Raw genomic sequence first — 57,213 nt, 5'->3', positions numbered from 1 at the left:
GTCATGACGACAGAGTCCGCTCCCCTCCCCGCCCCCGCGCCTGTCTGGGCCCGTCGTGCCGCGCACGCCGTCGCCCTGTGCGCCGTCCCGTCAGGTCTGTGGCGCATCGCCATGGCATCCGGCATCCATGTCGGATACAGCGACCAAGTCCTGCGGGACGTCTTCGACATCCCGGGTTGGGGTATCGCGTACGTCGTCGGCCTCTCCGTACTCACCGAGCTGGTCGCCCTGTTCCCGCTGCTCCTCGTGAGCGACCGGTGGCGACCGCTGCGGCCCCGGACCCTCTCCGCACTGGCCTGGACCGCCTCGGCCGCCCTGGTCCTGGTGGCATTGTGGCAACTCGTGGTCGCCTGCACGGTCGAGAGCCGGACGTACATGTCCGGCGGTGCGGCACAGACCGTCTGGGGCATCGTCTACGCCCCACTGTTCGCCGTCCCGGCCCTCATGACCGCGGTGACCTGGTCATACGCAAGGCGGCACCGGGGACTTGGGCACATCCCGCGCACCTGACCTGCACGGAGTCGGCCATGTGTCCCCTCGGCGGTGGCTGCGGGCCGGACGGCGCACGACGGGAAGACCTGCCGGCCGGTTGCCGCGCCGAACGCTTCCAGGCCTGTGATCCTTGTCATGTACCGGAGCGGAACGGCGTACGACGTCGATCGCGTCTCCTGGCATGCATCTACTGAACGGTCATTCAGGAGTGATCTCCATGCGAGTTCGTACCACAGTCGCCGCCGCCACCCTGCTCGTCGCCGGGCTGGCCCTCACGGCCTGCCAGGGAGACGACGGCAAGGCCGCCGGCAGCCCGTCCGGCGCCGGCACGGCCACGGCCACAAGCACGCCGGGCAAGTCCCAGGGCGACACCGCGAGTGCCGGCACCGGCGGCAGGAGCACGCCGGGCGGCACGGCCGGTTCCAGCACTTCTGGAGGCAAGGGCACACCGGGCGGCAAGGGCGGCACGATCGTCGCGTGCACCGCGAAGACGACCGGCGTGACCTTCGTGGCGGCCGCCAGGCACGCGACCGAGTCCGAGCCCGCGGCCGCCACGGTGAAGATCACCAACACGTCCGGCAAGCCGTGCACGATCGTCGGCGCCTCGAGCCTGGTCGCCAAGGACGACCAGGGCAAGAGCGACCCGATCGAGACCGACAACTCCGCGGCCGGAACCGACGCCGTCGACCTGGCGCCGGGTGCCACGGCCACCGCCGACGTGCTCTACGCCGACCTGAACTTCGAGGGCAGCCAGTCGGCCCGCGAGGTGTGCGGGGTCCAGGCCTCGAAGGTGGAGATCGCACTGCCCAAGGATGTCGGCCGCACGGTCAAGGTCGTCAGCGGCAACGGCTCGGCAGCCACGTTCAACGTGTGCGGGCCCGACGTGAAGTTCGAGGCGTTCCACGCCTGACCGGTTAGGGCACGGGCACGGGATGGGGCCCCGAAGGCCGAGCGGTCAGGGTCTGGGCGAGGTACGGGGTGAGACCACCGAAGGCGGTCGCGGCGACCGTTCCCGGGGCGCCGACTGCGTGACCACGGATGGCCTTCGCGTGGCGCCCGTCACTCGGGAACCTTCCTCGGCCGAGGTTCGTCTACAGTTACGTAGACCGTCTACGCTGCTGTAGTCACCTGCCACCATCCATGTGCTCACGCCGGCTGGGCCGCTCGGAAAGGGCTCGTCCCGTATGGGGATCATGCGACCCAGGATCCTGGTTGTCGAGGACGATCACGCCCTGCGGGACGTGCTGCGGCGAGGCCTGCAGGAAGAGGAGTTCGAGCCGGTCCTCGCCGCCGACGGCGCCACCGCCCTGCGGTTGGCGACCGCGGACATAGCGGCGGCCGTACTGGACGTCGGCCTGCCCGACTCGGACGGGCGTGACGTGTGCCAGGCGATGCGTGCCAACGGCTTCCTGGCTCCCGTGATCTTCCTGACCGCCCGCCACCAGCTCACCGACCGCCTGTCCGGCTTCTCCGCCGGGGGCGACGACTACCTGCCCAAGCCCTTCCATCTCGCCGAGCTCGCCGCCAGGCTGCGTGCGGGGGTCCGGCGGGCCGTCCCGCGGGCCTCCGCCGCGACCGGTGATCTGGTCCTGGACGCGGTGGATCACAGTGCGATCGTGCACGGTACGCGTGTCGACCTCTCCCCCACGGAGTTCCGGCTGCTGGCCACGCTCGTCGCCGCGGACGGGAGCCTCGTGCGACGTCGGGACCTGGTGCGGGCCGGCTGGCCCGAAGGCGCGCAGGTCAGCGACAACACCTTGGACCAGTACCTGAGCCGCTTGCGCCGCAAACTGCGCGAGGCGAACAGCCGGCTGACGATCGACACGGCGCGCGGGGTCGGACACCGGCTGTCATGAACCGTGTCGCCCGCCGCTTTCGCCGCTTCGTTCCGCGCACCCTGCGAGGCCGGCTCTCCCTCGTCGCACTGGCCACCGCCGCCCTGCTGATGACGGTCCTGACGGTGGCGTTCAACGCCGTGATGGACGAGCACCTGCAACGCCAGGCGGACGACGAACTGCGCACCAGAGCGGCAGCGGTGACCACGACGGTCGACACCAGCGGACATCGGGTGCACGTTCTGGAAACCGTCAACGACCGCCTTCTCGACGCGAACGTGTGGATCTACGCCGGCACGCGTCTGCTGGAGAAGCCGCCGTCGGCCACCACCGGGAGCCCGCTGACCCGGGCCGCCGGCCGGCTGGCCGCAGAGCCGAAGCATGTCTGCGAGACGGTCGACGGTCACCGGCCCGTCCGGATGTGCTCCCAGCCGGTCCACGGCCGCAACGCCGTAGCCACTGTCGTCACCGCGCTGGACCTGGCTCCGTATCGCAGCTCGGCCGAGACCGTGCTGCTGGGGTCGCTCGTCCTGGACACCGTGATGCTCGCCTGCACGTACGCACTCACGCGCCTGTCCGTCGGCCGGGCACTGCGCCCGGTCCGGACGATGACCGACCAGGCCACGCAGTGGAGCGCCGTGGGCTCCGACGACCGCTTCGGAACGGACGATCATCCGGCCGAACTTGCCCGCCTGGGTGGCTCGTTGGATGCCCTGCTCGATCGCATACGCACCGTACTGCGCCACGAACAGCAGCTGACGGGAGAGCTGTCCCACGAACTGCGCACGCCGCTCACCCGCATCATCATGGAACTCGATTGGTGGCGGACCCGACCGCGGACGGACGCCCAGACCCGCGCCGCCCATGAGGTGATCGCCGAGGCCGCGCAGTCCATGCGCACGATCTGCGACACGCTCCTCGACGACGCCCGCGAGAACGCCCTGAACCCGGCGACGGCCCCCGCGACGACGGACGTCGGGCCCGTCCTTGACCGCCTGCTCCAGCACGTCGGCCCACCGGATCGGCTGAAAGCCACGGTGGAAACCGGCGCGCAAGGGGTGGAGGCGGGGGTCGCGCCCGCTCTCCTCGAACGGATCCTCAGCCCGCTGATCGCCAACGCCGTCCGCTACGCCCGCTCCAGCGTGATCGTGTCCGCGCAGCGCCTGCCCGGTTCCGTGCGGATCGCCGTCGTCGACGACGGCCCCGGCGTGCCTGAGACGTTCGTGGACGACCTGTTCCAGCCGGGCCGCCGCGCCGACACCGGCGACGGACACGACGGCGCGGGCCTCGGGCTGCCGCTCGCACGGCGCCTGGCCCGCGCTGTCGGTGGTGATGTCTCCTACGACCCCGGACACGCGCCCGGGGCCAGATTCACGGTCAGTCTCCCCGCGGGGTGACCGGCTCCCGGTCCTCGCCCGCCGCCGGGGCAGCGGTCCGGCGCTCCTGCACCTGGGCGTACGCCATCAGGCCGAACAGCACGATGAGCAGGACGGCGGACGAGCCCGCCGTTCCGAGGTCCAGGCCGCCCTTGGCGACCGGCTTGGTGAGGAAGTCGCCCGCGGTGGCGCCCAGCGGGCGGGTGAGGACGAAGGCGATCCAGAACAGCAGGACGTTCGACACGGCCGGCACCTTCATCAGCGCCACGAGTACCGCGAGCACCCCGGTCACCAGCAGCGCGCCACCCGCGTAACCGAGGCCGGAGCTGTCGGACAGGAAGTCGCCCATCGAGGTACCGAGGGTGTTCGACACGAGGATCGCCGACCAGAACAGGGCCTCACCCTTGAAGGTGACGATGTCTCGGATCTGGAAGGTCATCCCGCTCAGCTTCCAGGCGAGGAAGATCGCGAGGAGGATCGAGATCAGGATCGCCGCTCCGGTGGGGTAGCCGAGGCCGAGGCCCTGCGGGCCCCAGCCCAGCTTGGTCGCTCCGTTCGAGAGGAACTTGGCGCTGGCGTCACGGTTCATGAAGTCGGACATCGTGGTGCCGGCCATGGAGGTCGACAGGATCACGGTCCAGTAGAAGAACGGGTTGTAGCGGCTGGACCGCAGCTGGATCACCAGTGTCACCACGAAGATCGCGAACAGCGCGATCGTGGTGAGGAAGTAGCCCAGCTTCAGGGTCTGCGCGAAGAGGTCGCCCGCCGTCTCGCCCAGGGTCGTCGCTGCGGTCTTCATGATCCAGAAGGCCAGCGTGACCTCGGGCAGCTTCTTCATCACCGACTTGGTCGTGCTCGACGTGCCCGCCACGTCGAGGTCGGTGAGGACCTCACTCTTTTCCAACTCAGCTTCTCCATGTCAGGTTCAACGACAGGGCGCTCGCCCCCGAATTCGGGACGAGCGCCCTGTGAGATCAGCCGGCCGCCGGCGGCGGCCGTGATCAACGACCGTGGCACAGAGATCCTGAACGCATCCTGAACGCACTCCGAACGCGGTCAGATTGCAGGTCAGGCCGCGTAACGGGGGTCCCGCTCCGGGTCGGTGACGTCCTTTCGGGTCACGGCTCCCGGCGTTACCGGACGACGAAGACAACCGCCAGAACGAGGCCGAACACCGTGGTGCTCAGCTCCTGCGGCACACCCATGTTGTCGGTGAGGTTGTCGCTGATCAGGGTGCCGACGACACTGATCAGGGCTACGGCCAGCCAGTACACGCCGGCCCGGTACGCGCTCGTGCGGAACTGCACCACCAGCACCACGGCCAGCAGGGCGCTCATCAGCACCGACACGCCCGTCAGACCGAGGCCCGCCTTCTCGTTCAGCAGATCGGCCGCGGTCTCGCCGACCGTCGTGCACAGCACCTCGATGAACCAGAAGTAGAGGGTGACCTCGGGCACTTTGTTCCAGCGCAGCCGACGCGGAGGAGAAGCGGCGGTCCCGTCGGCCGCGGGGAGGGCGGAAGTCTCAGACGTTTCGTAGGTCGTGGACAGCGACCGTGCCACCGGACGCCTGAACGCATCCCGAGTGCCGCACGGCACCGTGAGCGCTGCTCCAGGACGGGTTCCTCAGCCGCGCGCGGCCACGTACAGGGTCTGGGTGCTGCGGCCGATCGGGCCCTTCTCGTCGTGCAGGGCGGACTCGGCGAGGCCGACGCCGGCGCCGTCCACCATGGTTCGGGCGTCCAGGCAGACCCACTCGCCCTCGGGGTGGCGGTGCAGGCTGACGGTGAGGTCGGCGTTGATGAAGACGTAGCGGCGGAAGTCCAGCTCGGAGCTGACGCCGTTGCCCGAGTCGGCTGCCGTCAGCACCCGGCCGAGCGGGGTGATCTCCTCTCCCGCGACCAGGGGGACCCGCATACGCATCCACGCCGTGGCCGGGCCGGACTCGAGGAACGAACCGGCGGCGAAGCGCACTTCCATGGCGGTGTGATAGCCCTGGTCCCAGGGGACGGGGAAGAAGGCCTTCGAGGGCACGGCCTCAGGCCCGGGCACCTGCCGTCCCGGCGACACGTCCGGGACCGAGTCCGGTGCCGTCTTCATCAGCAAGGCCGTCGCTTTCATCACTTCCTGGCCGCCGTCGGGTGTGAGACCGACCTCCACGAGCTCGACGCTGCGCCCGGCGCGCAGCACGCGCGTGGTCACGGTCAGCGGCCGTATCGGGACCGGCCGCATGATGTCGTACGTGAGTCTGGCGACCCGCATGTCGGGCCGGCCATCCGGTCGTTGCTCGACGGCCAGACCGAGCAGCGCGGCCGGCGGACCGGCGTGCTGGGAGTCGACGTCCCAGGGCCCCCGTGTGTACGCGGTGGGGAGGAACCGGTCGGGGGCCTCCCGTTCGTAGAAGGCCTCGGCTTGCGACGTCGGCATATCGGTCCCCTCGTGTCGAGCGTTCTCCCCCTCGCCATACTACTAAGCGCTTGCTCATATGGCGGAAGGTCGGCCCACAGCGTGCGCCGTCCGGCGTGCCTGCCCGGCCGTGACGCCGTTGCGGTGGTGTGAGGTCACGTCGGTCGACAGCCGCGACTCGCCGACCGGGTCGGCCGCGTCCGGCCTGGCATCTGACGTGCTCGGAGCTGGAGTCGCTGTTCCTGGGCGGCCGGCGACCAGGAGTACGCCTACCGCAACGACGGCACCGAACCGGTCGTCTTCATGCGGGTCGTCACCGGCGCCTGATCCCTACGACACGCTTCAGGACTCCGGAGCGGCCACCATCAGCGTGTCGAGCACCGAGTCCATGTAGCGCTCGCCCTCCACACCGGCCGGAAGCGTCTCCGGCACCGCGTGCGCCAGCTGTGTGTGCCCGAGGTAGCCGGTGTACGCCAGCAGTGCGCGACGGCGCGCATCGTCCGGCGGGAAGCCCAGCTCGGTGAAGAGCTCTGCCAGGTAGCCCACCCGGCGCTCCGTCACCCGGCGCAGTACGGCGGCGACTCGCGGATGCCCGGCCGAGGCCGGCAGCGACACCTCCAGCGGGTCTTCGGCGGCGAGTTCGGACGCCTCCACGAACAGCCTGCGCAGCCGCACAGCCGGATCCGGCTCGGACGCCAGCCCGGCGATGACATCCTCGGTGGACTTCTGCTCCCAGCGGTCGAGGGCGGCCTCGATCAGCGCCTCACGGTTGGCGAAGTGCCAGTAGAAACTGCCCTTGGTGGTGCCGAGGCGCGCGGCGAGCGGTTCGACGGCGACCGCCGCGAGACCGCCTTCGCCCATCGCCGAAAGGGCCGCGTCCGCCCAGTCCTGCGCGGTCAGTCGCTTCCGTCCGCCCGCACGGGGCCCCTCCGCATGCTGCTGCACCATGTCCATACGCTACCGTATGGTCAGCAACATACGGCAGCGTATGGAGGCGCGATATGCGCAGGTTCCGCACGATCAGCAATGTCCATGAGCGCACCATCGAGGCACCCGCCCAGACGGTCGGGACCCTCCTCGAACGGCTCTCCTCGCTCCACGACCCGCTCTGGCCCGCACCGGCCTGGCCCCCGATGCGCTTCGACCGCCCCTTGGGCGTCGGCGCGGACGGCGGCCACGGCTTCGTCCGCTACCGCGTCCGCGCGTACGAGCCCGGCCGCCGCGCCCGCTTCGACTTCAACCCGCCCACGAGCGGCTACCACGAGTTCGTCATCGAGCCGATGGGGCGGGACCGCTGCCGCGTGCGGCACACCCTGGAGCTGCAACGCCGTGGCCCGATGGTGCTGGGCTGGGCCCTTGCGGTGCGCTGGATGCATGACACGGTGGTCGAAGAACTCTTCGACAACATCGAGCGGTCCGCCACCGGGGCAGTGCCCGACCCCGTCCGCTGGACGCCGTGGGTCAGGCTGCTCCACCGGTTGACATGGGAAAGGGCAGCCGGCGGCCCGCTCCCGGCCGACGCCCGGCTGGTCCGTGCCGCCTTCGAGCAGACCGACTACGCCGATGCCTGGCGCATGACGATGCGTCCCGGCATGCCGCTGGACCCCGAGCCCTGGCGGGACGTGCTGCGCGGCGCCTCCTTCCCGGTGGTGGGCCGCCAGGGCGGCGAAGTACTGCTGGGCGAGGACGCCGGACACCTCGACTTCCGCGCCTCGATCCACGTCGACGACCGTGAGGTCACGCTCAGTACGGTCGTACGGATCCACAACTGGCGCGGCAGGCTGTACTGGGCGGTGGTCGGACGCGTCCACCCCTTCATGGCCCGGATGATGCTCCGCCGCATCCACCGCCGGCTCGCCCTGACGGCTCCGAGCGCTGCCGAACGCGCGCTGCGGGAACCCGCTTCTCCGGTGTCGCAGGGGAGTTGAGCCCCCTGCAGACACACTCCTCCCCCACCGACATGGTCAGGGGACCGGATGCGGGTGGCCGAGGTAGGAGAACTCCGGCAGCAGGTCGGCGTGCGGGCCTATGCGGTCGTCCGTGATCTTGCCGCCGGAGACCCTCCTCGGCGTTGAAGGACGCGGTCAGGGAGGGGTGGGCCCCACGGTCGACGGAGACGAGCCGGCCGTTCTGCCGCAGACTGACCCGTGCCCACACGCCGATCGGTCCGTCGCCGAGTTCGCCGTCGGGTACCTCCAGCACGATCCCGAAGACGTTCCTGTCGATTCCGAAGTCGTTGCCGGTCCACCGGAAGTTGTCGACGATGCCGTCCAGGTCGGCGAAGAAGGGATCACTTCGGGCGTCGTCCTTGGGCGAACGCAGATTGGGCCCGCTGAGGTGGTGCGACATGGCGGCCTCTCGGTGAGCGTGCACCCCCCCTGACGCCGCGCGAGCAACAGGAAATCACAGCTCGCCTGCCTCGGCACCTGGATCGGCGCGCAAGCCCTGTGTGTGGGGCGGGGAGCGGCACTGCCCATGTGTTCGGCTTGCTGATCTCGTCCGTCGAGTACGGCGGGGCCATCAGGGTGGTCCCAGGCCGTGTCGGGCGGCCGGGGTGAGTCCGGCTGGTCATGCTGGACGGGGTGTGCATCCCCTTCCCGGCGACAAGGAGCACGGTATGCCGACGGACTCGGTCGAACGATTCCTGGCGGCCCTGGACCCGGAGCACCGGGAGGCCGTCGGCGCCAAGCCGCGAGAGGAGCAGGAACAGCTCGCGGCGGCCTGGGAACGGGAACTCGAGTCGGACGACGAGCTCGACACTCTCGACGAGCTCTCCCCGCCGGCGGCGGAAGCCGAGGCCGCCCGGCGTGTGCTGGAACGGGAAACCGACTGACTCCGGTCGGACGGTTCGGCCGGCCGTCGTACGGCCCGGACGGGGCGCATCTGCGCATGCGCTTGTCGCTCCGGTCGGGGTCGCGTATGCGCGTGAACTTCTTGCCCGGTCAGGGCCCCATGTGTACATAGGGAGCCCATAGCCATGGACTGCGTGGATAGCGCTCGCGCAGGTCGCGCGTCACTCGGTGCATCGCCTCGGCCGGCCGGACGCCCTCCGCCAGGAGGGCGTACAGGGTCGTGGTGAACTCGGTGGCATCGCCGTCGGCGACCTCCCACAGGGTGGCGATCACATGGGTGAAGCCCGCCAGCTGGAAGGACGAGGCGACATGCTGGGCTTCGTCGGCGAGGTGGTAGGAACCGGCAGCGGTTCCGCACGAGGCGAGGAAGACCAGCTCGGCGTCGAGGGAGAGCGCCGTGATGTCCGGCAGCGACAGTGAACCGTCCTGCAGCACGAGCCTGTGGGCGCTCCGGCCGAGAATGTCGGCCTGCGTGTGGCAGGCGAAGTGGGCCCAGGAGTGCCGCGTGAGCTCGCGGAGCACGGCCTGCTTCGCAGCGGCGTCGCCGGTCAGGACAGTGGTCCGGGGAAACAGCTCGGCCAGTGCCTGCGCATCCGCGGCGGCGTGCCGCAGAGGTGCTGCTCCGGGTGCTTCCGGAGTGGCGACCACCAGCAGGCGGGGATCACGGCCTGCGCGGGAGCGGCTGGAGCTGAGGTGCTCGGCGGTCTTCGGGCGCAGCGCGTTGAGTGTTGTCGTGTACGACGACATCACGTAGTCGGCGATTCCCCGGGGCGCATCACCGGTGTACCGCCCGGCAGCGTGCAGGGGCAGGAAGCTCAGGATGCCGGTCGGGCACCACCACAGCCGCGGAAGGTGGTCACCGCCGCCTCCGAGACCAAGGTGCTCGACGACTGGTTCGGCGATCGCCTCCCACAGCCAGGCGAGTGTGTCGAGGACGACGGTGCCTGCCTCCCAGCGGTGCTCGGCAGGCTCGTGCGGGTCGTGCAGCGCGCGGACCGCCGAGCTGAAGGCCATGAACCGGTCCGCCACGGACCTCAGGTCGGCCCGGGGCAACGGCACACACCTCGCCGTGCCCTCGGCAAGGACGATCGCGTCACTGCGCAGAGTTGCGAGGTTCACGACCACCACCGGGCCGGACTCGGTCAGTGCGCCGAGGTCAGGTGCTCCAGGTCGCAGGAAGCTCTCGAATCCGGGCAGGCCACGGATGTTGTCGCGGGCCCGCTCCCAGGCGCGGACCGTCAGCCGGTGCTCGTCCCTGGTGGTACCGGGCGCATGGTCCGAAGCGCGGTCGGTGCTCGCACCGAGGGACGTCATGGCCTCGCCGAGTCGGCTGAACTCAGCGGCCAGTTCAGGCGCTTGACGACGAAGGTCCGTCAGGTCACGGCGAGTCTCGGTGAGCTGTCCGAGCAGGATGCCCCGCCCGCGTTCGAGCAGGTCCAGTGCCTTCTCGGGATCGCCCAGTTGCAGGGCGCAGGCCGCGGCCTGGGAAGCGAGCAGGAGCTCGTCCGCGAGCAGCAGCTCACGGTCGGAGCGTGCGAGCCGGTGCCCGACCAGCAGCGGCAGCAGGTCCACCGCGGATTCATAGTGGGCGGCCGCAACTTCCCAGTCGCCGAGACCGGCGGCCAGGCCACCGGCCGCCCTGGCGGCCTCGATGCGATCCGGGAGAGTGAAGTGGGGGGTTCGGTAGACCTGGCGTCTCAGTTCGAGCACCTCCGCGGCCGAGTCTCCTGTCTCGCCGTCGCGTCGTGCCAGGACATGGGACAGCACCAGCAGCGCTCGCACGTGCCCTACCTCGTCCGGGCTCGTGACGGCCATGGCTTCGCGCGTCACGACTTCGGCCTCGTCCAGCAGCGACCCATCCGCTTCGTACCGGTGGAGGTCCAGCAGCGCGTTGGCCAGGTTGGTGCCCCAGAGCGGCCGGTCCGGGTGGTCGGCAGGACCTGTCCGGATCGCCTCACGCAGCAGGTCCACGGCCTCCCGGGCGTCCTGCGCCGACGTACGGTCCCGCGCGCGGCCCAGAAGCACCACGGCCAGGTAGGACAGTGAAACCGAGCGCTCCGGACCGCCCTGGGCGTGTAGTGCCAGGGACTTCCGGCAGAGGTCGACGACCGCGTCGAGTTCGCGTTCGTACGCGGTGAAGGGCTGGGCGAAGAGGTCCGTGAAGGTGCGGGGACTGCTCTCCCGGGCCCTGCGGGCCATGTCCACGAAGGGGGCGAACTGCCGCGTGTGGAGCAGTCTCGCTTCCGCCAGCCTCGCCATGGCCTCCGGCGTCGTACGCCAGGCTTCGGGGCCCGCCGCCGCCTCTCCGAGTACGTCCATGGCCTCCAGCAGCGCCGAGCTGTCCCGTGAGACCTCGTAGAGCGAGACCAGGGAGACGCCCAGCTCCAGGAGGGAGTGGGCCCGGTCGAAGGAGCCCTGCCGGGCGATCCGCACGGCGGCCCGGCAGACGGGAACCAGCTCGTCGAGGAGTCTTCTGTCCCGCGTGCTGTCGTAGGCGGCGGTGAGGGCACTCGCACATCTGCCGAGGAGGAGGCCGCGCTCGTCTTCGTTCAGCGTGGGGTCTTCCAGGTGGCTCCGGGCCAGCCCGAGGGCCTTGTCGAGCGCAGCTTCCTCCCGGGTGAGCTGGAATTCCACCCGGTAGGAGTCGATGAGGCCGGACTTCGCGCGGCGCACCTCGACGTGGTCGGCGGGGAGTTCGCCGACGACCGATTCGAGGAGACGTCTGCCCTCCGCAACGGTCTTCCTGTCCTTGCCCAGTTCGCCCAGCAGAGTCAGTGAGTGGCCCAACTCGACGTACACGGGGACCCTTTGGGGGTGCCGGGCCCCGAGGTGCGCGGCCGCCGCCCGCAGCACGGTCACCGCGTTGTCGGCGTCGGAGAGGTCGCCGGTGGCTGCGGCCGACTCCTGATGGGACAGCCCGGCGTTCATCAGCTGTGCCACGTAGGCCGGATCGGCCGGGTCCAGCGCTCGTGCGGCCGCGTGGTTCAGGCGCGCCGACTCCCGCATGGCCTCCATGTCGTGCAGCCGGAGCGCCTTCACCCGCAGCACATTGCCGAGACAGGACAGCGTTCCGGCTTCCTGCGGTGCCGCCTCACGGGCACGGCGCGCCCACTGTTCCGCCGCCGAGATGTCGTGCCGCGCCCCCTCGCCGGTCCTGGCGTCGGCGTCCTCTCTCCGCCCTTCGTGCGCGCGCGACTTGAGGGCGTTGGCGAGACTGACCATCCGGCTCACTGTGTCCGGCCCGGACCCGTCCGCCCCGGAGAGCGCGGCCTCCAGAACCTCCACCGCCTCGTCCAGCGCGGCGACCTCGCCCGTGGCGGAGTGCGTCATCCGCAGACACATACCGAGGTCCGCCTGGTACGCGCGCCGCCGATCGTCGCTCACCCCCGGATGCGCGACGAGCCGGCGCAGCACAAGGGCTCGTGCGCGGAGCAGGGCGGGCTCTCCCTGCGCGACGTGCAACGGTACGACGGTGGTGAGGGCGTCGAGGACGGGACGCGCGCGGGGATCGGCCGGGCCGTATTCCTCGGGCACGCGCTCGATGCAGGCGCCGGCCTGTCGGGCCCATTCGGCGGACGGGGTGCGCAGGTGACCCTCGATGAGGGCCCCGGCCAGTCGGATCCGGACCTGTACCCGCGTCTCCTGGTCCGTGGCCTTCTCCTGGACACGGTCCCACGCCGCCGCGGCCAGGGAGAGCAGTCGCGGATCGCGGCTCGTGGGGCCGGCCACGCCGTCGCGGTAGGCGTGCAGCAGGTTTCCCCCCAGCGGTCCGAGCAGCGCTACGGCCTGTTCGTCGGGTATGGACGCGAGGGAGTCGATCGTGCGCGAGGCCCAGCCGATGGCCTCGTCCAGCGAGCCGGGATCATCGCCTCTCGCATGCCGCTGCAGAAGGACCTCCACCAGGTTGATCTGCAGCATCTCGGGCAGGGCTTCGGTCTCCCGCAGGATGCCGATGGCGCGTCGGAGCAGAGCGATCGCCTCGGCCGCCTCGGCCGGGTCTCCGGTGGTTCGGTAGGCGGCCGCGCGGTCGGCTGCCTCGTTGCCGAGCCGCAGGGCTTCTTCGAGTCGTCGCGGTGCGGCCGACTCCCGCGCGAGTACGGCGCCGATCGCGTCCGGCACCGCCTCCGGCATCCGCCCCCACAGCGGCCGGAAGAGCTCCAGGGCGCGGTGGAAGTCCGCTCCGTCGTAAGTCTGTCGGGCCAGGCAGCGGAACCAGTGGAACCAGCCCAGGGCGTGGGCACCCTCGTCGCTCCATGACGTGTGCAGGGACGCGGCGAGGAGTCCGGCCGCCGTGTCGGCCTCGGGTCCGAGCATCTGCTGGGGATCGGCTGTGGACGCGAAGCGTCCGAGCAGTGCCTGCACTGTGGTGAGTGGCGAGTTCTCCATCTGCTCCGTCGCTCCCCCCGCGGTGGCTGTTCGGCGTGTTGCGCCCGTACCATCATGCAGCGACGCTGACGCGTCTTCTCCAGGAGTGACAAGGGGCAGCATGGAACGTCGGGGGGATGTCGCGGCATGGTGTGAGGCCCTCCCTCTTCTGCGTCGTCTCGCCGCGGCTCAGGGCCGCGCGGACGAGGTCACGGAGCTGGCGCATCGCATGCGGACCGAGAGCGACGTGGTGGTGCAACTCAACGAGCTGGGGCGGGAGTTCGGAATCCCGGCGCTCGGCGCCAGATCGGTGGTCGGGGTGCCCGGGGTGGACCCGGGGGTGCCGGTCGACGGGCTGTTCGTCTGTCCCGCCGGGCGGTGCGACCGGGACTGGGTACGGGCGCCGGGGGTGGCGACGCCCGAATGCCACCTGTTCGAGGAGCCGTTGGCACGGGCGGCGCCGGAGCGGCGCATTCGGTGAACTCCTTCCTCAACGAGCTCGCCAAGCAGTTGGCCGGCAAGTGGGTCTCCCTTCTCGTCGTACCCGGGGCCCTCTTCGTCGCCTCCGTCGTGGTGGGCTGGCGCATGCACTCCGGATCGTGGCCCGGCGACGAACACTTCGTGACGGCGGTCCAGCAGGGCAGGGCCTCGGCCGGCCGGCTCGCCGCCGCTGCTGTGGGCACCGTACTGCTGGCCGCCTGGGCGGGGCTGCTGGCGCAGGGCACGGGGAGGGCCGTTCACTGGCTGTGGCTCGGGCAGTGGCCCGGACGTACCGGCGAGGCACTGACCAGCCGGCGCCGTCACCGCTGGGATCGCGCCCAGGAGCAGTATGAACAGGCTTACCGCCAAGGGCAGTCGGACAAGACGCTGGCCCAACTGGCGTACCGGCGCAATCGCATCGCGCTGGCACCTCCGACGAGGCCTACGTACATGGGTGACAGTGTCGCGGCACTGAGCACCCGCGTCGGGATCGAGTACGGCCTCGACCTCGAACACGGCTGGCCACGGCTGTGGTTGGGGCTGCCCGAGGAGGCCCGGAAGGTACTGGACGAGAGCAGGGACGCGTTCAACAGGGCGGCTGCGGTGGCTGGTTGGGGAGTTCTCTACGCCCTCGCCGGAGCCGTCTGGTGGCCACTCGGGCCGGCTGGGCTCGCAACGCTCCTCACGGCCGTTGTCCGAGGCCGGTCGGCCATCGCGAACCTGGCTCAACTGATGGAGTCCGCGGTCGACCTCCACGGAGCGAGCCTCGCCACCTCGCTCGGCATCCCCGTCCCGGACGGCCGCGTCACACCAGAGATCGGGCGCGAGGTGACTCGGGTCGTGCGCAAGGGGGCGTGAGGGGCGGGCGGCGGCCACGCCGGTGACCGGGGGGAAGCCCGGTACGAACACGCGCCGACGACGACCCTCGGAGTCGGGCCCGTGATGCACGTACACGCGTTCTTTTGGGTACTAGCGGGTTGTCCTCCTCGTCATCGGGCACGTCGGCGGCGGCAGTCCGGGGCGGAGAGCCAGTTCTAGGACGTGATCACGATGGGCTACTCGCACCAGGGCCACACGGAGCGCACCACAGTGGGAACCCTCCTGACCTGCAAAGATCTCCACGTCAAGATCAGCTGTTTGCGTCGGGAGATCCACCAGCTGCAAGAAGCCGTCGTGTCACACGCTGTGATCGATCAGGCGATCGGCGTGGTCATGGCCGTCGGCGGGCTCCGTCCCGACCAGGGCATCGAAGTCCTCACGGCGGTCTCCCGGCGCACCGGCATCGGTCTGCCCACGATCGCCGGTCTCCTCGTCGACTGGGTGGCGACCGGTCGGCTGTCCGACGACCTCCGTCAGGCACTGGACAGCGCACTGACAGACGCGGAACCCGACGCAGCCGAGCCCACCCCGCCGGTCGACGACTCGCCCGCGGTCCCCCGACGCGGCAAGCTTGAAGTGGCGTGAGCAAGGCACACCCGGCTGCGGCGGCTGCTCCGGTCCCCGGACGGCCCCGCACAGCAGGAGGGCGGCGTCAGGTGCGTACCGTGGGAGTGGAGGAGGAACTCCTCCTGGTCGACCCCGACAGCGGGGAGCCGAGGGCCGTGTCGGCCGCCGTCCTTGCCCGTGCCGCCGAGGACGATCCCGCACAGGACGTCTTCGAGAAGGAGCTGTTCGGGCAGATGCTGGAGTTCGCCACGCGGCCCCAGTCGGAGATGGCGGACCTCGCTGCCGAAATCATGCACTGCCGCAAGGAGGCGGCACGGCGCGCCGGCGAGATCGGGTGCGCGGTCGCCGCACTCGCCACCTCCCCGCTGCCGCTCAACCCGACGATCACCGTGAACGAGCGCTACCAGTGGATGGCCGACCGGTACGGCATCGGCACCCGTGGGCAACTGGCCTGCGGCTGTCATGTGCATGTGTCGGTGGAGTCCGACGAGGAGGGCGTCGCCGTTCTCGACCGGATCCGGCCTTGGCTGCCCGTGCTCTGTGCGGTCAGCGCCAACTCTCCGTTCTGGCAGGGCCTCGACACCGGCTACGACAGCTACCGCTCCCGGGTCTGGGCGCGCTGGCCGTCGGCCGGGCCGGCCGAGCTGTTCGGGTCCGCCGAGCGGTACCACCGGCTGGTTGCGGACATGGTGGCCACCGGCGTCATCCTGGACGAGGCGATGGCCTACTTCGACGCCCGTCTGAGCGCGCGCTTTCCCACGGTGGAGATCCGGGTGGCGGATGTGTGCCTGGGCGCGGAAACCGCCGTGCTCGTCGCCACTCTGGTCCGGGCCTTGGTGGAGACCGCCGCGCGCGACTGGCGGGCGGGCCGGCCACCGCTCGACCACGGCGTCAGTCTGCTGCGGCTGGCCGCCTGGCAAGCCGCCCGGACGGGCCTGAGGCAGGATCTCCTCGATCCCGCGACCATGCGGCCCCGGCCCGCCGCGGACGTGGTGCGCTCGCTGCTGGAACACACCGGGGACGCACTGATCGAGAGCGGCGACGCGGCCCGCGTCGAAAAGTCCGTCGGCGAATTGCTGAGCCACGGCACCGGCGCCCGCGAACAGCGGGTGCTCATGGAACGCACGGGCAGCCTTCAGGGCGTCGTCACCGAGTGCGTACAGCGCACCCTGGCTTGAGCGGCTCGGCGAAAGGATCAGTACGTCGAGGCCCTCGGCGGCGGGCTGCTCCGGCATGCCTGCCCGCGGATCCTCTCGTCAGATCTCCTCCTCCATACGGATGGCGGCCCTGAGGTCCTCGTACGCCTTTCCCGGTGAGCCCTCCTGCGCTTCGAGCAGGGCGGCGGCGATGGCGTCCAGCTTGCGCTGGATGGCGCGCTCGGCCCGTAGCTCCGAGTTCTTCAGCAGGGCGAGCAGGAGCAGCGTCACGGCCGTCATCGAGTCCCCGGCGAGCACCTGCCACTCCGTGCCCATCCCGAGAGCATGGACGATCAGCACCCATGCGACCAGCGCCAGGCACAGCAGGAAGAACAGCGGGGAGCTGGTGAACAGCGATGCGCCCTCCGCGAACCGTTCGAACCACCGGCGCCGGTCGCCGCCCCGGTCAGCGGGATGCAGGAAGGTCATCGGCTCTCACCTCTCGGGGCGCGCCCTCCCGCGCTCGTCACCGGGCGGGGCTGCGGACTCTCCGTCCGAGTACCCCTCGAGGCGGGGTGCTCGCGGCACCGTGGGGAGCGACTCTGCTGCCGCCGGACAGGGTCGAGGCTCAGCGACCGTGCTTCGATGCCGCTCGCCGGCGGCGGACGAGGAGTACGACGGCAGAGCCGGCGGCCACCGACGCGGCGGCCGTGCCTCCGAGGGTGACGGCCTGTGCGATCGGCCGCCCGGAACCGGTCTGCGCGAGCGTCGGGCCCGCAGGTTCGGTGGCGGTCGTCGCCGTGGTGGCGGTGGCCTGGGCCGCCTGTTCGATCAGGCGGGCGACCGCGCCCGGCTGGGAGACGGAGACGGCGTGGGACGCATTGACCTCGACGGTGTGCGCGTGGGCGCGCTGGGCCATGAAGCGCTGTACGGCCGGCGGGATGTTGCGGTCCTCGGTGGTGATCAGAGTCCAGGACGGGATGGTCTTCCAGGCGGCCCTGGTGGCCTTCTCCACCAGGGCCGAGGCGGCCACGGGACGCTGGGTGGCGGCCATCAGGTCCGTGACGGACCTGGGCACGTCGGCGGCGAACTGGTCATGGAATTTGCCGGCCTTGATGTACTGATCGATGCCGGTGCCACCGCCGGGAAGGGGAAAGGGAACGTTGTCGAGGGCGGGGCCGAGAGTGCTCCCGGGAAACTTGCCGGACAGTTCCAGGGAGCTTTCTCCCGCCGCGGGGGCGAAAGCGGCGATGTAGACCAGCGCCTTGACCTGGGCGTCGCCGACGGCCGCTTCGCTGATCACGGCGCCGCCGTAGGAGTGACCGACGAGCACGACCGGTCCCCGCACGCTCTTCAGGACGCTGTGGATGTACTCGGCGTCGCTGGCCAGTCCGCGCAGCGGGTTGGCGGGAGCGATGACCGGAAACCCCGCCTGCTGCAGGCGGCTCACCACTCCGTTCCAGCTCGAGCCGTCGGCGAAGGCGCCGTGCACCAGCACGACGGTTGGTTTCGCGCCGCCCTCGCCACCAACCGCGGAAGCCGGTGCCGCCGGGAACGCACACAGCGCGACGGCGGCGAATCCGGCCGCCACGCCGTGGATACGCCACGTGTGGCGTCGTATGCCATGGACCGCACTCATACTGCTCGCACCTTCCGTAGGGCTGTACGGCATTCAGCTTCACCCGTCCGTGGTGACGGGGCAGCCCACCAGGGCAATCGGGTGAAATCCGTACGGCAGGAGGTGCGATCGCTGCGAAGGCCCCGCACGGTATCAGCGTCGGCCCGTGCTCAGCGTGCCGTCATCTCCTCGGCGAACACGTCCAGAATCGCTGCGCAGAAGGCCTTCAGATCGTCCGGCTTGCGGCTGGTGACCAGCTTGTTGGGCCCGTGGTCGCAGATTTTCACCTGCTTGTCGACCCAGGTGCCGCCCGCGTTGCGGATGTCCGTGCGCAGGCTCGGCCACGAGGTCAGTTCACGCCCCCGCACCACGTCCGCCTCGACGAGGATCCAGGGCGCGTGACAGATCGCGGCGACCGGGCGCCCCAGCTCGAAGAACCCCTTCACGAAAGCGACGGCCTCGTCGTCCGTCCGCAGGAAGTCCGGATTGGCGACCCCACCGGGCAGGACCAGGCCGCCGAAGGAGTCGGCGGACACATCACCGACGACCTCGTCCACCGTGAACCTGTCCGCCTTGTCGAGGTGGTGGAAGGCCTGGACCTCACCGGATTCGGTCGACACCAGCACCGGTTCGTGCCCGGCCTCCCATGTCGCCTGCCAGGGCTCGTTGAGCTCCACCTGTTCTACGCCCTCGGGCGCTGTCAGAAACGCGATACGCATGACCGGTCGACTCTCCTTCCCCGTTGTCGTCGATTCCCGTCATCGGGCGGACGCGGTGCCGCTGTCGAGATCCGGCGTCGGTGCCACGATGGGCGCCGAGGTCGCCTCGATGGCCGGGGCGTCGAGGCGGACGAGACCCTCGGGTCCACCGCCGTCGACCACCGCGACGTGTCGAGCCGACCGCTCACGCATCGCCCTTGCGGCATCTTCGATGTCGTCGTCCGCGCGGACCGTGACCAGATCCCGGCGCACCGCTCGGCCGACGGGCATCCGGCGGTGGTCGGCTCCGTCCGCGACCGCGCCGACCACCAGGTCTCGATCGCCGGCCAGCCCCATCAGGTCACCGTCATCCGTCACCAGCACGAGACCCACGCCTTGGTCGCGCATCACTTGAGCCACCGATGTCACGGACGCCCGTGCGTCCAAGGCCGTCAGGGCATCGGTCATGATGTCGCGCACTCTCCTGGCCATTTCGGCCCCCTTCCGCGCTCCGGCAGGGCGCGGTCACCGCGCGCTCGGCTGCCGGGTACCCCACACCGCACGCCTCACCGCGAACGCCCGGGACCGCACCGACGTCCTGCCGTCGCTGCGCGGCTGATGGGCGTGAGGCAAGGTGGATATCACGTGACAATGTGGGCATAGACCCCATGCAGGGGCGTTCTGCTGCAGGGAATCCTGTCCGTTCCTGAATGCCGGGAGGAGGCGTGCGTTGCCGTGGACGCTGAAGGGCGGGCAACGAACCATCCCGCGAGGGGCGTGGGCCGGGACCGTCGGCTCGTCGTGGAGATACGGCCCGAGGCCCGGACGGACACGGTCGTACTGGTCCTGACCGGAGAGGTGGACCACGACTCGGCAGGACCCCTGAAACAGGCCCTGGAAGAGGGAATCGGGGCACAGCGGATCATCGCCGACTGCTCCGGGCTGCTGTTCTGCGACTCGACCGGACTCAACGTCCTGCTCAAGGCCCGGCTGCGCATGCAGAACCACGGAGGACGCCTGGACATCGCGGGGCTGCGCCCGCCGGTCGACCGCATGTTCGAGATCACCGGCGCTCACAACGTCTTCCGGGTGTTCCAGGATGTCGAGACGGCACTCACGGACAGCCAGGCAGGCACGTGACGCCGCCGCGGTCGGAGCCGAGGGAGGGATCATGACGACGACAGGCGCCGGCCACGAGCAGGTCAGACGACTCGCCCTGCGCGGCACGGGCGGCGCGGTGACTCGCTGTCGTGACTTCACCACTGTGGCGTTGGCCGACTGGGGCTGGCTGCCGGCCGCCACGCCGGAGGCCCGCGAACAGGTCGAGGATGTACTGCTGCTGGTGTCCGAGGTGGTCACCAACGCGTGTCTGCACGCCGGGGGCCCGGAGGAACTGGTCCTCCGGCACGGCGGCGAACGGCTGCGCATCGAGGTGTCCGACGCGAGCCCCGAGCATCCGCATGCTCAGGCCCCGCGATCACCCGCGCTTCCCGGCGGGCACGGCCTGATGATCTTCGACCGGCTGGCCCGCTCGTGGGGGTCCGAGGCCAGGCCTGATCGCGCACGCGGAAAGGTCGTATGGGTGGAGGTCACCCGCCCGTCCGAGCAGAAGTCTGATCGGGCGCGGTCGGCTCGTCGTCGATCAAGCCCGCTTTGAGTTCACCCAGGATCCGCTTGAGCAGGCGCGAGATGTGCATCTGCGACAGACCGAGACGCTCCCCGATCTCCGCCTGGGTGAGCTCCTCGCCGAAGCGCAACGACAGCACGAGGCGATCCCGCTCCCCCAGCCGCGCGATCAGCGGCTTCAGCGACTCGAAGTCCTCGACGAGTTCGTACGACGCCTCCGACGTGGCCAGATGGCGCGTCACGAGACGCAACGCGTCTGCGTCGTCCTCCTCGACCGGTGCGTCCAGGGAGCGGGCGGCATAGCCGTTGGCAGCGCGTTCACCCTCGGCCACACACTCCTCGGTCACCTGCATCTGGGCGGCGAGTTCGCCGCGGCTGGGCCGGTGCCCGAGCCTCTGCTCCAGTCGGTCGGCGGACTTCGCCAGCTCGATCCGCATTTCCTGGAGCCGTCGGGGAACCCGCACGGCCCAGGTCGTGTCACGGAAGAACCGCTTCATCTCGCCGACGATCGTCGGCAGCGCGAACGCCGAGAACTCGACGTCACGGTCGACATCGAAACGGTTGATCGCCTTGATCAGGCCGATCGTGCCGACCTGCATGATGTCCTCGGCCGAGTCGACGTGGTCCCTGAACCGCCGGGCGGCGAACTTGACGAGACTGAGGTTCAGTTCGACGAGGGTGTTGCGCACGTAGGAGTACTCGGGCGTGCCCTCCTCCAGTGCGCGCAGGCGCACGAACAGGGCCACGGAGAGGGACCGCGCCTCATCCGTCGAAACCTCGGTGGGCCGCGTGATATCCGGCAGTCCGGCAAGGGCCTCGCGACGTATGACGGCACCCGCGTCATGGGCGGAGGTTGCGGAAGTCTGGACGGTGGACATGAGGCTCCTTCGACGGTGGCGGCGGGCCTGCACCGCGGCGAACGCGGCGGGGTCCGTCGATCGAGCGTCCTACAGTCATTCTTCCCCCAGGGGATGGTTTGATGCGGTATGCGCCGGAAAGGCGCAGCGCATGGCCAGGTCCACGGAGCAGCGGACCGGCGACCGCTCGTTGCGCTACGAACTCCCTGCGGAACCCGGAGTGGTCGCTCATTGCCGTGCCCTGACCCAGCGGGCGCTGGTCAAGTGGTTCGGATCCGCCGGCCGGCCCGGCCGGAAAGCCGCCGACGACGCCGTGCTGCTGGTTTCGGAGGTGGTCACGAACGCCTGCACACACGGGGGCGCCCCGTCCGAACTGCAGCTCACGGCGACCGATCGGGCACTGTGGGTGCAGGTCAGCGACACCAGCCCGGTGGTTCCTCATCCGCACGGCCGGCACAGCGCCTCCCGCACCTCGGGGCACGGGCTGTATCTCGTCCAGCGGCTCGCGGCGTGCTGGGGCTGCGTGCCCGGCTCTCACGGCGGCAAGACCGTCTGGTTCGAGGTGGACATCGTCCCGGAAGCCGCAGCTCCGGACCGGTCCTAGAGTGGAAACGCGGTGCGTGGGCACCGCGGAGCCAGGCCTGTCCGTCCACGCGACGCCCGCTCGTACGAGGTGCTCTCATGGCGAAGCGCAGAGCAGCACGCCTCGGCGCGGCCCCAGCCGCCGCAGGCTCGGACGAGGGCGGCCTGCGTCGACTGCTCGCCGGTCTCACCGCGGTACGGGACGGGGATCTCTCCGTCCGGCTCCCCGAGGACGCCGCCGGAACCCTCGGCGACATCGCCGTGGTCTACAACGACATGGTCGGCCGGCTCTCCCTGCTCACTTCCGAGGTCACCCGCGTCGCCGGGCAAGTGGGCGACGAGGGGGTGCTCGGCAGCCGCGTGCACGAACCGCGGACGAGCGGGGCCTGGCACGAGCTCACCACCGGCGTCAACGCGATGGCGGACAACCTCACTCTGCAGGTGCGTTCCATCGCGCATGTGGCGACCGCGGTCGCCCGCGGCGATCTCACCCAGAAGATCCGGGTGGGCGCGCGCGGCGAGATCCTGGAGCTCAAGGAGACGATCAACACCATGGTCGACCGGCTGTCGTCGTTCGCCGAGGAGGTCACCCGCGTGTCGCGTGAGGTCGGTACGGACGGCAAGCTGGGCGGTCAGGCCACGGTCCGCGGGGTGTCCGGAACCTGGAAGGACCTCACCGACAACGTCAACTTCATGGCCGACAACCTGACCAACCAGGTTCGCAACATCGCCCAGGTCACCACGTCCGTCGCACAGGGCGACCTGACCAGCCGCATCGACGTCGCCGCACGCGGCGAGATCCTCGAACTCAAGACCACGATCAACACCATGGTGGACCGGCTGTCGTCGTTCGCCGCCGAGGTCACCCGCGTGGCACGCGAAGTGGGGACGGAGGGAAAGCTCGGCGGCCAGGCCACGGTCCACGGGGTGTCCGGAACCTGGAAGGACCTCACCGACAACGTCAACGAACTCGCCGGCAACCTGACCCGTCAGGTCCGGGCCATCGCGGAGGTCACGAGTGCCGTGGCCGAGGGGGATCTCACCCGCTCCATCACCGCCGACGCACCCGGCGAGGTGGGCGAACTGCGCGACAACATCAACGCCATGGTCGAGTCGCTGCGCGCGACGACGCGGGCCAACAAGGAGCAGGACTGGCTGCAGACGAACCTGGCCCGCATCACCGGGCTGCTCCAGGGCACCCGCAGCGTGCCCGAGATGGCCCAGCTGATCATGACGGAAGTGCCGCCGCTGGTCTCGGCCCAGTACGGCGCCTTCTTCGTCGTCGAAGAGGGCGAGCACGGACCCGAGCTGGTCATGGCTGCCGCGTACGGGCTCGCCGAGCCGCCCGAGTCGGGTACGTCCCGTCGCTTCCGCGTCGGACAGGGCCTGGTGGGCCAGGCCGCCCGCGACCGACGGGCCCTCTTCGTCGCCACGGTGCCCCCGGGGTACGCCACCATCTCCTCCGCCGTCGGATCGGCGGAACCCACGGAGCTCGTCGTGCTGCCCATCGTGGTCGAGGACCTGGTGCTCGGCGCCGTCGAACTCGCCGCCCTGCACCGCTTCACCGACCTGCACCGCGACTTCCTCGACCGGTTCGTCGTGAGCGCCGGAGCCGTGCTCAGCTCGCTGGTGGCCAACCTGCGCACCGACGCGCTGCTCGCCCAGTCGAGGAGTCTCGCCGACGAACTCCGTTCCAAGACGGAGGAGTTGCAGGCCCGGCAGCAGGAGCTCCAACGGTCCAACACGGAACTGCAGGAGCAGGCGGCCCTGCTCGCCGAACGCAACGAGGACATCGAGTCGAAGAACCGGGTCATCGAGCAGGCCCGGCAGGAACTGGAGGAGCGCGCCCAGCAGTTGTCCCGTACCTCGATGTACAAGTCCGAGTTCCTCGCCAACATGAGTCACGAACTGCGGACACCGCTGAACAGTCTGCTCACCCTGGCCCGTCTCCTCGCCCAGAACCCCGACGGCAACCTGACGAAGAAACAGGTCAACTACGCCGAGGTCATTCACTCGGCCGGTTCCGACCTGCTCCAGCTGATCAACGACATCCTGGATCTGTCCAAGGTGGAAGCGGGCAAGATGGACGTCCGGCACGAGCCCTTCCTCCTGTCGCATCTTCTGGAGCACCTGACGGCGGCGTTCGGTCCTGTCGCGAGCGAACGTGGGCTCGATTTCACCGTCTCCGTGGCGCGCGAGGTGCCCGAGTCCCTCACCACGGACGAGGCGCGACTGCGTCAGGTGCTGAGCAACCTGCTCTCCAACGCGCTGAAGTTCACCGACGAAGGAAGCGTCACGCTGAGCGTCGAAGCCGCCGACGCCGCCGAGACGCCGGCCGGTCTGGGCGGTGCCGCACCGGTACTCGCCTTCCGCGTCACCGACACCGGGATCGGCATCGCACCCGAACGCCTCCGGCACATCTTCGAGGCCTTCCAGCAGGGCGACGGCACCACGGCGCGCCGCTACGGCGGTACCGGACTCGGTCTGTCCATCAGCCGGGAGGTCGCCACGCTCATCGGCGGCGTCATCGAGGTCGAGAGCACACCGGGTCGAGGCAGCCGCTTCACGTTGTACCTCCCCGTGCGCACGGAGTCACCCGCCCCTGCCGCGCCTGCCACGGGCGAGGACGCTCAGCCCCGGGAGCACGCGCTCCCGGGGCCTTCCGCTCCTGACGTCTCCGCGGCAGGGTCCGGTGCGGCCGTGCTGGTCGTGGACGACGACCACCGCAACGTCTTCGCTCTCACGGAGGTCCTGAAGTCCGACGGGCTGCGGGTGGTGACGGCCGACGGCGGACGCCGGGCCATGGAGCTGCTGACCGAACGCAACGACATCGAGCTCGTGCTGATGGACGTCATGATGGCCGGGATGGACGGGTACGAGGCGATCGAGAGGATCCGCAGGCTCCCGGACCGCGCGCACCTCCCGATCATCGTGGTCACCGCGAAGGCGATGCCCGGCGATCGGGCCAGCGCCCTGGCGGCCGGCGCCGACGGCTATCTGGCCAAGCCCATCGACGAGACGGAGCTGCTCACCATGATCCATCACCGACTGACGAAGTGACGGTTCCCGGGCCCGGCCCTGGCCCTCACAGCTCACCAGCGGGACGGGGCACATCCTCCCTCCGGTGCGTGGATCACCGCACCCCGACGGCGACGATGCACGTGTCGTCGTCGGTGTCCCCCATGGCCAGACCGAGAAGTCCGTCGACCAGCGGCCCCAGCTGCCCGCCGGTCGCGAGTTCGTCCACCGCGGCGACAAGGCGGGCGAAGCCCAGGCCCAGCCCGTCGTGCCGCCGCTCGATCAGCCCGTCCGTGTACAGCAGCAGCGTGTCTCCCGGCCGCAGCGCGGTGCGGCGCTCCTGGTAGCGGAACGACGTGACCGCTCCGAGCAGGATGTCCTCAGGGGTCTCCAACAGCCGCGCATGACCGTCCCGGAGCAGCAGGAGGGGGAGGTGCCCGGCGCTCGACCAGACGAGGTGCCGCTCGTCCGGGTCGTACAGGGCGCACACCGCTGTCGCCGTGGTCCCGTCGCCGGTGCGCAGCGTGACCTCGTTGAGCCATCCCATCAGCTGCCCGGGCGGCCCGCCGGTGAAGGCGAGCGCCCGCTGGGCGTTGCGCAGCGCGACCATGCCGGTGACGGAGTCGATTCCGTGCCCGGCGATGTCACCGACGGCCACCAGCAGCTTGCCGTCCGGCAGCGGCAGCACGTCGTACCAGTCGCCGCCGACCTGGTACTCCTCCGCCGCCGGACGGTATCGGGCGGCGACCACCAGGCCCCCGGGCAGCTCCTGGAGGGCGGGGGTCTCGGGGACGATGGCCTGCTGCAGCTGGAGAGCCAGTCGGTGCCGCAGCTCCGCCTGGTCGCGGACCACGGTCAGGCTGTCGAACGTCGCGCTGAGGGCGAGCTCCGTGCGATGGATCACCGACTCGTCCTGGTACACCCCGACGAAACCGGTGACCGTCTCGCCGTCGAGCAGCGGCTCCGCCGCCACCCGCACATGCCGCACGGATCCGTCCGGGCGCACGATGCGCAGCACGGCCTGCGCGCCTGTCCTGCCCTTCATGAGTGATCGCAGCAGTTCCGTGAGGACGCCGTCGTCCTCCGGGTGGATCCGTCCCCGCAGCGCCAGCAGGGGCACCGGGGCGTCCTGCCAGTCCATCCCGAACATGTCGTAGGCCTGCTCGGACCACACGGTCTCGCCGCCGGTCAGGCTGTCCTGGAAGGTGGCGACGCTCTGCAGCCGGGAAACGGCACGGCCGGTCGCGAGGCGGGAGTCGCTCGCGGTGTTCCACAGGAGTACGTACCGACCGTCCCCGGCGGGCAGGACCCGGACATCCAGCAGCGGTGCGGGCGATCCGTGCGGCTCCGTGCGGGCGGTCGCCGGCAGCCGGACGGCCCGCTGTGGACGGCGGCTGCGCCGGGTCCGCCGCACCAGCCGGCCGAGGGCCTGATGGGTCAGCGGGAAGACACGCGACAGATGCCTGTCGCCTGCCGAGAGCACACCCCCGAGGGCGGCGACGGCCTCTCCGTTGAGGTGGTCGACGATCACGGCCCCGGTCACGTCGCTCGTCTGCAGCAGGGCCGCCGGCCCGGTGAGCGCGTCGAGGATGTCGACCAGTACGGGCACGTCCGGCACGGGGCTGTCCGGGCGGTCCAGAACGGTGATCGCCATGCCCATCAAGTCCGTGACAGCGCGCCGTAGCGAGGCGTCGAGCGGTGTGGGACCCGGCCAGCCGACCAGCGCCAGACCGACCATCTCCCCCTGACGCCGCAGCGGCAGCAGCGCCCGCGCAGCGTCCGACCGTACTCCGGGCAGCGGGCAGCCTGCGGCCGGACCGCTCTCCATCCACAGAGGAGCGCTGCTGTCGAGGGCAGTGCGAAACGGCTCGGGACAGGCCGGCGGGATCCAGCACCAGGCCGCGGCCTCCGAGGCCCCGGCCCCGGCGTGTCCGGCGAGGCTCAGGCTGCCGGAGGCGGCTGATCTCCACAGCCACAGACTGTCCGCCCCGAGCGGGTCGAGGGCGCCCTCCAGCAGCGTCCGGGCCGCGTCCCCGACGCTGTCCGTCGCCTCGGCGGCCGCGGCGGTACGGCGCTGCTGCCGGGCCTGGAGCGGCGTGACCGGATTCGGGGCGTACGGCTGGTCGCCCGGCGCCGCGACCGAGTTCACGACGTCCGCGGCGAGATCCCCCGGCGAGAGTCCGGTCGCCCGGGCCAGAGCGTCGAGGTGCGCGGCCGCGTCAGCGATGGAGACACCGAGCTGGGCGGCGAGAACGCCGGTGGCCAGATCGGTCAGATGGCGGAGCGCGTGGTCGGCCCGGAGCCGCTCGATCTCCGCGGCCAGGCCGGTGAAGCCGGAATCGGCCCAGTCCGGGGACGCTCCGGCCGGCCCCGCAGAAATGGTCAAGGCGACCTCCGTTCCGCCGTCAGGCGGGCGTCCCGGACAAGGCGCTCGTACCTTTCCGAATTTTACTCGCCCGGCCTGGGATCGAGGCCTTCCGCCGCCCCGCATGAACGGCGGTCACCGGGGCAGTCGCCGGTGAGAGGCCGCCACCGGGGCCCGGTGGCGGTGCCGGATCCTCGGCGGAGCGCAGGGCGGCCCTGCGCACGCTCACCGTCGCGTCCCCGGAGCGACGCGGAACGGACCGCACGGCAGGCTGGAGGGCAGCGCTGGTGACGCGCACGGAAGGGCACCGCGATAGGGGTTCCACGGCCCGGGACGTACGCACTCGGGTCACCGTCCTGGTCGCTCTCGCAGCCAACCTCGTGATCGCCGCGGCCAAAGCGGCCGCCGGGCTCTTCGCCGGATCCCCCGCGCTGCTCTCGGAGGCGGCGCACTCGGTCGCGGACAGCTTGAACGAGGTGTTCCTGCTCATCGCGGTACGCCGCAGCAGGCGCCCCCCCGACGACCGGCATCCGTTCGGCTACGGCAAGGAGCGCTACTTCTGGGCGTTGCTGGCCGCGGTGGGGATCTTCGTCATGGGTGGCTGCTTCTCGGTGTACCAGGGCGTCCAGGCGCTGCGAATGGACCGACAGGAGTCGTTGCAGGGCTACCTTGCGGGGCTCGCGGTGCTCGGCGTGGCACTGCTCGCCGAGGGTGGTTCCCTGGTCCGCGCCCTGTACCAGGCGCGTCGGCACCGGGAGGGCGCGGCCGACCCGGCTCTGCGCACGGTGATCGCCGAGGACGCGACCGCCGTGGCCGGTGTGCTTGTCGCGGCGGGCGGTATCTCGCTCCACCTGGCGACCGGCCAGGTGGTCTGGGAGGCGGGCGCATCCATGGGGATCGGCCTTCTCCTGGTGTGCGTGGCCTATCGGTTGGCCCGGGAGGCACGGGACCAGCTGATCGGCGAGGCGGTCGACACGGAACTGCGCGACCGGATCGCCGACTTCCTCGGGTCGCAGGACGAGATCGACAGGGTCGCGGCACTGCTGACGATGCGGCTGGGGCTGGACTCCGTCCTCGTCGCCGCACGCGTCGATCTCGCGCCGGGGCTCGACAGCGAGGAGGTCGAGCTGGTCTGTGTCCGGATCAAGAGGCGGATCAGCGGCGAGTGGCCCCAGGCCGAGCATGTGTTCCTGGACATCACCGAGGCGCCCGGCCCCGGCGAGGGCAGACCCTCATCGGCTGTCGCCGCCGCCCCTGTCGTGGGCGGCCGGCTCTCTCGCGTCCTTGGCGGCGGTGGCGCGAGCCCGGGCCCATAGGGGGATGCCGAACCAGCACGCCACGAACCAGAGGAACATCGCGGTGACGATCCAGCCCGCCACCTCGCCGAGGCGGGCCACCCGAAGGATCAGCAACAGGGCGCTCGCCATCGTGCACAAGAGCAGGATCAGCCCCGTCATGGCCAGCCGTGCGGCCCAGTCCACGGTCTGCGGCTTGAGATGCTGTCCGGCCAGGCTGCGATGCACCGCGACCGGCCCGATGAGAGCGCCGGTCGCGGCCGCTCCGAACACCACCGTCACCAGATAGATGATCCGGTCGGCGTCCGAAAGAGTCGTGAAGCGGACTTGGAAGACCACGGTGAGCAGGAAGCCGAAGAGAATCTGGACGCCGGTCTGAGCCACTCGCAGTTCCTGCAGCAACTCGCTCCAGCGCCGGTCCGCCCGCTCCTCCTCGGTCTCATGGCGACCCCGTGCGACGGAATCCGTGCGGTGCTCCACCACGTTCCCTCCGTAGTCCCCAAGACGGCGGCCCACCTGGGTGGTCAGGCCGCGTCGGCCATGGCCTGCTCCCGCAGCTGTGAGCAGATGCGGTTCAGGACGCGGGAGATGTGCATCTGCGAGACCCCGTACTCCGCGGCGATGCGCTGCTGCGTCATGCCTCGGAAGAACCGCAGGTACAGGATGCGCCGGTCCCGCTCGGACAGCGCTCCGAGCAACGGTCGCACCGACTCCCGGTCCACCACGGTCTGGAGGCCGGGGTCCGGTCCTCCGAGCGTGTCCGCAAGTGTCTTTCCACCGCCGGCTCCGCGCGCTGCCAGCTCGACGTCCAGTGACAGCACGGCGTACGCGTTCCGGGCCGACAGCCCCTCGCGTACCTCGTCCGTCCCCAGGTGGGTACGCGCGGCGATGTCGGCGGCCGAGAACTCACCGCCCGACCGGGCGAGCTCCTGACAGACCAGGGTGACCTGCCGGCGCAGCTCCTGGGTGCGGCGCGGTACCCGCAGTACCCACGTGTGGTCCCTGAAGTGCTTGCGCAACTCACCCGTGATCGTCGGTACCGCGTAGCTCGCGAACGCCCCTCCGCGATCCGGGTCGAACCCGTCCACCGCCTTCACCAGGGCGAGCGCGGCGACCTGGCGCAGGTCCTCGAGGGATTCGCCCCGGTCGCGGTAGCGCGTGGCGATGCGGTGGGCCATCGGCAGCCAGGCCCTCACGACCTCGTTCCGCAGCCCGTCCCGCCGGGCTCCCTGCGGAAGGGTTCTCAGCAGGCGGAACTCCGCCATGGTGTCGGGGGCGTCGTCATGGGGGTGCCGAGCAAGGGTCACGCTCATCACCTGTTCCGGTAGCTGGTCACACACCGTCATCGGGTGAAAAGCGAGAGCGCCCTCGGCCGGCTCCTCCCGGTGGCCGCTGCGGGCAGGTGGCGGTGGTACCTCAGCAGGACAACCCGGCGACTGCCCACGCGTGTGCCGGAGAAACGCCGCCGCACACATGGTGCACTCAGAGCTCGCGCAGTGCGGGCAGCAGCGTCTTCTCCGCCCATTCCAGGTAGGACAGCTGTGAGGCACCACCGACCTGGACGAGGGCGATTTCGGTGAAGCCCGCATCGACGTACGGGCGCACGGCCGCCGTGAACACCTCCGGGTCGTCTCCGCACGGGATCGATTCCGCCACATCCTCCTCGCGTACGTACGCACTCGCGGAGGCGAAGCCCGAAGTCCCGGGGAGCTCGGCGTTCACCTTCCAACCGCCGCCGAACCAGCGAAACTGGTCATGCGCCCGCCGCACGGCTTCATCGCGATCCGGATCGTGACAGATCGGCAGCTGGCCCACGCGCGGTTTTCCCACACCGCCGTTCTCGTCGAAGGCAGTGACGAGGTCGGCGTCGGGTTCGACTGCGATCATCAGGTCGGCGAGACGGCCCGCCAGCCGGCAGGACTGCTCCCCGGACACCGCGACACCGATGGGCGGCGGGGTCTCGGGCAGGTCCCAGAGCCTGGCCGACTCCACGTCGAAGTGGGTGCCGTGGTGGTTGACGTACCCGCCGCCGAACAGTTCCCGAATGATCTCGATCGCCTCGGCGAGCATCTCCTGACGTACGTCTACGGGGGGCCAACCACCCCCCACGACATGTTCGTTGAGGTTCTCACCGGAACCCAGACCCAGCCGGAAGCGGCCGCCGGACAGCAGCTGCATCGTCGCCGCCTTCTGGGCGACGACCGCCGGGTGATAACGCATGGTCGGGCATGTCACGTACGTCATCAGGGGGATCCGTGAGCTGGCCTGCGCGGCCGCACCCAGCACGCTCCAGGCGTACGGTGAGTGCCCCTGCTCGTCCAACCACGGAGAGTAGTGGTCGGATGTCACAGAGAAATCAAATCCGGCCTCCTCGGCCCGGACGACATGCTTCACCAGATCTTGCGGACCGGCCTGTTCGGTCATCATCGTGTATCCGAATCGCACCATGCATATCGAGTTGCCAGCCGATTCCCGAGGAAACCGCATCGAGGCATCGGCCGCCGCTCGGCGGCGTGCGGACCGCTTCTTGGGCGTGGCGCGTTTTCCCGCCGCGCATGGGTACCCGCCCGGGTGGACGACGACGCCGCATTCAGTGAGGAGAGTGAGCGGCAATGTCAGGACACCAGAAGTCCAAGGGCAAGATGGAGCAGGCCAAGGGCAAGGCCAAGGAGACGGCCGGTCGCGCGGTCGGCAATGAGTCGCTGACGGCCGAGGGACATGCCGAGAAGGCCAAGGGGAACGCCCGTCAGGCGAAGGAGAAGACGAAGGACATTTTCAAGTCCTGACCCGCCGAGCGCGGAAGGGGACACGACTCCCTTTCCAAGAGCGGGATCCCCTCTCCCGTGCCACGGGGATCCCGCTCTTCGCCTGCCTGTCCTTGCGCAGGTCGGTGCCCGCTGATGTGCGCAGGATCGGTGACCACTGCCAGGATCAGTAACCGCTGAGGAGCGTGCGCAGCGCACGCAGCGCCTCCGGACCCGCATCGCTGTGCCAGCGTGCGGGATCGGCGGGGCGGCGTCCCCGGATGCTTCGATGCGGTCGCCTCCGGCCCAGTCCGAACGGGCGCCGCCGCGGTGGAACAGCGGCTGACCGACCTCGTTCACGCTGTGCTCGGTCATCCACGGCTCGGTGAGCGCGCGTACCGCGCGAGGAACGCGGACCGGAGCTCGGCATGGGTGAGCGCCCGATAGGGGTTCTCGCGGTCGGAACCACGAGTTTCGACGGGCTCGCCGGCCAGGTGAGCGGCGAGCACCCGGACCAGCTCCTCGGCATCGCCGGTCTGGTGCATCAGGATGTCGCGAACCGTCCAGGCCTCGCACCAGGCTCCGTCATCGGGCCGCCGCGCCTGCACGGCATGCGCGAAGACCTCCAACTCCGGAAGAACATCACGGAGAAGGTTCGAAGGCATGCGCGACCGAGTATCCGGCCGTCTCGGAACACAGACCTGCGAACGGCTGAGGACTCTCCTCACCGGCGCGCCCAGGTGGCCGAAATCATCGCTGGTGCCTCCGGGATCTCGGGGTACCCGGTGACCGAGGCAGCGGACGGAAGCGAGCAGCTGACGGGAGACCGATCATGAGAAAACGTGCCGGCTCGGGATGCACGGCCTCTCTCCTCGCCGCGATACCGGGCCGACGACTCGGCCGGAAGGACCCGGCCGGAGTGACGGGCTGGTCCCGTCGATGACTGCCGCGCCCGTACGACCTGCGGTCACCGTGGACGTGGCCGGGCTCGCCACGGCTCTGCGGGACGAGACCGATGCCGAGGTCCGCTTCGACGCGGGCAGCAGGGGCGCCTACTCCACGGACGGCTCCAACTACCGGCAGGTGCCGATCGGCGTCGTGGTTCCGCGCAACGTCGAGGCCGGTGCCCACGCGCTGGAGGTGTGCGCACGGTTCCAGGCCCCTGTCCTGTCCCGGGGAGGCGGCACGAGCCTGGCCGGTCAGACGACGAACACGGCCGTAGTGGTCGACTGGAGCAAGTACTGCGACACCCTGGTCACCGTCGACCCCGAGGCCCGCACGTGCGTGGTGGAGCCGGGCATCGTCCTGGACGTCCTCAACCGGCGGCTGTCGGACCATCACCTCATGTTCGGGCCGAAGCCCTCGACCCACAGCCACTGCGCCCTCGGCGGCATGATCGGCAACAACTCCTGCGGGGCCTCGGCGCAGTCGTACGGCAAGACGGTGGACAACGTGCGCCGGCTGGAGGTCCTCACCTACGACGGCCTGCGTATGTGGGTGGGGCCGACGTCCCGGGCCGAGCGCGCCCGGATCGCCGCCGAGGGCGGACGCCGGGCTGAGATCTACGACGGCCTGGACCGCATCGTCACCGAGTACCTGGCGGACATCCGGCGCGGCTACCCCAAGATCCCGCGCAGGGTGTCCGGCTACAACCTCGATTCCCTGCTGCCGGAGAACGGCCTCGACGTCGCCAAGGCCCTGGTCGGCAGCGAAGGCACCCTGGTGACCGTCCTGCGCGCCGAACTCGACCTCGTTCCGGTGCCCGCCAGCCAGTCACTGCTCGTCCTCGGCTACGACGACATCTGCCGCGCCGCCGACGACGTGCCCCGGCTGCTGGAGCACTGCTCCCCCGGCCAGTTGGAGGCCCTGGACGGGCGGATGGCCCAGCTGATGCGCGAGGAGCACGCCTACCTCGAGTCCCTCGACAGCCTTCCCGAGGGCGACAGCTGGCTGCTGGTCCAGTTCACCGGCGACAGCCAGGACGACGTCGACGAGCAGGCACACGCGCTGCTGAAGTCGATCGGCCGTGGTGAGAAGGACGCGACGGTCGCCTTCTCCGACGATCCCGAGCGGGAGCAGACGATGCTCAGGGCCCGGGAGGCCGGGCTGGGGGTGACCGCGCGTCCGCCGGACGACCGGGAGACCTGGGAGGGCTGGGAGGACTCCGCCGTACCGCCCGAGCGGCTCGGCGACTATCTCCGCGACCTCAAGCGGCTGTTCGAGAAGTTCGACTACGACCACCCTTCGTTGTACGGCCATTTCGGTCAGGGCTGTGTGCACACGCGCATCCCGTTCGGGATGAAGACCGCGCAGGGTGTCGCGGACTTCCGCCGCTTCGTTGAGCAGGCCGCGGACCTCGTCGCCTCCTATGGCGGTTCGCTGTCGGGTGAGCACGGGGACGGCCAGTCCCGGGGCGAGTTGCTGACCCGCATGTTCGGGGAGCGGCTCGTGTCCGCCTTCGGCGAGCTGAAGGCGGTGTTCGACCCGGGCAACCGGATGAACCCCGGCAAGGTCGTCGCCCCGAATCCGGTCGACGGGCAACTCCGGCTCGGCCCCACCTGGCGGCCGACCACGTCCGACACGCACTTCGGCTACCCGGAGGACGACCACTCCTTCCGGCAGGCGGTGCTGCGCTGCGTGGGCATCGGCAACTGCCGCACCCACCAGGGCGGCGTGATGTGTCCCTCGTACCGGGCCACCCATGAGGAAGAGCACTCCACCCGCGGGCGTGCCCGGCTGCTCTTCGAGATGCTCGACGGCCACCCCGACTCGGCGATCGCCGACGGCTGGCGGTCGACCGAGGTACGCGACGCGCTCGACCTGTGTCTGGCCTGCAAGGGCTGTAAGTCGGACTGTCCGACTGGCGTGGACATGGCCACGTACAAGGCCGAGTTCCTCGCCCACCACTACGAGGGGCGGATACGTCCGGCGGCCCACTACTCGATGGGCTGGCTGCCGGTGTGGGCGCGGCTGTCGCGTGCGGCGCCGGGGCTCGTCAACAGCGTGCTGCACGCACCGGGCCTCGCCCGGGCGGGAAAACGGCTGGCCGGCGTGGACGACGCCCGGTCGGCGCCGCTGTTCGCCCGGGAGTCCTTTCTCCAGTGGTGGCGCGCTCGCGGGAGCCCCCGGCCGGACCCGGCGGATCCGGCCACGGTGGTGCTGTGGCCGGACACGTTCAGCACCTTCCTCCACCCGTCGGTGGCCGCTTCCGCGGTACGGGTCCTGGAGGACGCGGGCTTCAAGGTCGCCGTACCCGACGCGGCCGTCTGCTGCGGTCTGACGTGGATCTCCACCGGCCAGTTGGCCGTCGCAGAGCGGGTCCTGCGCCGTACGCTCGGTGTGCTGCGCCCCTACCTGGACGCGGGCACGCCCGTGGTCGGCCTGGAACCCTCCTGCACCGCCGTCTTCCGCGCCGACGCTCCCGAGCTGATACCGAAGGACGAGGATGTGCGGCGGCTCGCCGGCCAGGTGCGCACCTTCGCCGAACAACTCGTCCACCACGCCCCCGACGAGTGGCGGCCGCCCCAGCTGGCACGGCAGGCGACGGTACAGACCCACTGCCACCAGCACGCGATCATGAAGTTCGACGCGGACCGCGAGCTCATGCGCCGCGCTCGCCTGACCGCGGACGTCCTCGACGAGGGCTGCTGCGGACTCGCGGGCAACTTCGGCTTCGAGCGCGGTCACCACGAGGTCTCCATGGCCGTGGCCGAGCTGGGAGTCCTGCCCGCCGTCCGCGCGGCCGCTCCCGACAGCCTGCTGCTCGCCGACGGCTTCAGCTGCCGCACCCAGATCGAGCAGGGCGGCACCGGGCGACGCGCCCTGCACCTGGCCGAAGTCCTGGCCCTCGGACTCGACGGCCCCCTGCCGAGCGAACATCCCGAGCGCCTGGCCCAGCGGCCTGCCGCTCCGTCCCGCACGGCCCGATGGGCGGCCACCGCGGGCACCACCGCCCTCACGGCCGCCACCGGCCTGGGGGTCGTACGGCACCTGCGCCGGCCCTGACCAGGCGCCGGCGGACAGCCACCCCGGAAAGGATCCAAGACATGTCGACGAAGGTCTCCGACTACGTGCTCCAGCGGCTGCGCGAGTGGGGGGTGGAGCGCGTCTTCGCCTACCCGGGCGACGGCATCAACGGGCTGCTCGCCGCGTGGGGCCGTGCGGAGAACGATCCTCGGTTCATCCAGTCACGCCATGAGGAGATGTCCGCCTTCGAAGCGGTCGGCTACGCCAAGTTCTCGGGCCGGGTCGGCGTCTGTGCCGCCACCTCCGGCCCCGGCGCGATCCACCTCCTGAACGGGCTGTACGACGCCAAGCTCGACCACGTGCCGGTGGTCGCGATCGTGGGACAGACCAACCGCAGTGCCATGGGCGGCTCCTACCAACAAGAGGTGGACCTGGTCAGCCTCTACAAAGACGTCGCCTCCGACTTCTGCGAGATGGTCACCGTCCCCGAGCAGCTCCCGAACGTGCTCGACCGGGCCCTGCGCACCGCCATGGCACGGCGTTCCGTCACTGCCGTGATCATCCCCGCGGACGTCCAGGAACTGGACTACTCCCCGCCCGAACACGCCTTCAAGATGGTGCCCTCCAGCCTGGGCATGCCGCACTACGCTCCGGTGCCGGACGACGAGGACCTCACCCGCGCTGCCGAGGTCCTGAACGCCGGGGACAAGGTCGCCCTGCTCATCGGTCAGGGCGCTCGGCAGGCCCGCACGGAGGTCATGGAGACCGCCGACCGGCTGGGGGCCGGGGTGGCCAAGGCGCTGCTGGGCAAGGACGCCTTCGACGACGACCTGCCCTATGTCACCGGCGCCATCGGGCTGCTGGGCACCCGGCCGTCGTACGAGATGATGCGCGACTGCGACACCCTCCTCGTCGTCGGGTCGTCCTTCCCCTACACGCAGTTCCTGCCGGAGTTCGGCAAGGCGCGGGCCGTGCAGATCGACATCGACCCGCACATGGTCGGCCTGCGCTATCCGTTCGAGGTCAACCTGGTCGGCGACGCCACCCGCACACTGCGCCGGCTGCTGCCGCTGCTGGAGCCGACAACCGACCGCAGCTGGCGCGAGACGATCGAGGACAACGTCGCCCGCTGGTGGGAGGTCATGCAACGACGCGCCACCGTCGAGGCCGACCCGATCAATCCGGAGTACGTCACCCACGCGCTCAACGACCTGCTGCCCGAGAACGTGATCCTCAGCTCGGACTCCGGGTCGGCGGCCAACTGGTATGCGCGCCACCTGAAGTTGCGCGGCGCGATGCGCGGCTCGCTGTCGGGCACGCTCGCCACCATGGGGCCCGGCGTCCCGTATGCCATCGGCGCCAAGTTCGCCCACGGCGACCGGCCGGCCATCGCCCTCGTCGGCGACGGGGCGATGCAGATGAACGGCATGGCCGAGCTGATCACCGTCGCCAAGTACTGGCAGGACTGGGAGGACCCGCGACTGGTCGTCGCCGTCTTCAACAACCAGGACCTCAACCAGGTCACCTGGGAGATGCGGGCCATGGAGGGCGCGCCGCAGTTCCTGCCCTCCCAGTCGATCCCCGACGTCGCCTACGCCGACTTCGCCCGCTCACTCGGTCTGCACGGCATGCGGATCGAGAAGCCCGGCGAGGTGGAAGGCGCCTGGAAGGCCGCTCTCTCGGCAGACCGGCCCTGTGTGCTCGACTTCCTCACCGACCCGGCGGTGCCCCCCATCCCGCCGCACGCCACCCTCGACCAGATCGAGGCGGCCGCGGCGAGTGTCCTCAAGGGGGACAGCGACCGCGTCGCCATGGTCCGGCAGGGCTTCAAGGCCAAGGTTCAGGAGTTCCTGCCCGGCCACCGGCATCACACGGAGCGTCAGTGACCGACGAGGGGCTCGTGGAGCGGGTGGACAGCGCCGTCTACACCGTTCCGACCGACGCGCCCGAAGCGGACGGCACCATCGCCTGGAACAGCACCACGCTGGTCCTGGCGACCGTCCGCTGCGGCGGCGTCACCGGGCTCGGGTACACCTACGCCCCCGCGGCCGCGGCGCGCGTCATCGACGATCTCCTGGCCGATGTGATCACCGGCACCACGGTATTCGACGTGCCGCGTCTGAACGAGGCCATGCAACGCGGGGTGCGAAACGCCGGCCTGCCCGGGGTGTGCGCACAGGCCATCTCCGCCGTGGACATCGCCCTGTGGGACGCCAAGGCCCGTCTGCTCGGCCTCCCCCTGGTCCGGCTCCTGGGCGCCGCACGCGACGACGTGCCCGTCTATGGCAGCGGTGGCTTCACCACCTACGACGACCGACAGCAGGACGCACAGCTGCGGGGCTGGGTCGAGAAGGAAGGCCTTCCCCGAGTCAAGATCAAGATCGGAGAGTCCTGGGGGCAGTGCGAGGCCCGTGACCGCCACCGCGTGGCACAGGCCCGCGCCAGCATCGGCGAGGCCACCGAGCTGTACGTGGACGCCAACGGCGGCTACGGCGCCCACCAGGCCGTCCGGGTGGCCGCCGGGCTCGCCGACCACGGCGTGACGTGGTTCGAGGAGCCCGTATCCTCCGACCACCTGCGCACGCTCGCCGCGATCCGCGGCCAGATCACCGCCGACGTCACCGCCGGGGAGTACGGCTACACCTTGCCCTACTTTCAGCACATGCTGGCCGCCGACGCCGTCGACTGTCTCCAGGCCGACGTCACCCGCTGCGGCGGCATCACCGTATGGCTCCGTGTCGCGGCCCTCGCCCAGGCACACGGTCTGGACATCTCCGGACACTGCGCCCCGCACGCCCACGCCCATGCCGCGGCCGCCGTTCCCAACCTGCGGCACCTGGAGTGGTTCCACGACCACGTCCGCATCGAACGCCTCCTCTTCGACGGCGCACTCGATCCCAGCGGCGGAGTCATCACCCCGGGCGGCGAGGGACCAGTGGGACTCGGGCTGAGTTTCAACTCCGAGCGTGGGCGGCCCTACCGGACGCAGTGACGCAGCAGCGGCCCCGGCCAGGATCGCCTCCATCATGCGGCGCGTGGTGGGGTCGTTGCCCCCGAGCCCGCGGACGATCTCCTGGTAGCCGGAGATCACGATCCGCTCGGCGAGCAGGTTGTGCTCGAGCATCGCCCTGAGGTCGTCGGGAGTCGGTGCGGCGCGTGCGGGCGGCGTCCGCGGAGAGGTGACCACTCGTCGCTCCGGGGCACATGGCCGTAGTGATGCGCGTCGACATGCAGGACGCGGCCGAGGCAACGAGTTGGCCCGGCGGTACTGTGACGTGCAAAACCCAGGTGGACCACCTGCTCATACGACCGGCTGCTCCGGCGATCCCGGGGACCGGTCGGGCAGGTCGGCCCCATCCGCGTACGGAAGGTCGCCGCCGATGTCCCAGCCCGCCACGGCCACTGCAGCCGTCACCGTCGCCACCCCGGTCCTCGCCGAGGTCGTCCGTTCGGGATTCGTCGAGGGGCGGCACCGGGGCAGCCTGGTGCTGCTCGCCGCGGACGGCTCGGTGGAACTGGCGCTCGGCGACGTGACGTCGCCCGTCTTCCCGCGCTCCTCCAACAAGCCCATGCAGGCGGCGGGTGTGCTGCGGGCCGGCCTGGACCTCGCGGGCGAGCGGCTGGCGCTGGCGGCCGCGAGCCACTCCGGTGAGGCCTTCCACCGCGACCTGGTACGCACGATGCTCGACGAACACGGACTGAGCCCTGAACACCTGCGGTGCCCGCCGTCCCTGCCCCTGGACCAGGAGGAGCAGGAGACCTACCTGGCAGCGGGCGCACCCCGCGACCGGGTGGCCATGAACTGCTCCGGCAAGCACACGGCGATGCTGGCGGCAGCCGCACTGCGGAACTGGCCGCTGGAGTCGTACCTCGACGCCGACCACCCGCTCCAGCGGCTCATCCGCACGGTGGTGGAGGAGGCGGCCGGCGAGCCGGTGGCCGCCGTCGGCACGGACGGCTGCGGGGCGCCGCTGATGGCGATCAGTCTGTCCGGGCTCGCCCGTGCCTTCCGCTCCTTCGTCCTGGCCGCACCGGGCACGCCCGAGCAGCGGGTCGCAGACGCCATGCGCGCCCACCCCGAGTACGTCGCCGGAACCCGCCGCCACGACACCTGGCTCATGCAGGGGATACCGGGCGCCCTGTCGAAGGTGGGCGCCGAGGCCGTCCAGGCCATGGCCCTGCCCGACGGCCGCGCGCTGGCCCTCAAGATAGAGGACGGTGGCGCTCGGGCCCTGGGGCCGGTCCTGGCCCGCGCTCTTCGCCTGACCGGCCTGACCGCGCCCGTGATCGACCGCGTCGGCCGATCGCCGTTGCTGGGCGGAGGGCGGGAGGTGGGAGAGGTACGGGCCGTGTTCTGAGGGGGTCAGTTCACCGCTCGCTTCACCAGCTCGGCGACCCTCGCCTCGTCGGCGGCGGTCAGCTCCTTCAGGGCGTAGGCGGCCGGCCACATGGTGCCCTCGTCGAGGTTGGCCTTGTCGCTGAAGCCGAGCGTCGCGTACCGGGAGTTGAACTTCTGCGCGCTCTGGAAGAAGCAGACGACCTTGCCGTCCTTGGCGTACGCGGGCATGCCGTACCAGAGCTTCGGCGCCAGCTCCGGCGCGCAGGCCTTGATCACGGCGTGGAGCCGTTCGGCCATGACACGGTCCGGCTCCTGCATCTCGGCGATCTTCGCGAGTACGGCTGCCTCGTCCTCGGCCGCCTTGTCGGCGCGCGATCCGCGGCGGGCGGACGCCTTCACCTCCCGGGCGCGCTCCTTCATCGCGGCGCGCTCCTCGTCGGTGAACCCCTCGGACGTCGTGTCGGGCGCGGCGGTGCTCTCGGCGGGCTTCTGTACGTCCTTCACAGCGGGTTCCTCCTGGTCTACGGATTGACGGGTACATCTTCATGCTTGAGGGGTGCCGCACGGGCGGCTTCTCCGAAGGTGCTGATCACAGGGTTCACCCCGTGAAGTCGCGGCTGGGCGCGTCAGCCTCGGGCGCCGGCGATCTGGCGGGTGGTGGCGTTGAGCCGGTTGAACAGGTTGGTGACGCCGATCATCAGGATGATCGCCGCCAGCTGCTGCTCGTCGAAATGCGTGGCGGCCGTGTCCCAGACCTCGTCGCTCACCGCGTCGGAACGGTCGGCCAGCCGCGTCGCGGCCTCGGCCAGCGCGAGGGCCGCCCGCTCCGCCGCGGTGAAGTACGGCGCTTCCCGCCAGGCGGCGACCGTGGCCAGGCGTTCGTCGCTCACTCCGGCCCTGCGGGCCGTCCTGGCGCCGCCGTCGACACAGGCGCTGCAGCCGTTGATCTGACTGACCCGCAGATGCACCAGCTCCAGCAGCCGGCCGTCGACTCCGGCGGAGTGCGCGGTCTTGAGGATCGCTTGGATGGGCTTCATCGCGTCGGGCAGTACGACGGCGGGGTTCCGCATGCGGGAGTGCATCTCGGTCCGCTCCTCCTCCGGGTCGGTGCCCCGTTCCGTCGGGGCGTGACTCCATGACAGCCGAGCCCGCGTTCCGGGACCACGGCGGTGGGACAGCGTGGGACAGCTGAAACAGCCTTGACCAGCGGCGACTTGACTCGCGAGACTTCAGCCGGAGCGGGACGACGAGGCGGGGGAACCGGTGGGCGTGCACGAACGGACGGCGCAGGACGAGCTGGCGGCCCGGCTGCGCCTGCTGCAGGAACTGTCCGGGCTGGGCGTACGGGCCCTGGCTCGGGACGCCGGACTCAGTTCCTCGTCGCTGTCGCGCTACCTGGGCGGGCAGACCGTGCCGCCCTGGCCCGCGGTGGTCGCCCTCTGCCGCCTCGTCAAGCGCGACCCACGCCCCCTGCGTCCCCTGTGGGAGCGGACGTCGAACCCCTTGCCGGCGCCCCCGAAGAGCAGCCGCCAGGTCCGGTCGCTGCCCCGTAACGATCTGCCGCGCGACGCAGCCGACTTCACCGGACGCGAGGCCCAGCTCGCCGCCGTACTCGCCGCGGTGGACAGCCACCGGGCGGTGTCCGTCGACGGCATGGCGGGCGTCGGCAAGACCTGTCTCGCGGTGCATGCCGCGCACCGGCTCGCCGCCCGCTTCCGGGACGGCCTGCTCTACGTGGATCTGCACGGGTTCACCGAGGGCCGTCAGCCGATGGATCCGGAGTCCGTGCTGCGGATGCTGCTCGGCGCGCTCGACGTCCCCTCCGAGAGGGTCCCGCGGGAGGGAGTCGAGCAACTGGCCGCCTGCTGGCGCTCGGAGTTGGCCCGTCGGCGGGTCGTGGTGGTCCTCGACAACGCCGCCGACGCCGACCAGGTGCGCCCGCTGCTGCCCGGTGCGGGCGACTCCGTCGCCCTGATCACCAGCCGCAACCGGCTTCTCGGCCTGGACGAGGTGCCCCCGGTCTCACTCGACGTGCTGAGCCCGCAGGAGAGCGCGGAGCTGCTGGCCCGGGCCAGTGGCGACTCCGGCGGCCCGGACGGCAGGCTGGCCCGTGATCCGGAGTCCGCCGCCGAGGTGCTGCGGCTGTGCGGCCATCTGCCGCTCGCCCTGCGGCTGGCCGCGGCGCGGCTGCGGCACCGGCCGGGCTGGACCGTGGGCATCCTCGTCGAGCGACTGGCCGAGGGTGCGAGCGAGTTCGACACCGCGTTCGCCATGTCGGTACGGCAGCTGGACCGGTCCCAGGCCCGCCTGTTCCGGATGCTGGGCCTGCTGCCCGGGGAGTCCTTCGACGAGTACGTGGTGGCGGCGCTGGCGGACGTGCCGCTGCGCGGCGCCCGGGCGACGCTGGAGGACCTGGTGGACGCGCACCTCGTGCAGCAGCCGACGGCGGGCCGCTACCGGCTGCACGACCTCGTGCACCAGCACGCACGCCGGGCCGCGGCGGAACAGGACTCGGCGGCCGAGCAGGAGCGGGCCCTGGTACGGGTCCTCGACTACTACGTGCACGCGGCGGCCGCCGCCGACGCCGCGATGCCGTTCCTCTCCCCCAGCCGTACGGCCTCGGCAGGCCGGCCTCCGGCGGAGCTGCCCGGGTTCCCGGACAAGAACGCGGCCTTCGCCTGGTTCGTCACGGAGTACGGAAACCTCGTCGCGGCCTTCGAGACGGCGGCCGCCGTCGGCTCCGACGTGCACGTGTCCGAACTGCCGCGTTTCCTGCGGGCGTACTTCGCGCGGCGCTGCGGTACGACGCATCTCAACGTCCTCTTCGAGCGGTCGCTGGCCGCCGCCGAGCGCCTGGGCGATCCGCTGCAACTGGCAGAGGCGCACAGCGATCTGGGCTTCGCGCGCTACAACGCGGGCCGGACGGCGGAGGCTGCGGCCGCCTACGAGGCCGCCGAACTCCGCCTGTCCCAGGTGCGGGACACCCAGGTGGAGGCCGAACTGGCCATGCGCCGCGGCTATCTGAGCTGGGATGCGGGACACGTCGAGGAGCCGCTCGAACTCTTCGGGCTGGCGGGAAAGTTGTACGAGCAGGCCGGAAGTCCGGCGGGCGCGGCCCACGCGGCGGCCTCGGAGGCCTGGGCCATGCTGCAGCTGGGGCACCGCGAGGAGGCGGCGCGGCGGGCCCGGGAGGTGCTGGGCGTTCCGCACACCGACCCGGCGTGGCCGCCCGCTCTGACGGCCCGGATCACGCTCGGCGTGGCCATCGCCCACGATGCACCGGACGAGGCGGCCGAGCACCTGCACCGGGCGCTGGCGCTGGCCCGCGAGGACGGGCACCTGCACAACCAGGCGTGGTGCCTCAACTGCCTGGGTGTCGCGCTGCGGCAGATGGGCCGGTACGAGGAGGCACTGGCCAGTCACCGGGAGGCGTTCGCGCTGCTCGACGAGTTGTTCGAGGAACACTGGAAGATGCGTTTCCTCAACGGCTACGGCGAGACCTGCCGGCTGGCGGGCCTCCCGGAAGAGGCCCTACGGCTGCACCGGCAGGCGTTGGAGCTGGCTCCGCGGCTGGGCAGTCGGTACGAGGAGGCGCTGGCGCACGAAGGGATCGCGATCGTGCTCGACGGGACCGATCCGGCCGGGGCGGCCGAACACCGTGCCGCGGGTCAGGCCGTCCTGCGGGAACTCGGTCCCGGGGATCACTGACCGGTTCGGTGAGCAGCCCCTCCACTCGTCAGGAGCCCGGTGGACCTGCTCTGTCAGGTGGTACGCCTGCGCCGGCGGGCGGTGCCGACGAGGGTGTGCAGCACCGCCTGGGCCGTGGGAAGCCGGTTGGCCGCCTGGCGCCGGACCAGGGACCGGGGGCCGGCGAGCACCTCCGAGGCGATCTCGTGCCCGAGGACGGCGGGCAGGCAGTGCATGGCCACGGCATCGCGGGGCGCATGGGAGAGCGAGGTGTCGTCGACCCGGTAGGCGGCCAGCTGTGCGGTCCGTTCGGCACGTTCGCGGTGTCTGTCCATGGGGACCCACACTTCGGCGTAGACGGCCTGCGCGGCGCCGACCGCCTCGATCGGCTCGGTGGTGAGCGTGACGGAACCGCCGGTCTGTGCCATCAGCTGACGGGCCTCGCCGAGGACGTCCTCCTCGGTCTCGTAGCCGGGCCGGGGTGCAAGGTGCGGGTCGGCGGCGGCGAGATAGCGCTTGGCCGGGATGTGCAGCGCGACGAGCCGGGCGACTCGGGGTCCCAGCAGGCCCTCCACCGCCGTCGCGGCGTGCGCGCCGTGTCCCGCTTCGTCGCCGGGCACGAGGTGGTGGCCGATGTCGTGGACCAGCCCGGCCACCTGGAGTTCCTCGTCTTCCGGGTGTCGCTCGGCCAGCACGGCGGCGACCTGGCGGCCGTGGTCGAGGATGTCCACGGGGTCACCGGAACGGTCCGGGGTGTCCCAGACGTCCGCGCAGTCGGCCAGCAGGGCCATGAGCGCGTCCACGGTCGGTATGGGGTCGTACGTCATGGGGCGACCCTGCCGCAGCAGGGCGTACGGCAGGCTGGACTCCGCTTCCGCGGCACCCGGTGAACGTGCGTGGGTGCCGACGACGTCAGCCTGACGTGTCGTGTCTCAGTCGTCGCCGACGAGCGCGAACGCGAACGCGAGACGGCGGTCGACCCAGCCCGCCCGCACGGTCACCTGCTCGCTGCCCTCCGAGACCATGACGATCCTGTCCTCGGCCCGCCACTCCAGCGCCCGTGCCCTGGAACGCTGATCACCGCCGTCGGCTCCCAGGTCCCCGACCGCGTCCAGGACTCCCCCGATGAGCTTCCCGACCAGACGCCCGGTGATCTCCTTGGCATCCCCGCCCGCCCACTCGCTGCGGCCCACGATCTCCGGGCGGCCGGGCTGTTCGACGCGCCAGGAGTGCTTGAAGGGACGGCGCTTCGGCGGTACGCGCACAAGGGTGCCGACGGCCTGTCCCGCACCGTCGCGCACGACGTGCCGCCGCTCTCCGCCTGCTTCCACGGCCGGCTCCACGTAGCACAGCAGGTGCCGCGCGCCCGGATCCTCGAACAGGGTCTGCTCGGGGCGGGACGGCAGACCGGGCGGATGAACCTCGGCGGACCCCAGATAGGCGCAAGGGGCCAGGACCCGCCAGTCCTTGGAGCCCCGGGCCACGCGTACGGCCTTCCTGCCCCACACGGCTCGCTTCCGCGCGACCGTTTCCGGACGCTCGACAGCGGAGACGACGAACTTCTGGACGCCGGCCCACGCGACCGGCTCCACCGGCGGCTCCTGTGCCTTCTGTCTGCCGAACCCCAAGTCCCCTCCCCGGCCCGCGCCCCCCGGAGGCTCGGCGCGGTGTGCGCCTCAGCTCGTCGTGGACGAGGAGCGGCGCGGCAGCTTCCAGTTCGGTCGCGGGAAGTGGCAGGTGTAGCCGTTCGGGTAGCGCTCCAGGTAGTCCTGGTGCTCCGGCTCGGCCTCCCAGAAGTCGCCCACGGGCTCGACCTCCGTGACCACCTTGCCCGGCCACAGCCCGCTCGCCTCGACGTCCGCGATCGTGTCCACGGCGACGCGGTGCTGTTCCTCGTCGGTGTAGTAGATGGCGGACCGGTAGCTGCGCCCGATGTCGTTGCCCTGGCGGTCCCTCGTGGTCGGATCGTGGATCTGGAAGAAGAACTCCAGGATGTCGCGGTAGCTGGTGGCCGTGGGATCGAAGATGATCTCGATCGCCTCGGCGTGGTCGCCGTGGTTACGGTACGTGGCGTTCGGCGTGTCACCTCCGCTGTATCCGACGCGGGTGGACTTCACGCCCGGCTGCTTGCGCACCAGGTCCTGCATGCCCCAGAAACAACCGCCCGCCAGTACGGCTCGCTCGGTTCCCACTGTCATCGGTCGCTCCCTCGTGTCGAGCCGCGGTCCGGCACGCTCGTTGACGTGCCGGTTCTCACGTTCGTCCAGCTTACTGGCTCGTTCATCGAAACCTTGATCGAGTGCCGGTTCTGCGACAGCGGCCGGCTGGGGGCACGACCGATGGGGCGACGGCAGTCCGGCGGTGATCGCTGCTGTCCTGCGGTCATCCTCGCGATCCGGGTCGGCGTCTGCCGGCCCGGGCCAGCGCCTCCTCGGCCTCGACGGCCAGGGTGGCGACCAGATCGGCCGCGGACGGCAGATCGTTGATGAGGCCGACGGCCTCGCCGGCCCACTGCGGCAGCGCGGGGATCTCCCCTGCTGCCACGGCGTCCCGGTACGCCTGCCGGGCTTGCGGGGCAGCCGCGAGCGCGTCCTCCCGGCCCCGCCATTCGTCGAGGAAGGGATGGCAGAGGGTGCGCGCGGTGTACCGGTCCGGCCACCGCGAGCCGCGGGCGATGTCCAGCACCCTGTTCCGCTCGGTGTCCTCCCCGTGCGCCTCGACGAGCGCCTTGGCCGTCGCGGGAGCGACGAGGGCCTCGGCCGTGGCTTGGAAACGGGTGCCGAGCAGTGCCCCGGCAGCCCCCAGCGCCAGGGCGGCCGCGACGCCGCGGCCGTCCGCGATCCCGCCGGCCGCCAGCACCGGCACCGGTGCCGCCAGGTCGACCACGACGGGCACGAACGGCAGGGTGGACCGCCTGCGCCGGGCTCCGTGCCCGCCCGCTTCGGTGCCCTGCGCCACGATCACGTCGGCGCCCAGATCCACCGCCCTGCGGGCCTCTTCGAGGTCGGTGACCTGGAGGATCAGCGGTGTGCCCGCGCCACGGACGCGCTCCGCGAACGCACTGGGGTCACCGAAGGACAACATCACCGCCGCGGGCTCGTGCTCCAGCGCCCGCGCCACCACGCCGTCGTCGACCGCCCACGCCTGGAAGCCGATGCCCCAGGGTTTCCCGGCGCTCTCGGCGACCAGGACGGGCAGCTCGCGGGCCAGCCATTCCCGGTCCCCGTTCCCGCTGCCCAGCAGGCCGAGCCCGCCGCCGCGGGAGACCGCCGCGGTCAGGGCGCCACCGGCCGACCCGCCCATCGGGGCCAGGGCAATCGGATGCTCCACACCGAACAGATCCGTGAACGCCGTCGCCAGTCCCATGACGGCAATCCTCACCCACCCGCCGCGCGGGTCGCAGCGAAACCGGCTCAAGGGCCGTTCATTCGATGGGGTCCACGGACCCGCCAACCGGTCCTCGTCCAGGACCGGTTGCGCCCGGCAGCTGTCACCGTGGCTGCAGCGGACCAGCAGGTCATCAGGGAGTTCCCATGGCGTCGAGAACTGCAGCAGGACCGTGCCGCGAGAGTGAGGTCCGGTCATGACCGACGGCCGCTACGGAGAGGACCTGTTCGAACCCGGACACCCCGAGGAAGCCGAGCGGATCGACGCCGGCGCGCTGGTCTACGACCCCGTCACCACGCGCCGCCTGCGGGCGCTGGGCACAGGGCCGGGAAGCCGCTGTCTGGAAGTGGGAGCCGGGACCGGGACGGTGGCGCGCTGGCTGCTGGAGGAGGCAGGTGCGGCAGAGGTGGTCGCCCTCGACCGGGACACCGCGGGCCTGTCCGCGCTCGCGGAGCCTCGGCTGCGCGTGGTCACAGCCGACCTCACGGACGAGAGCCTGCGGCTCGGCAGCTTCGACCTGATCCATGCCAGGTTCGTCCTCATGCACCTGCCCGAGCGCCGCCGGCTCGTCGCACGGCTCGCGCAGTGGCTGAACCCGGGAGGCTGGCTGGTGCTCGGCGACGCCCTGGAGGTGCCGGACGCCCTGGACGTCGCGTCTGCCTACCGGCGGGTCATGGACGCCATGTGGCAGGCGCTGAGAACGACGATCGGCACCGACACATCCTCCGTCCCGGCATATCCGCACTTCCTCAGGGAGGAAGGACTCCGGAACGTCGCCGCGGAGCTGGTCTGCCCGCCACTGGTCGCGGGCAGCCCGCTGGCTCGCTTCTGGTCCGAGACGTGGAACCGGATGCGACCCGCCCTGGAAGAGACCGGCCGGGTGGACGCCTCCGTCATCGATGAGGCACTCGACTATCTGGCCTCACCCCGACTCGCCGAGCTCGGACCCGGCATGGTGCTGGCCTGGGGGCGACGCGGCTGATCGGGGCACGCCGTTGTCGCCGCTCGCAGCGCAGCCCGCGTGCTTCCCGCCCCGGCTCTGCCGTCAGCTGCCGACAGCGGTGACGTCCTCGCCGTACTACGGGCCCGGCCCACCGCGTGCGATACGCGACAGATCCGTCATCAGCGAGCCCAGCCACGACACGGTGGCGTAGTACAGCCGCGGCGCACCGGGCGGCTCCGCGGCGGATCCGGCCTGCGTCGGGTCCAGCGACGGCACCGACGCGGTCGGGGTGTCACCGCCGGGGTCCAGCGCCGCCGAGACGAGCAGCATCCGTCCGGCCACCCGGTCGCCCAGCCCGCCGGCGGACTCGGCAGCCGCCGGCCCAAGGCCCGTGAGCGGCGGTTCCAGGAGCCGCTCCGAGCCCCACAGGGTGTGGTGACCGGCCATCAGCGTGGCCTGCCAGTCCACTTCGGGCAATGCCACCCGCCGCCGTCCCCCGAAGGGTGTCGGCTCGCTCTGGAACTGTGCGTACGCGGACTCCGCGAGGATGACCGCGTGCTGGAGCGACCGGTGGCCGGTCGCCGCGGGCGGTGCGGCCGCCGCCCCGCCTCCGGCCACCGAGGCGCTGGTCGCCACCACGATCTCGGCTGCCCTGCGCAGCAGCCCGGCCACCGCACGACGCAGCTCGTCGTGGGCACCACGGGGCCAGGCCAGCAGACCGAAGACCGCGCCGATGGCGCTGCCCACCAGCACATCCAGCATCCGGACCTCCGCCAGCTGCCACGTCGGCGCGGCCAGCTGGGCGAAGACGAGGGCCACGAGCACGGTGAACATCCCCTGCGCCCAACCGACGCCCTTGACCGGTCCGACCGTGAAGGCGACCAGCATCCACAGGGGCAGGACGATCGCGTACACGGCGGTGTCGGCCCCCACCAGGATCAGCGTCCCGGCGGTCACCAGGGCGCCGGCCAGCGTGCCGGCGAGTGCCCGGCGGATGGTGCTCCAGGTCTCGTCCATGGTGGTCCGGGTGAGGGTGAGCGTCGCCAGCATGGCCCAGAACCCGTGGGGCAGCGTGTCCACCCCGGCCACCAGCCGGGCCGCCGTCAGAGCCATGGCGATGCGCACCGCGTTCTGGAAGAACACCGACCGTCGCTCGGCGTGGCCTCGGATCCGGTGCCACCACAGGGACGGGGCCCGGGCCCTGGCGTACCAGAAGCGCTCAGGCGCCACCTCCACCGAGGTATGCCTGCCTCGTACGGCGAGATCGGCCGCCGTGGCCATGGCCAGGGCGGCGTCGGCGATCTCCAGCACGGCGGCGTGCCAGCGCAGTTCGGCGGGCGGGAAGTCCACCGCGGGACCGGTCCCGTCGGTGGCGCCGGGAGCCGCGGACAAGGCCGCCAGGTGCGCGCGGGCGGTGACCAGCTCCTGGTACGACGCCACGGGCGACGTGCCCGCTGCCAGGCAGCTCTCGGTCGCCGTGGCCAGCCGCGCCACCGCCTGGAGCACGGCGGTCACGGCAGGGCCCGGAGGGTCGCCCGGCGTCGCGGGCGGTTGCGTCAGCCGGTTGAGCAGGGTGCGGGTGGCCAGGCCGGTGTGGCTGAGGGCGCGGTCGCGTCTGCCCGGTCCGGCCGGGCGCTCCGCTTCCGGGACGGTCAGGGACCGCAGTGCATGGCCGGCCTCGTGACCGGCTCGGACGTCCGCGCCGGTCAGGGCATGGGGAGGAGCCGCGAGGAGGGTCGCGCAGCGGGCGGCGGTGTGCGCCGCCCGGGCCGCCCGCTCCTGGTAGGACGGCGGAGCGGGCCCGGGGAGGATCAGCGCCTCGGCGGCGATGAACAGGGCCAGCCCTGTCGTCGTTCCGATCAGCCGCTCGCCGAGCGAGCCGGGATCGTAGGGTGGGAAGGACGGCAGGATGTACAGGAGTTGCAGGCCGGGCGCCGCTCCCGCCGGGCGCGGTCCACCCACGGCGGAGAAGGCCAGCGCGAAGCCGATCACGAACATGCCGGTGACGGCGCTCCAGGTCCGTACCGAGAGATAGGTGCCGATCACCACCAGCAGCCAGCACACCGGCAGCACATGGAGCACCACGACGGCTCGCTGGCGCCCGGTACCGGGGATCTTGGAGAGTCCGCCCAGCGCCACGGTGCCGAAGAGGGCGTAAGTGGCTGCGACCGGGCTGTCCAGGCCGTACCGGAAGAGGTAGAAACCGGCCGCGGCGACCACGGTCACACGCAGCGCACGGCGGCCCGAGGCGGCGTAGGCCGCCGGGATACGACCGGCTGACACACCACACATCCCTACAGCATCACGCACCACGCGACGCCCGGCACCCAGGGCCGGTCCGGCGGATCATGCCGGAATCGCGGGGCCCGGCCGGCGGCCGGTCTTCGCACCCGCTGACGGCCGCCGGTGCGTTACGGACCCGCGGTCGCCCGAGGGGCGGCGGCAGCGGCGGTGGCCTCGTACATTGGAGAAATGGGCGTCACTGCCGTCAGCGGGCAGCCGGCCGTGGATCAGGTCGACTATGCCGCGCTGTTCGCCGCCACCCCCAGCCCATATCTGGTGCTCAGCCCCGCTCTGATGATCGTCGGCGTCAATCAGGCCTACTGCCGGGCGACCAGCCGCACCAGTCAGGACCTGCTCGGGCAGTACATCTTCGATGCCTTTCCCGACAACCCCGCCGACCCGCAGGCCAATGGGGTCCGTAATCTCTCCGCGTCGCTGGAGCGGGTGTTGGCCACCGGGGATCCGGACACGATGGCCGTTCAGCGGTACGACATCGCCGTCCCCGGGGAACCGGGGGGCTTCGAGGAACGCTGGTGGTCCCCGGTCAACACCCCGGTCATCGGGCGGAACGGACGGGTCTGCTGGATCATTCACCGCGTCGAGGACGTGAGCGCCTTCGTCCGTGCCCGTCGGCAGCGGCAGCGGGACAACACAGCGGCTCCGAGTCAACGGGAGGAGGGCATGGAGGCCGAGTTGTACGCCCGGGCCAAGGAGCTGGAGCGTCTGAACGGGGAACTGCGGCGGGCGCACGCGCGCGAGCGCCAGGTGGCGATCACGCTGCAGGAGGCCATGCTGCATTCCCCGGACCTGGCCCGGCACTCCAACGTGGCGGTGCGCTACCTGCCGGCCATCGGCTCACTCAACGTGTGCGGCGACTGGTACGACACCGCCGATCTGTCCGACGGGCGTTTCGCCGTCGCCGTGGGCGACGTGGTCGGCCACGGCCTGGAGGCCGCCACCGTGATGGGGATGCTGCGCAGCGCGCTGTCCGCGGCGAGCCGGGCCGTCGCCGGTCCCGCTCAGGCGCTGGAGATCCTGGGTCTGTACGCCCGCTCCGTGGACGGTGCCCTGGCGGCCACCGCTGTGACAGCCCTGGTGGACTCGCGCTCCCATTTGATCGTCTACTCCAGCGCGGGCCATCCGCCTCCCGTGCTGATGCACCGTGACGGCACCTGCGAACTGCTGAACCGTGCGACGGATCCGCCTCTCGGGGCCCGGCCGGAGCATGTCCCGCGCCCCCAGGCCGGTACCGCCTATCACCCCGGCGACGTTCTCGTCCTCTACACCGACGGCCTCATCGAACGTCGCGACGAAGATATCGACGTCGGGCTGCAGCGCCTGACCGACTCCCTGGCCCAGTGCCTGGGGCTCGGCCCCGAGCGTCTGGCCGACACCCTGCTCGGGCGTCTCGGCGTCAGTCATGGTGCTCGCGACGACATCGCTCTGGTCATAGTCGGACTCTGAACCCCGCTCCGTCCCGGGGCCGCAGTCCCAACGCGGTCGGTTCCGCATCGGCCGGCCATTGAAAGCCGAACAATACTCATCAGTAGTTGAGTATTGACTCCACAGGCGGCGCTGGCGATCCTCTTGGGCGGCACTTTACAAAGGACATGACAATCGGTGTGCGCAAGGGTCTCCGGACCCCGGGCGTCCTCGTCCGTCGACCGCGCATCCCGCCTACCGAGGGACGTGGGCCGTGGCCATATCCAGACGCCGGTACTACGGACGCAAGAACATCACCATGGCGTCCCTGCTCCTCCTCGTACTGGCCGTCCTCCTCGGCCCCACCCCCAGTTCGGCGGCCGGGAACGAGTGGTGGGTCCCGACGGCACGGCCCTCGCCGGACTCCCAGATCAACGTCACCGGTGAGCCCTTCACCGGCACCAACGCCAAGGGCGAGGTGCGCGGCTTCGTCGACGCCCACGACCACCTGTTCGCCAACGAGGGCTTCGGCGGGCGCCTGATCTGCGGCAAGACGTTCTCCGAGGCCGGGATCGCCGACGCGCTGAAGGACTGCCCCGAGCACTACCCCGACGGCTCGCTGGCCGTCTTCGACTTCATCACCAAGGGCGGTGACGGCAGACACGACCCGGTCGGCTGGCCCACGTTCAAGGACTGGCCCGCCCACGACTCGCTGACCCACCAGCAGAACTACTACGCGTGGGTGGAACGGGCCTGGCGCGGCGGCCAGCGGGTGCTGGTCAACGACCTCGTCACCAACGGCGTGATCTGCTCGGTCTACTTCTTCAAGGACCGCAGCTGCGACGAGATGACGTCGATCCGGCTGCAGGCGAAGATGACGTACGACCTGCAGGCGTACATCGACAAGATGTACGGCGGTCCGGGCAGGGGCTGGTTCCGGATCGTCACCGACAGCGCGCAGGCCCGTGACGTCATCGAGCAGGGCAAGTTGGCGGTCATCCTGGGCGTGGAGACCTCCGAGCCCTTCGGCTGCAAGCAGATCCTGGACGTCCCGCAGTGCGACAAGAAGGACATCGACGCCGGCCTGGACGAGCTGTACTCGCTGGGCGTGCGCAGCATGTTCCTGTGCCACAAGTTCGACAACGCGCTGTGCGGAGTCCGCTTCGACTCGGGCGGGCTCGGAACGGCCATCAACGTAGGGCAGTTCCTGTCGACCGGCACCTTCTGGAAGACGGAGAAGTGCACGGGGCCGCAGCACGACAACCCCATCGGCTCGGCCGCGGCGCCCGAGGCCGAGGCGAAACTCCCGGCGGGCGTGAGCGTTCCCTCGTACTCCTCCGACGCGCAGTGCAACACCCGCGGGCTCACCGACCTCGGTGAGTACGCCGTACGCGGCATGATGAAGCGCAAGATGATGCTGGAGATCGACCACATGAGCGTCAAGGCCGTCGGTCGTGCGCTCGACATCTTCGAGTCCGAGTCCTACCCCGGCGTGATCTCCTCGCACAGCTGGATGGACCTGAACTGGACCGACCGGGTCTACGGCCTCGGCGGCTTCATCGCCCAGTACATGCACGGCTCCGAGGGATTCGTGGCCGAGGCGAACCGCACCAAGGCACTGCGGGACAAGTACGGCGTCGGCTACGGCTACGGCACCGACATGAACGGTGTCGGCGGCTGGCCCGGACCGCGGGGCGCCGACGCGCCCAACAAGGTCACGTACCCCTTCCGCAGCGTCGACGGCGGCTCCCTCATCGACCGGCAGACCACCGGTCAGCGCACCTGGGACCTGAACACCGACGGTGCCGCGCACTACGGCCTGGTCCCGGACTGGATCGAGGACATCAGGCTCGTCGGCGGTCAGGACGTGGTGAACGACCTCTTCCGGGGCGCCGAGTCCTACCTCCGCACCTGGGGCGCGACCGAGCAGCACCAGGCGGGAGTCAACCTCGCGAGCGGAGCCTCGACCACGGCCAGTTCGACCGAGTGGAACCCGTTCGTCAGCTATGCGTCGAGCCGCACCGTGGACGGCACCCGGGACACCCGCTGGGCCAGCGACTGGAGCGACGACCAGTGGCTGCGGATCGATCTGGGCTCGACCCACCTGGTCGGGCGGGTCACGCTCGACTGGGAGCGCGCGTACGGGAAGTCGTACCGCATCGAGCTCTCGACGGACGGCGTGAACTGGAAGACCGCCTGGTCGACCACCACCGGTGACGGCGGCCTCGACACCGCACGCTTCACCGGAACGCCGGCCCGCTACGTCCGCATCGTGGGCACGGAACGTGGGACCAAGTGGGGGTACTCGCTCTACGAGGTCGGCGTGCACAGCGGCTGACGACGGCTCGGGCGAGTGAGACCGGCGCCCGGCGGTGCCGCCGCCGTACGAGCCGGTGGCACCGTCGGGCGGCCGCGTCCTCGTGTCGTCCACGAGGACGCGGCACCGCAGTTCCTACTCGGTCACCTTCAGCAGCTTGTTGGGCGTTCCGCTGCTCGGGTTGGTGATCTTGTCACTGGTCGCCGCGCCGACCAGTGCGGAGGAGACCTGGGCGGGCGTGGCGTCCGGGTGTCCGGCCAAATAGACGGCGGCGGCTCCGGTGACGTGCGGGGTGGCCATGGAGGTGCCGGAGATCGTCTTGGTCCCCTCGTCGCTGTCGTTCCAGTCGGAGGTGATGTCCGAGCCCGGCGCGTACAGGTCCACGGTCTTGCCGAAGTTGGAGAAGTCCGACTGGGCGTCGTCCTTCGTGCTGGAAGCGACCGTGATGGCCTCGGGGACCCGCGCCGGTGAACCCTGCCCGGCGTCCGCCGACTCGTTGCCGGCGGCGACGGCGAACGTGACGCCCGAGGCGATGGCCTTCTTGACGGCCTCGTCGAGGGCGGGGTCGGCGCCTCCGCCGAGGCTCATGTTGGCCACCGAGGGCCCCTGGTGGTTCTTGGTCACCCAGTCGATGCCGGCCACGACCTGCTCGGTGGTGCCGGAGCCGTTGTTGTCGAGGACTCTGACCGCGACGATCTTGGCCTTCTTGGCGACACCGTGGGCGGTTCCGGCGATGGTTCCGGCCACGTGGGTGCCGTGCCCGTTGCCGTCGTCGGCGGTGTTGTCGTTGTCGACGGCGTCGAACCCGTAACTCGCGCGTCCGCCGAAGTCCTTGTGGCTGATGCGCACACCCGTGTCGATGACGTACGCGGTCACCCCCTCCCCGGCCTTGTCCGGGTAGGTGTACTTGTGGTCGCCGGCCGTGTCCGTCTGATCGATGCGGTCCAGGCCCCAGGACGGCGGGTTGTCCTGGGTGGCGTCGATGTGGAACTTCTTGTTCTGCACCACCGTGGCGACCGCGGGGTCGGCGGCGAGGCGCCTGGCCTCCGTCTCGGTGAGGCTGCCGGCGGAGAAACCGTTCACCGCCGAGCCGAAGGTGCGGCTGATCTTGCCGCCGTACTCCGCGGCCAGGTCCTTCTTCTCGGCAGCGGAGGCCTTCTGGTCCAGAAGGACGACGAAGCTGCCGGCCACGGCTCCTTCGGCGTGCAGGCCGTAGACCTTGCCTTCCGCGGGCTGTCCGGCCTGGGCGGCGGGCGAGACGTACAGAGCCGTGCCCACGACTGTCGCAACGGCCGCGATCGCGGTGACGGTCCTGGCCTTGCCTATGCGTTTGTGATGCGCCGTCAAGAGGGGTCTCCTCGTTTGCATGTGGGGGGATTTGCGTTCACGCGGCAGAGTTCCGCTCGCGCCCTGCGAGCGTGCCGACTTGACGCGATCAGATCAATCCCCTGGTCGCAGCCCCGAGGCCCTCCGGCGGCCGATCTTCACAGGGCTTACGCAGGTTGGGAGCAACCCGAATGCAAACGTGCAGCGCTTTACGCTGGTTGAATCACCAAGGATCGGCCAAGAATTATCGGTGTCGATCTCTTCACCGGCCGTTCACGCGGGCCGGCCGGAGCGATGGGTGCCCGCCATCGCCCCGGCCTGTGCAAAACGCGCGGCTCAGAACACCGCACATGGTGTTCTGAGCCCGTGAGGTCAGAACGGGCCGTGGAGACTGCCCAGTCTGTCGGTCAGGCGAAGGTTCTCGGAGTAGTCCACGGGGCAGGCGATCACGGTGACCCCGTCGTCGTCGAGAGCCCTGCGCAGCACAGGCAGGAGCTGGTCGGCAGCCTCGATCCGATGGCCGCGTGCCCCGAAGCTCTCGGCGTAGGCGACCAGATCGGGGTTGGTGAAGCGGGTGTGGCTGTGGCGGCCCAGTTCAAGTTCCATCTTCCAGGTGATGAGGCCGTATTCCTCGTCCACCAGGACCAGGACGACCAGGGGGACGCGCTCACGGGCGGCCGTCTCCAGTTCCTGGGAGTTCATCAGGAACGAGCCGTCGCCCATCATCGCCAGGACGCGCCGGTCCGGCCGGGCCAGCTTGGCGGCGATGGCACCAGGCAGGGCGAACCCCATCGTGGACAGGCCGTTCGAGACCAGGCAGGTGTCCGGCTCGAAGGTGGGGTAGAGGCGGGACATCCACATCTTTCCGGCGCCGGTATCGGCGAGCACGATGTCGTGCCGGTCCAACGCGGCGCGCACATCGCTCACGACGCGCTGCGGCACCAGGGGGAACGCGTCGTTGTCGCGTCCGTACTGCAGTTCTTCGTCGAGCAGTGTGCGGATCTTCTCGCTGCTTCCCGAGTCGTAGGTGAGTCCCTCGGGCAGCGCTGCCGCGAGTGCGTCCAGAGCCTGAGAAGGGTCACTCACGACGCCCACGGTGACCGGGTAGTGGGCATCCACCTCGGCGGGGAAGCGGTGAATGTGCAAGATCCGCTTGTCGCCGTTCGGGTTGATCTTGACGGGATCGAACTCCTGGATCTCGTAGCCCACGCAGATCAGCACATCGGCCGCGTCGAAGCCGAAGTTGCCGTAGTCGTGGCGCATGAAGCCGACCGCGCCGAGGGCGTTTGGATGGTCGTCGGGGAAGACCCCCTTGCCGTGGAACGTGGTCGCGACCGGGATGTTCAGCCGCTCGGCGAACCGCACCAGGGCTGCCGAGCTCCCGGCTCTCGCGGCACCATGACCCGCCAGCACGACCGGGCGCCGTGCGGCCGCGAGCACCTCGGCGGCCCGTGCGATCTGGGAGGGCGACGGCGCATCGGCACGAACGGCGTCGATCTGCAGGGGCTCGAGAGGTCCGGCGGTACGCTCCGCCTCGATGTCCTCCGGTACCGCAAGGAAAACGGCGCCGGGCCGCTCCCCCTGTGCTGTCTTGAACGCCTTGCGCGTCATCTCCGGCACCGCGTCCGGACACTCGATGCGGGCTGACCACTGGGTGACGGGAGCGAACATCGACACCAGGTCGATGACCTGGTGCGACTCCTTGTGGATGCGGCGCAGCGAGCCCTGGGCGGCCAGGGCCACCATCGGCGAGCTGTTGGTCATGGCGTCCGCGGTGCCGAGCAGTAGATTGATCGCGCCGGGCCCCAGCGTGGCCGAACACACCCCTGCCCGCCCGGTCAGCCGCCCGTAGATCTCCGCCATGAACGAGGCGGCCTGCTCGTGGCGAACCAGGACATAACGGATCCCAGAGTCGTTCAGAGCGTCGACGAAGCGGATGTTCTCCTCACCCGGAATCCCGAAGACGTACTCCACTCCCTCGGCCCGCAGGCAGCGCACCAGAAGGTGCGCGACGTCCTCCGCTGCCACCGCGTTCTGCGGCTCGGCCCTGCCCTCGTTGCCCATGCGACGAACGTAGGCATGCCCGCCGGCCCCGGCCACCCGTCGGCCGCCGAGCGGGGGGGTGTGGAACACCGGGCCGGTTCGGAGGCCTTGTGGTGGCAGCCGCCGCGGGCGGCCCGCAGGCTGTGCGAAGTGAACGCTTCGCCCTGCACAGGGCGGCGACAGACCTCTGGGAGGACCGTGTGACCGTTTCCTCACCCGCCGCCGACACACCGCCGGCCCGCTACGACGACCTGCGGGCCATGGTGATCAACTGCACCCTCAAGCGCTCGCCGGAGGTCAGCAACACCCA

The 57,213-nt window shown here is 70.7% G+C and carries 48 protein-coding genes and 1 pseudogene; 25 read left to right on the top strand and 24 right to left on the bottom strand.

Features of this window, described 5'->3' with window-relative positions; all coding sequences use genetic code 11:
* Window positions 1-3 precede the first annotated feature (3 nt).
* From FB157_RS39785 to FB157_RS39770, 4 genes are all read left to right on the top strand, one after another.
* Complete coding sequence (locus tag FB157_RS39785; RefSeq protein ID WP_145885610.1) at window positions 4-510, top strand: hypothetical protein; 507 nt, start codon at window positions 4-6, stop codon at window positions 508-510.
* Between the two features lie 199 nt (window positions 511-709).
* Window positions 710-1,402, top strand: a complete 693-nt coding sequence (locus FB157_RS39780) for a DUF4232 domain-containing protein (protein WP_186581889.1) — start codon at window positions 710-712, stop codon at window positions 1,400-1,402.
* Between the two features lie 283 nt (window positions 1,403-1,685).
* Window positions 1,686-2,348, top strand: a complete 663-nt coding sequence (locus FB157_RS39775) for a response regulator transcription factor (RefSeq protein WP_145885608.1) — start codon at window positions 1,686-1,688, stop codon at window positions 2,346-2,348.
* On the top strand, window positions 2,345-3,724 hold the full coding sequence (locus FB157_RS39770) for a sensor histidine kinase KdpD (protein ID WP_145885607.1): 1,380 nt from the start codon (window positions 2,345-2,347) through the stop codon (window positions 3,722-3,724). The genes FB157_RS39775 and FB157_RS39770 overlap by 4 nt, the downstream gene beginning before the upstream one ends.
* On the opposite strand, the gene FB157_RS39765 is transcribed toward FB157_RS39770, so the two are convergent.
* From FB157_RS39765 to FB157_RS39750, 4 genes and pseudogenes are all read right to left on the bottom strand, one after another.
* Complete coding sequence (locus tag FB157_RS39765; protein ID WP_145885606.1) at window positions 3,705-4,607, bottom strand: hypothetical protein; 903 nt, start codon at window positions 4,605-4,607, stop codon at window positions 3,705-3,707. The genes FB157_RS39770 and FB157_RS39765 overlap by 20 nt on opposite strands.
* Window positions 4,608-4,842: 235 nt before the next feature.
* Window positions 4,843-5,253: pseudogene (locus FB157_RS39760) on the bottom strand (hypothetical protein); the annotation flags it as partial.
* 75 nt (window positions 5,254-5,328) lie between these two features.
* A complete protein-coding gene (locus FB157_RS39755) occupies window positions 5,329-6,129 on the bottom strand; it encodes a thioesterase family protein (RefSeq protein WP_145885605.1) in 801 nt (266 codons plus the stop codon).
* 321 nt (window positions 6,130-6,450) lie between these two features.
* Entirely contained in the window at window positions 6,451-7,062 is a 612-nt protein-coding gene (locus tag FB157_RS39750) for a TetR/AcrR family transcriptional regulator (protein WP_385170867.1), read from the bottom strand.
* 47 nt (window positions 7,063-7,109) lie between these two features.
* On the opposite strand from FB157_RS39750, the gene FB157_RS39745 reads away from it, so the two are divergent.
* Together FB157_RS39745 and FB157_RS39735 are read left to right on the top strand one after the other, a co-directional pair.
* Window positions 7,110-8,036, top strand: a complete 927-nt coding sequence (locus tag FB157_RS39745; RefSeq protein ID WP_145885603.1) for a DUF2867 domain-containing protein — start codon at window positions 7,110-7,112, stop codon at window positions 8,034-8,036.
* Window positions 8,037-8,725: 689 nt separating this feature from the next.
* Window positions 8,726-8,941 (top strand): hypothetical protein, encoded by a 216-nt coding sequence (locus FB157_RS39735; RefSeq protein ID WP_145885602.1) that lies wholly within the window; start codon window positions 8,726-8,728, stop codon window positions 8,939-8,941.
* A 109-nt stretch (window positions 8,942-9,050) separates the two neighbouring features.
* Here the strand turns inward: FB157_RS39735 and FB157_RS39730 are convergent, their stop codons facing one another.
* Complete coding sequence (locus tag FB157_RS39730; protein ID WP_145885601.1) at window positions 9,051-13,346, bottom strand: CHAT domain-containing protein; 4,296 nt, start codon at window positions 13,344-13,346, stop codon at window positions 9,051-9,053.
* A 208-nt stretch (window positions 13,347-13,554) separates the two neighbouring features.
* On the opposite strand from FB157_RS39730, the gene FB157_RS39725 reads away from it, so the two are divergent.
* The 4 genes from FB157_RS39725 to FB157_RS39710 all read left to right on the top strand — a co-directional run bounded on the left by FB157_RS39725 (window position 13,555) and on the right by FB157_RS39710 (window position 16,429).
* Window positions 13,555-13,806 (top strand): hypothetical protein, encoded by a 252-nt coding sequence (locus FB157_RS39725; protein ID WP_145885600.1) that lies wholly within the window; start codon window positions 13,555-13,557, stop codon window positions 13,804-13,806.
* On the top strand, window positions 13,803-14,663 hold the full coding sequence (locus FB157_RS39720) for a hypothetical protein (RefSeq protein ID WP_145885599.1): 861 nt from the start codon (window positions 13,803-13,805) through the stop codon (window positions 14,661-14,663). Before FB157_RS39725 ends, FB157_RS39720 begins: the two co-directional genes overlap by 4 nt.
* 192 nt (window positions 14,664-14,855) lie before the next feature.
* A complete protein-coding gene (locus FB157_RS39715; protein ID WP_145885598.1) occupies window positions 14,856-15,269 on the top strand; it encodes an ANTAR domain-containing protein in 414 nt (137 codons plus the stop codon).
* A gap of 71 nt (window positions 15,270-15,340) precedes the next feature.
* A complete protein-coding gene (locus FB157_RS39710; RefSeq protein ID WP_145885597.1) occupies window positions 15,341-16,429 on the top strand; it encodes a glutamate--cysteine ligase in 1,089 nt (362 codons plus the stop codon).
* Between the two features lie 78 nt (window positions 16,430-16,507).
* Here the strand turns inward: FB157_RS39710 and FB157_RS39705 are convergent, their stop codons facing one another.
* The 4 genes from FB157_RS39705 to FB157_RS39690 form a co-directional block, all read right to left on the bottom strand.
* The gene (locus FB157_RS39705) at window positions 16,508-16,876 is read right to left on the bottom strand and encodes a low affinity iron permease family protein (protein ID WP_145885596.1); all 369 of its coding nucleotides are present in this window, start codon (window positions 16,874-16,876) and stop codon (window positions 16,508-16,510) included.
* A gap of 139 nt (window positions 16,877-17,015) precedes the next feature.
* Window positions 17,016-18,026 (bottom strand): alpha/beta fold hydrolase, encoded by a 1,011-nt coding sequence (locus tag FB157_RS39700; protein ID WP_145885595.1) that lies wholly within the window; start codon window positions 18,024-18,026, stop codon window positions 17,016-17,018.
* Between the two features lie 149 nt (window positions 18,027-18,175).
* Window positions 18,176-18,724, bottom strand: a complete 549-nt coding sequence (locus tag FB157_RS39695) for a type 1 glutamine amidotransferase domain-containing protein (protein ID WP_145885594.1) — start codon at window positions 18,722-18,724, stop codon at window positions 18,176-18,178.
* Window positions 18,725-18,763: 39 nt separating this feature from the next.
* Window positions 18,764-19,171 (bottom strand): CBS domain-containing protein, encoded by a 408-nt coding sequence (locus tag FB157_RS39690; protein ID WP_261386830.1) that lies wholly within the window; start codon window positions 19,169-19,171, stop codon window positions 18,764-18,766.
* Between FB157_RS39690 and FB157_RS47730 the strand changes: the two genes are divergently transcribed.
* The 3 genes from FB157_RS47730 to FB157_RS39680 all read left to right on the top strand — a co-directional run bounded on the left by FB157_RS47730 (window position 19,170) and on the right by FB157_RS39680 (window position 20,360).
* Window positions 19,170-19,322, top strand: a complete 153-nt coding sequence (locus tag FB157_RS47730; RefSeq protein WP_186581895.1) for a hypothetical protein — start codon at window positions 19,170-19,172, stop codon at window positions 19,320-19,322. The genes FB157_RS39690 and FB157_RS47730 overlap by 2 nt on opposite strands.
* A gap of 116 nt (window positions 19,323-19,438) precedes the next feature.
* Window positions 19,439-19,843 carry an STAS domain-containing protein gene (locus tag FB157_RS39685; protein ID WP_398948006.1) on the top strand — a complete coding sequence of 135 codons (405 nt, stop codon included), beginning with the start codon at window positions 19,439-19,441 and terminating at the stop codon, window positions 19,841-19,843.
* Window positions 19,844-19,874: 31 nt separating this feature from the next.
* Entirely contained in the window at window positions 19,875-20,360 is a 486-nt protein-coding gene (locus tag FB157_RS39680) for an ATP-binding protein (RefSeq protein ID WP_145885592.1), read from the top strand.
* On the opposite strand, the gene FB157_RS39675 is transcribed toward FB157_RS39680, so the two are convergent.
* The gene (locus FB157_RS39675; RefSeq protein WP_145885729.1) at window positions 20,293-21,207 is read right to left on the bottom strand and encodes a SigB/SigF/SigG family RNA polymerase sigma factor; all 915 of its coding nucleotides are present in this window, start codon (window positions 21,205-21,207) and stop codon (window positions 20,293-20,295) included. The genes FB157_RS39680 and FB157_RS39675 overlap by 68 nt on opposite strands.
* Before the next feature lie 130 nt (window positions 21,208-21,337).
* On the opposite strand from FB157_RS39675, the gene FB157_RS48970 reads away from it, so the two are divergent.
* Both FB157_RS48970 and FB157_RS39670 read left to right on the top strand, forming a co-directional pair.
* Window positions 21,338-21,790, top strand: a complete 453-nt coding sequence (locus tag FB157_RS48970; RefSeq protein WP_261386829.1) for an ATP-binding protein — start codon at window positions 21,338-21,340, stop codon at window positions 21,788-21,790.
* Window positions 21,791-21,867: 77 nt separating this feature from the next.
* Complete coding sequence (locus tag FB157_RS39670; RefSeq protein WP_261386828.1) at window positions 21,868-24,828, top strand: HAMP domain-containing protein; 2,961 nt, start codon at window positions 21,868-21,870, stop codon at window positions 24,826-24,828.
* Window positions 24,829-24,901: 73 nt separating this feature from the next.
* Here FB157_RS39670 and FB157_RS39665 read toward each other — a convergent pair whose 3' ends face one another.
* On the bottom strand, window positions 24,902-27,172 hold the full coding sequence (locus FB157_RS39665) for a PP2C family protein-serine/threonine phosphatase (RefSeq protein WP_261386826.1): 2,271 nt from the start codon (window positions 27,170-27,172) through the stop codon (window positions 24,902-24,904).
* Between the two features lie 266 nt (window positions 27,173-27,438).
* Here FB157_RS39665 and FB157_RS39660 point away from each other — a divergent pair, with 266 nt between their 5' ends.
* A complete protein-coding gene (locus FB157_RS39660) occupies window positions 27,439-28,467 on the top strand; it encodes a cation diffusion facilitator family transporter (protein WP_145885589.1) in 1,029 nt (342 codons plus the stop codon).
* On the opposite strand, the gene FB157_RS39655 is transcribed toward FB157_RS39660, so the two are convergent.
* The 3 genes from FB157_RS39655 to FB157_RS39645 form a co-directional block, all read right to left on the bottom strand.
* On the bottom strand, window positions 28,384-28,929 hold the full coding sequence (locus FB157_RS39655) for a DUF6328 family protein (protein WP_145885588.1): 546 nt from the start codon (window positions 28,927-28,929) through the stop codon (window positions 28,384-28,386). The two genes, FB157_RS39660 and FB157_RS39655, sit on opposite strands and share 84 nt — an antisense overlap.
* A gap of 41 nt (window positions 28,930-28,970) precedes the next feature.
* Complete coding sequence (locus FB157_RS39650) at window positions 28,971-29,759, bottom strand: SigB/SigF/SigG family RNA polymerase sigma factor (protein WP_145885587.1); 789 nt, start codon at window positions 29,757-29,759, stop codon at window positions 28,971-28,973.
* A 169-nt stretch (window positions 29,760-29,928) separates the two neighbouring features.
* Complete coding sequence (locus FB157_RS39645) at window positions 29,929-30,894, bottom strand: LLM class F420-dependent oxidoreductase (RefSeq protein WP_145885728.1); 966 nt, start codon at window positions 30,892-30,894, stop codon at window positions 29,929-29,931.
* 164 nt (window positions 30,895-31,058) lie between these two features.
* Here FB157_RS39645 and FB157_RS39640 point away from each other — a divergent pair, with 164 nt between their 5' ends.
* Window positions 31,059-31,232, top strand: coding sequence for a CsbD family protein (locus tag FB157_RS39640; RefSeq protein ID WP_145885586.1), 174 nt, complete (start codon window positions 31,059-31,061; stop codon window positions 31,230-31,232).
* A gap of 329 nt (window positions 31,233-31,561) precedes the next feature.
* On the opposite strand, the gene FB157_RS48085 is transcribed toward FB157_RS39640, so the two are convergent.
* On the bottom strand, window positions 31,562-31,819 hold the full coding sequence (locus tag FB157_RS48085; RefSeq protein ID WP_222441012.1) for a maleylpyruvate isomerase N-terminal domain-containing protein: 258 nt from the start codon (window positions 31,817-31,819) through the stop codon (window positions 31,562-31,564).
* A gap of 310 nt (window positions 31,820-32,129) precedes the next feature.
* On the opposite strand from FB157_RS48085, the gene FB157_RS39630 reads away from it, so the two are divergent.
* The 4 genes from FB157_RS39630 to FB157_RS39610 all read left to right on the top strand — a co-directional run bounded on the left by FB157_RS39630 (window position 32,130) and on the right by FB157_RS39610 (window position 39,514).
* Entirely contained in the window at window positions 32,130-35,195 is a 3,066-nt protein-coding gene (locus FB157_RS39630; RefSeq protein WP_145885585.1) for an FAD-binding and (Fe-S)-binding domain-containing protein, read from the top strand.
* 41 nt (window positions 35,196-35,236) lie between these two features.
* Window positions 35,237-37,042, top strand: a complete 1,806-nt coding sequence (locus FB157_RS39625) for a thiamine pyrophosphate-requiring protein (protein WP_145885584.1) — start codon at window positions 35,237-35,239, stop codon at window positions 37,040-37,042.
* Window positions 37,039-38,148 (top strand): enolase C-terminal domain-like protein, encoded by a 1,110-nt coding sequence (locus FB157_RS39620; protein WP_261386825.1) that lies wholly within the window; start codon window positions 37,039-37,041, stop codon window positions 38,146-38,148. Before FB157_RS39625 ends, FB157_RS39620 begins: the two co-directional genes overlap by 4 nt.
* A 388-nt stretch (window positions 38,149-38,536) precedes the next feature.
* Window positions 38,537-39,514, top strand: coding sequence for an asparaginase (locus tag FB157_RS39610; protein ID WP_145885583.1), 978 nt, complete (start codon window positions 38,537-38,539; stop codon window positions 39,512-39,514).
* A gap of 5 nt (window positions 39,515-39,519) precedes the next feature.
* Here FB157_RS39610 and FB157_RS39605 read toward each other — a convergent pair whose 3' ends face one another.
* Together FB157_RS39605 and FB157_RS39600 are read right to left on the bottom strand one after the other, a co-directional pair.
* Window positions 39,520-39,915: an iron chaperone gene (locus tag FB157_RS39605; protein WP_145885724.1), complete on the bottom strand. Its 396-nt coding sequence runs from the start codon at window positions 39,913-39,915 to the stop codon at window positions 39,520-39,522.
* 206 nt (window positions 39,916-40,121) lie between these two features.
* A complete protein-coding gene (locus tag FB157_RS39600) occupies window positions 40,122-40,577 on the bottom strand; it encodes a carboxymuconolactone decarboxylase family protein (protein ID WP_145885582.1) in 456 nt (151 codons plus the stop codon).
* A gap of 187 nt (window positions 40,578-40,764) precedes the next feature.
* Here FB157_RS39600 and FB157_RS39595 point away from each other — a divergent pair, with 187 nt between their 5' ends.
* Complete coding sequence (locus FB157_RS39595) at window positions 40,765-43,203, top strand: XRE family transcriptional regulator (RefSeq protein ID WP_261386824.1); 2,439 nt, start codon at window positions 40,765-40,767, stop codon at window positions 43,201-43,203.
* 53 nt (window positions 43,204-43,256) lie between these two features.
* Here FB157_RS39595 and FB157_RS39590 read toward each other — a convergent pair whose 3' ends face one another.
* From FB157_RS39590 to FB157_RS39575, 4 genes are all read right to left on the bottom strand, one after another.
* Window positions 43,257-44,009: an HD domain-containing protein gene (locus FB157_RS39590; RefSeq protein WP_261386823.1), complete on the bottom strand. Its 753-nt coding sequence runs from the start codon at window positions 44,007-44,009 to the stop codon at window positions 43,257-43,259.
* Window positions 44,010-44,114: 105 nt separating this feature from the next.
* Window positions 44,115-44,810 (bottom strand): hypothetical protein, encoded by a 696-nt coding sequence (locus tag FB157_RS39585; RefSeq protein WP_145885580.1) that lies wholly within the window; start codon window positions 44,808-44,810, stop codon window positions 44,115-44,117.
* A 48-nt stretch (window positions 44,811-44,858) separates the two neighbouring features.
* Window positions 44,859-45,380 (bottom strand): peptide-methionine (S)-S-oxide reductase MsrA, encoded by a 522-nt coding sequence (gene msrA, locus FB157_RS39580; protein WP_145885579.1) that lies wholly within the window; start codon window positions 45,378-45,380, stop codon window positions 44,859-44,861.
* 184 nt (window positions 45,381-45,564) lie between these two features.
* On the bottom strand, window positions 45,565-46,548 hold the full coding sequence (locus FB157_RS39575; protein ID WP_145885578.1) for a nitronate monooxygenase family protein: 984 nt from the start codon (window positions 46,546-46,548) through the stop codon (window positions 45,565-45,567).
* A 217-nt stretch (window positions 46,549-46,765) separates the two neighbouring features.
* Here FB157_RS39575 and FB157_RS39570 point away from each other — a divergent pair, with 217 nt between their 5' ends.
* Window positions 46,766-47,551, top strand: coding sequence for a trans-aconitate 2-methyltransferase (locus FB157_RS39570; RefSeq protein WP_145885577.1), 786 nt, complete (start codon window positions 46,766-46,768; stop codon window positions 47,549-47,551).
* A 96-nt stretch (window positions 47,552-47,647) separates the two neighbouring features.
* Here the strand turns inward: FB157_RS39570 and FB157_RS39565 are convergent, their stop codons facing one another.
* A complete protein-coding gene (locus tag FB157_RS39565; protein ID WP_145885576.1) occupies window positions 47,648-49,804 on the bottom strand; it encodes an FUSC family protein in 2,157 nt (718 codons plus the stop codon).
* 180 nt (window positions 49,805-49,984) lie between these two features.
* Here FB157_RS39565 and FB157_RS39560 point away from each other — a divergent pair, with 180 nt between their 5' ends.
* Window positions 49,985-51,259, top strand: a complete 1,275-nt coding sequence (locus FB157_RS39560) for a PP2C family protein-serine/threonine phosphatase (RefSeq protein ID WP_145885575.1) — start codon at window positions 49,985-49,987, stop codon at window positions 51,257-51,259.
* 277 nt (window positions 51,260-51,536) lie between these two features.
* Window positions 51,537-53,555 carry a discoidin domain-containing protein gene (locus FB157_RS39555; protein WP_145885720.1) on the top strand — a complete coding sequence of 673 codons (2,019 nt, stop codon included), beginning with the start codon at window positions 51,537-51,539 and terminating at the stop codon, window positions 53,553-53,555.
* Between the two features lie 114 nt (window positions 53,556-53,669).
* Here the strand turns inward: FB157_RS39555 and FB157_RS39550 are convergent, their stop codons facing one another.
* Together FB157_RS39550 and FB157_RS39545 are read right to left on the bottom strand one after the other, a co-directional pair.
* Window positions 53,670-54,902 carry a S8 family peptidase gene (locus FB157_RS39550; protein WP_145885574.1) on the bottom strand — a complete coding sequence of 411 codons (1,233 nt, stop codon included), beginning with the start codon at window positions 54,900-54,902 and terminating at the stop codon, window positions 53,670-53,672.
* Window positions 54,903-55,232: 330 nt separating this feature from the next.
* Complete coding sequence (locus FB157_RS39545; protein ID WP_145885573.1) at window positions 55,233-56,924, bottom strand: acetolactate synthase large subunit; 1,692 nt, start codon at window positions 56,922-56,924, stop codon at window positions 55,233-55,235.
* Between the last annotated feature and the right edge of the window lie 289 nt (window positions 56,925-57,213).

This window comes from Streptomyces sp. BK340 (assembly GCF_007827595.1).
Classification (GTDB): Bacteria; Actinomycetota; Actinomycetes; order Streptomycetales; family Streptomycetaceae; genus Streptomyces.
The sequence above is the reverse complement of the archived record's forward strand: the minus strand, read 5'-3'. Positions and strand labels throughout refer to the sequence as shown.

Excerpts from the sequence above, each read along its gene's own strand:
- FB157_RS39785 (WP_145885610.1), top strand. The coding sequence starts at position 4 with ATGACGACAGAGTCCGCTCCCCTCCCCGCCCCCGCGCCTGTCTGGGCC.
- FB157_RS39780 (WP_186581889.1), top strand. The coding sequence starts at position 710 with ATGCGAGTTCGTACCACAGTCGCCGCCGCCACCCTGCTCGTCGCCGGG.
- FB157_RS39775 (WP_145885608.1), top strand. The coding sequence starts at position 1,686 with ATGCGACCCAGGATCCTGGTTGTCGAGGACGATCACGCCCTGCGGGAC.
- FB157_RS39770 (WP_145885607.1), top strand. The coding sequence starts at position 2,345 with ATGAACCGTGTCGCCCGCCGCTTTCGCCGCTTCGTTCCGCGCACCCTG.
- FB157_RS39755 (WP_145885605.1), bottom strand. The coding sequence starts at position 6,129 with ATGCCGACGTCGCAAGCCGAGGCCTTCTACGAACGGGAGGCCCCCGAC.
- FB157_RS39750 (WP_385170867.1), bottom strand. The coding sequence starts at position 7,062 with ATGGACATGGTGCAGCAGCATGCGGAGGGGCCCCGTGCGGGCGGACGG.
- FB157_RS39745 (WP_145885603.1), top strand. The coding sequence starts at position 7,110 with ATGCGCAGGTTCCGCACGATCAGCAATGTCCATGAGCGCACCATCGAG.
- FB157_RS39735 (WP_145885602.1), top strand. The coding sequence starts at position 8,726 with ATGCCGACGGACTCGGTCGAACGATTCCTGGCGGCCCTGGACCCGGAG.
- FB157_RS39730 (WP_145885601.1), bottom strand. The coding sequence starts at position 13,346 with ATGGAGAACTCGCCACTCACCACAGTGCAGGCACTGCTCGGACGCTTC.
- FB157_RS39725 (WP_145885600.1), top strand. The coding sequence starts at position 13,555 with ATGCGGACCGAGAGCGACGTGGTGGTGCAACTCAACGAGCTGGGGCGG.
- FB157_RS39715 (WP_145885598.1), top strand. The coding sequence starts at position 14,856 with ATGGGCTACTCGCACCAGGGCCACACGGAGCGCACCACAGTGGGAACC.
- FB157_RS39705 (WP_145885596.1), bottom strand. The coding sequence starts at position 16,876 with ATGACCTTCCTGCATCCCGCTGACCGGGGCGGCGACCGGCGCCGGTGG.
- FB157_RS39700 (WP_145885595.1), bottom strand. The coding sequence starts at position 18,026 with ATGAGTGCGGTCCATGGCATACGACGCCACACGTGGCGTATCCACGGC.
- FB157_RS39695 (WP_145885594.1), bottom strand. The coding sequence starts at position 18,724 with ATGCGTATCGCGTTTCTGACAGCGCCCGAGGGCGTAGAACAGGTGGAG.
- FB157_RS47730 (WP_186581895.1), top strand. The coding sequence starts at position 19,170 with ATGATGTCGCGCACTCTCCTGGCCATTTCGGCCCCCTTCCGCGCTCCG.
- FB157_RS39690 (WP_261386830.1), bottom strand. The coding sequence starts at position 19,171 with ATGACCGATGCCCTGACGGCCTTGGACGCACGGGCGTCCGTGACATCG.
- FB157_RS39680 (WP_145885592.1), top strand. The coding sequence starts at position 19,875 with ATGACGACGACAGGCGCCGGCCACGAGCAGGTCAGACGACTCGCCCTG.
- FB157_RS39675 (WP_145885729.1), bottom strand. The coding sequence starts at position 21,207 with ATGTCCACCGTCCAGACTTCCGCAACCTCCGCCCATGACGCGGGTGCC.
- FB157_RS48970 (WP_261386829.1), top strand. The coding sequence starts at position 21,338 with ATGGCCAGGTCCACGGAGCAGCGGACCGGCGACCGCTCGTTGCGCTAC.
- FB157_RS39670 (WP_261386828.1), top strand. The coding sequence starts at position 21,868 with ATGGCGAAGCGCAGAGCAGCACGCCTCGGCGCGGCCCCAGCCGCCGCA.
- FB157_RS39650 (WP_145885587.1), bottom strand. The coding sequence starts at position 29,759 with ATGAGCGTGACCCTTGCTCGGCACCCCCATGACGACGCCCCCGACACC.
- FB157_RS39645 (WP_145885728.1), bottom strand. The coding sequence starts at position 30,894 with ATGGTGCGATTCGGATACACGATGATGACCGAACAGGCCGGTCCGCAA.
- FB157_RS39640 (WP_145885586.1), top strand. The coding sequence starts at position 31,059 with ATGTCAGGACACCAGAAGTCCAAGGGCAAGATGGAGCAGGCCAAGGGC.
- FB157_RS39630 (WP_145885585.1), top strand. The coding sequence starts at position 32,130 with ATGACTGCCGCGCCCGTACGACCTGCGGTCACCGTGGACGTGGCCGGG.
- FB157_RS39625 (WP_145885584.1), top strand. The coding sequence starts at position 35,237 with ATGTCGACGAAGGTCTCCGACTACGTGCTCCAGCGGCTGCGCGAGTGG.
- FB157_RS39610 (WP_145885583.1), top strand. The coding sequence starts at position 38,537 with ATGTCCCAGCCCGCCACGGCCACTGCAGCCGTCACCGTCGCCACCCCG.
- FB157_RS39605 (WP_145885724.1), bottom strand. The coding sequence starts at position 39,915 with ATGAAGGAGCGCGCCCGGGAGGTGAAGGCGTCCGCCCGCCGCGGATCG.
- FB157_RS39600 (WP_145885582.1), bottom strand. The coding sequence starts at position 40,577 with ATGCACTCCCGCATGCGGAACCCCGCCGTCGTACTGCCCGACGCGATG.
- FB157_RS39590 (WP_261386823.1), bottom strand. The coding sequence starts at position 44,009 with ATGACGTACGACCCCATACCGACCGTGGACGCGCTCATGGCCCTGCTG.
- msrA (WP_145885579.1), bottom strand. The coding sequence starts at position 45,380 with ATGACAGTGGGAACCGAGCGAGCCGTACTGGCGGGCGGTTGTTTCTGG.
- FB157_RS39575 (WP_145885578.1), bottom strand. The coding sequence starts at position 46,548 with ATGGGACTGGCGACGGCGTTCACGGATCTGTTCGGTGTGGAGCATCCG.
- FB157_RS39570 (WP_145885577.1), top strand. The coding sequence starts at position 46,766 with ATGACCGACGGCCGCTACGGAGAGGACCTGTTCGAACCCGGACACCCC.
- FB157_RS39565 (WP_145885576.1), bottom strand. The coding sequence starts at position 49,804 with ATGTGTGGTGTGTCAGCCGGTCGTATCCCGGCGGCCTACGCCGCCTCG.
- FB157_RS39560 (WP_145885575.1), top strand. The coding sequence starts at position 49,985 with ATGGGCGTCACTGCCGTCAGCGGGCAGCCGGCCGTGGATCAGGTCGAC.
- FB157_RS39555 (WP_145885720.1), top strand. The coding sequence starts at position 51,537 with ATGGCGTCCCTGCTCCTCCTCGTACTGGCCGTCCTCCTCGGCCCCACC.
- FB157_RS39550 (WP_145885574.1), bottom strand. The coding sequence starts at position 54,902 with ATGCAAACGAGGAGACCCCTCTTGACGGCGCATCACAAACGCATAGGC.
- FB157_RS39545 (WP_145885573.1), bottom strand. The coding sequence starts at position 56,924 with ATGGGCAACGAGGGCAGGGCCGAGCCGCAGAACGCGGTGGCAGCGGAG.